The sequence below is a fragment of the Corynebacterium sp. zg254 genome, assembly GCF_024701495.1.
Classification (GTDB): Bacteria; Actinomycetota; Actinomycetes; order Mycobacteriales; family Mycobacteriaceae; genus Corynebacterium; species Corynebacterium zhongnanshanii.
Window position 1 is genome coordinate 230,686 of sequence record NZ_WIAR01000002.1, and the last position, 57,671, is coordinate 288,356.

The window sequence follows — 57,671 nt, forward strand, 5'->3', positions numbered from 1 at the left end:
TGGATGTGCTGCGCCTGGGCGGGCTTAATCTGGTGTTTGCTGCCATCTACTTCACGCTATTTTGGCGTACGCTGCATGGGCACTTTTCGATTGGCGACATGGTGTTTTTGTTGCAGCTGGTGACGATGGCTCGCCAGCCTGCGCTGATGATGAGTTGGATGGTGGATACCGCGCAGCGCGCCGCCGCGGGCTCCCGCGAATACTTCATGGCCATGGATGAGCTGGAGGAAAGCTCCGCGCCGAAGGCCTTGCTCGATGCGTCGAGGCCAGGGGGAACGATGTTATTGTCCTCCAACGACGCCAACAGCGCGCCCTCTGCCTGCCCCATGCCACAGGCCGACGGATCCCCCGTATTGGAGTTTGACCACATCACGTTTGCTTACACCGCTGGCGAGCCGGTGATCCACGGCGTGACTTTCCAGGCGGAGGCGAATGAGAAGGTTGCGTTGGTGGGCGAGTCTGGTGGCGGAAAGTCCACGCTGGTGAACTTGCTCATGGGCCTGTACGAGCCGAGTGAGGGGACGCTGCGCATCTGCGGCCGAGACATCGCGACGATGTCGGCTGCAGACGTGCGCCGTTCGGTGGGCGTGGTGTTCCAGGAGCCAGCGCTGTTTAGTGGGACGATTAGGGAAAACATTGCCTATGCCAATCCTGGGGCGTCGGAAGAGCAGATCATCCAGGTCGCAAAGGATGCGTTCGCCCATGACTTCATCATGAAGTTTAACGATGGCTATGACACGGTGATTGGCGAGCGTGGTTTGAGGCTCTCCGGTGGCCAGAAGCAGCGCATTGCGGTGGCGCGCGCGATGCTCAAGGATGCGCCGATCCTGGTTCTCGATGAGGCTACGTCGGCGTTGGATACGAAGGCTGAGCGTGTGGTTCAGGCGGGTCTGGAGAAGTTGATGGAGGGACGTACCACGATTGTGATCGCCCACCGTTTGTCCACGATCGCGGACGTGGACACCATCATCACCTTGGATCAGGGTCATGTGGATGAGATTGGCTCGCCTGACGTGCTCGCCACCTCGGACGGGATTTATAGTGAGCTTCTTCGCTTGACGAGTTCTTCGTCCGCAGCTGACCGCAAGCGACTAAAGGCCTTCGGCTTCCATGTGGAGGGCGACGAAGACGATGACAGCGAATAGCCTCACCCACAACCGCCATTGCATTGGTGAGTGAAAATAAGTAATATCAGTGCGGTCATGGCAAACAAGAAGATCTTCCTAGTTGGGGTATGCACACTCATAGCAGCGTTTGCCTTCATCCTGTTTGGCCAGCGAGTAGCAGCAATCGTGCTCCTGATCTCCGCCGCGGCAGATTTCACTCTTGTCTTCTGGACCCAAAAAGATGGCACTTATTATCAGGGCAAGTACGCCAACGGGCACCGCTGGGTTGACACAGTGTCCGTATGGGCTGGAGCTTTATTTATCGCCATTACCGATAACTGGGTAGGACTAACCCTATTTATCTTTCCCCTATCACTACTGTGGAGCGAATCACAAAAGAAAGAATAATCCGCGTCATATGTGCCCCCAGTGCCTCCCCGTCACAGCACACACTTCAGCCCCCGGCCGGAGTGGCCGAGGGCTGAAGCGCTGACGTTTCAAGAGGAGAGTTAGACCGTTATTTCGTTTCAAGCACCTTTCGGTTATCTGACAATGGGTTCTTCGCTATTCATGCTCAATCTCTCAAGCACTGACACCTAATCTAAGGCCCCAACCTTGGGTAACCCTGTGTTCCCACTGCACATTCCATAGCGGTTAAGTAGCCGAACCCCACAAGAAAATCCGCCCAAGGCCAGCATCTGCACAGATTGAGGCTGCCGCCCCTCACGGCCTCCCCCAAAAGATCCCAACTTCTCCCCCTCGACAACTCCCCGCCCAACCAAACTCAGTACAGTTGAAGGCGAACCCAAGAATATGTCTACCTCGTATATAAGGAGAAAAATCACCATGGTTCAACGCGTAGGTGTTATCGGTGCAGGCCTCATGGGCTCCGGAATCGCAGAAGTAGCAGCAAAGAACGGCTCCGACGTCCTGGTATGGGAAGCCAAGCAAGAATTTGCGGACGCTGGTAAAGCACGCATCGAAAAGTCTCTCGCCAAGGCTGTAGAACGTGGCAAGCTGAGCGAGGAAGACCGGGACGCTACCCTGGGTCGACTGACCTTCACCACCAACCTTGAAGACTTCGCAGACCGCGAACTGGTGATGGAAGCAATCATCGAGAACGAAGAGATCAAGAAGGATGTCTTCGCCAAGCTCGACAAGATCGTGACCGACCCTCAGGCAGCACTGTGCTCCAACACGTCCTCCCTGCCGATTCAGACCATTGCCTCTGCAACGGAGAACCCTGGCCGTGTCCTGGGTCTGCACTTCTTCAACCCAGTGCCCGTGCTCCCCTTGGTTGAGGTCATCCCAGCGCTGACTTCCGATGAGAAGATCGTGGAGCGTGCACGTACCTACGCCGTGGACGTGATGGGCAAGACCGCTATTGAGGCTAAGGACCGCTCCGGCTTCATCGTCAACTTCCTCCTGGTGCCGTACATGCTCTCCGCCATCCGCATGGTGGAGCAGGGGGTGGCAACCCCAGAGGACATCGATACCGGCATGAAGCTGGGCGCTGCACACCCCATGGGACCATTGACCTTGGCTGACATGGTTGGCTTGGACACCTGTGCCTTCATCGCTGATGTGATGTACAAGGAGTACGGCGATCCTTCTTACGCATGCCCACCACTGCTGCGCCGCATGGTCACCGCTGGTCACGTTGGCCGTAAGTCCGGCAAGGGCTTCTACGACTACAGCAAGTAGCCCTCCAAAATTTTTCTGTACACTGGGCACCACACGCTTGAGGGAACCCCTTCCACCAAGCACCACCAGACCCCTACTAGGAGGATTACATGTCCATCGATGACCTGAAGAACAAGGCCGAAGAGGCAGCCGGCTCCGCTAAGGAGAACATCGGCGAGGCTACCGGCAACGATTCCCTCGCCAACGAAGGTCGTGCAGACCAGGTGAAGTCCAACATCAAGCAGGGCGTAGAGGACCTGAAGGACAAGGCTTCTGACGCTGTGAACAAGATCATCGGCGAAGGAAAGTAAGCCAGAGTTCGGATTTCACCAGCACTAAGCTCATGGATCTTGATCCTTGACTTCCCGGAGCAACTACTTCCGTAGTAGTTGCTCCTTTTTTCATGCTGTGAACTCCCCCGCCCCTGCGAGACCACACCGTTCTCAATTCCCACAGTTACACCCCATTGGAGACCCCACATGGATCTTTTTGAATACCAAGCTCGTGACCTGTTCGAGCAGCATGATGTCCCCGTCCTTCGAGGCATCGTCGCCACCAGCTCTACCCAAGCACGCACCGCCGCAGAAAAGCTCGGCACCCCTGTTGTCGTTGTCAAGGCCCAGGTGAAAACCGGCGGCCGCGGCAAGGCTGGCGGAGTGAAAATCGCCCACAGCCCCGAAGAGGCCGAAGCCACGGCCGATGACATCCTGGGCCTGAACATTAAGGGCCATACAGTACGCAAGGTGATGGTCGCAGAGGGCGCAGACATCGCCGAGGAATACTACTTCTCCATTCTTCTGGACCGCACCAAGCGCAAGTACCTGGCCATGCTGTCCAAAGAAGGCGGCGTGGACATTGAAAAGCTCGCCGAAGAACGCCCCGAGGCCCTGGTAAAGAAGACCTTCTCCCCTCTGGATGGGATGACGGATACCTTCGCCCGAGAGCTGGCCACAGAGGCAGGGTTTTCCGCAGAAGAGGCCAAGGCCCTGGTTTCTGTGTTCAAAAAGCTCTACGAGGTGTACACAGAGGAGGACGCCACCCTGGTGGAGGTCAATCCCCTCGTGAAAACCACGGGAGGCGACATCATCGCCCTCGACGGAAAGATCAGCCTGGATAGCAACGCAAGCTTCCGCCACCCCGAGCACAAGGATCTTGCGGACCACGGCGCCACCGATCCTCTGGAGTTGAAGGCCACCAACCTGGGGCTCAATTACGTGAAGCTGGACGGCTCCGTGGGCGTCATTGGAAACGGCGCTGGGCTGGTGATGTCCACGCTCGACGTGGTGGCCTACGCCGGCGAGCAATTCGCCAGCAACCCTAAGCCCGCCAACTTCCTGGACATCGGAGGCGGCGCCAACGCGGAGGTCATGGCCAATGGTTTGTCCGTGATTTTGGGTGATAACCAGGTGAAGTCCGTCTTCGTGAATGTCTTTGGTGGTATCACCGCCTGCGACGAAGTGGCGAAAGGCATCGTCCAGGCCTTCAAGATCCTGTCCTCCGAGGGCATCGAACCCAAGCCACTGGTTGTTCGCCTCGATGGAAACAATGCCGAGCAGGGCCGTGAGATCCTTACCCAGGCTGATCTCCCCCAGCTTGAGCAGGTAGACACCATGGACGCTGCGGCACGACGCGCAGCGGAACTGGCCGATCAGCACAGCTAAAAGGAGTACCCATGTCTATTTTCCTCAACTCAGATTCCCGCATTATCGTCCAGGGCATGACAGGCTCCGAAGGGGCCAAGCACACCCAACGCATGTTGGATTCCGGTTCGACCATCGTCGGTGGAGTCAATCCCCGCAAGGCTGGCGAAACGGTCGAGTTTAACAACGACGTTTCCATCCCCGTGTTCGGTAGTGTGCGCGAGGCCATGCATGCTACCGACGCCAACGTCACCGTCATCTTCGTGCCCGCTGCGTACACCAAGGATGCTGTGGAAGAGGCCATCCGGGCGGGCATTCCCCTCGCCGTGGTGATTACCGAAGGCGTGCCCGTCAAGGACACGGCGGAGTTCCACGCCCTGGCCAAGGAGTCCCAGACCCAGATCATCGGTCCGAACTGCCCAGGCATCATCAGCCCCGGCCAGTCCAATGCGGGCATCATCCCTGCGGAGACTGCCTCCACCCCAGGAAAGATTGGGCTGGTGTCCAAGTCCGGAACCCTGACCTACCAGATGATGCATGAGCTCTCGGACATCGGCTTCACCACCTGCATCGGCATTGGTGGCGACCCGATCATTGGCACCACCCACATTAAGGCCATCGAGGCCTTCCAAAATGATCCGGAGACGGAAGCCATCATGATGATCGGCGAGATCGGTGGCGATGCCGAGGAGCACGCCGCGGCGTACATCAAGGACAATGTCACGAAGCCGGTCGTGGCTTACATTGCGGGGTTCACCGCACCGAAGGGCAAGACCATGGGTCACGCCGGGGCGATCGTCTCTGGTAGCTCGGGCACCGCCGAGGGCAAGAAAAAGGCCCTGGAGGAGGCTGGAGTTCAGGTGGGTAAAACCCCAACACAGGCAGCGGAATTGCTGCGGGAGCTCATTAGCTAACTACAATCCTCCCTGTGAACATTGATACTGAATCGCTGGAGAATCTGATTGGATCTGTCCACAGTGCGGTCCAGCACAGGGAGGCCACGCAGTTTCGCCTCACCACCATCGCCCAGGGCGGGACTCCTCCCACCATCGGCAGTGATGATGACACGCGGGTCTTCGCGTTCGGTCCGACCGTGGAGACCGCGGCCTACGTGGCGCAGTTCCGCCGTCTGGACATCGGCACGCTGCGCAAGGACCTGGACGAGGTGGTGCTGCCCAGCTACACCGAGCTGGAGGAGATGGCCACCGAGGCCCGTAAGGTTCCGCGCTACCGGGGCTTGACGAAATTATTTTCCCGACGCCCAGTTCACGGTGAACAGGCCATCGCCCAACTGCAGGCCATTGATGTCGAGGCAATCCATGCCATCCTGGGCGGCATCGACGCCACACTGGGCTCCACCCCCACCCACGAGTTCACGAACCTCGGCTTGCACAAGCTCACCTCCGAGATCGAAGCCGATCTGGAGCGCATCACCGGCTGGCCCATTACCTGGTCCACGCCGGAGGTGGTGAATGCGCACGCGGACCATGTTGCCCGGATTGACGCCTCCCGAGCCATCGGCCACACGCTCGAAGCTGAGGTGCACCGGGCTGGTCGTCAGCTCGCGCTGAGCCAGGCCGAGGCTATCATCGCCCAGACGGACATTTCTGTGATCGATCAGATCACCGGCGGACGCCTCCGGTTAGGCCCACTGCAACATTTGACACTACGTCAGATAGCGAGAAGTTCGGCGTCGGAATTACAAAAATACGACGGGGTGGGACAAAAAACAGCGAGCCAAGCCATCGCGGCCGCCAGGTCCTACTGCGCGGACCTGGTGGATTCGCAGGTGCCGAAGATTGACTACCAGGACAAGGGCCCCAGCACGCCCTACGTCATCGCGCTGGCTCGCCTGCTGACCTTCCGCGATTCACTCCGCGACCTGCCGACCTCGCCGATGCACATTGCGAGGGTGGAGCCGGGCACGCTGGTGGCCGTGGCCGGCAACAACGACCTGCTGGACAGCACCACTCCGACGGTCAGTGCCCCGCCGATGCTCAGCGCGGAGGACGCGTGGAATCTCTACGCCATTCGTGCCGCCGAGTTCCACAGTTTCGGGGATTCGGAGACGGAAACTGACGTACCGCACGACATCGCCGAGCGGATCGCGGACATCACGCTGAACGGCACGCTGCACGCCTCCCTGCGTGGCTACCAGGCCTTCGGCGCGAAGTATGCCCTCGCGCAGAAACGGGTGCTGATCGGCGACGAAATGGGCTTGGGTAAAACCATGCAGGCCCTGGCTGTCATCACGCATCTGGCGAGCAGCGGAAAAACCAAGGCCTTGGTGGTGTGCCCACCCTCCCTGCGCATCAACTGGGCGCGCGAAATCGCCAAGTTCACGGATCTCCACCCGATGATTCTGCACGGGCCGGACAAGGAATCCACATATGAGGCGTGGAAGCTGAAAGGTGGTGTAGCGATTGCGGGCTTCCCGGAAGTTCGTCGCAATGCCGACCTCACCGGGCCGGTGGAGAGCGGTGGCGCGGACCTGGACGTGCTGGTGGTGGACGAGGCACACCGGGCGAAAAACACAGCATCCCTGCAGTCGCAGGGCGTGAAGGCACTGGCGAACAAGGTGGAGCACTGCGTCTTCATGACCGGTACGCCGCTGGAAAACCGGGTGGGCGAATTCGAAACGCTGTTGTCCTACCTGCATCCGGACATCGTGGATGACCTGGAGAAAGCGCGCGGAAAACCCCACAGTTTCAAGCAGGCCATTGCGCACGTCTACCTGCGTCGTAACCAGAAGGATGTTCTGGATGAGCTGCCGCCTGTGACGGAAATTGAGGAATGGATCGAGGCGAAAAGCGCCGAACGGCAACGCTACAACAACGCCGTGCACCGCGGGCACTTCATGGATATGCGCAAGGCCTTCGCTGGCCGGGAATCCGCGAAGATGGAACGCGTATCAGAGTTGCTAGATGACGGTGCCGAGGCAGGGAAGACCATCATCTTCACGTACTTCCGTTCCGTCTTGGACGAGCTCATGGAGTTGCTGGGCGACCGGGCTTTTGGCCCCATCGCCGGTGGTGTGAGCCACGAAGAGCGACAGAAGGCCGTGGACGACTTCACGGCCGCGGAGACGGGGGCCGTGCTGGTGGCTCAGATTACGGCAGCGAGCGAAGGGCTGAACATCCAGGCGGCTAATCGCATTATTCTGTTTGAGCCGCAACTCAACCCGGCTGTGGAGGCCCAGGCGATTGCCCGAGCGCACCGCATGGGACAGATCAACACCGTGGAGGTTCACCGGCTGCTCACCCCGGATTCCGTGGAAGAACGGCTGATGATGATGCTGGAGAATAAGCGAGAGCTCTTCGACCACTTCGCGCGTGAATCCGTGGCTGCAGATTCCAACCCGGAGGCGCTGGATGTGTCCGAGGCAAAGCTCATCGAGGAGGTCATCGCCGCCGAACGCGCGCGGATCGGTGAGCCGGATACGTTGGAGGAAGACACGCTGGGCGGCGAGTAGGCGGCGCCGGTTGGCGGTGGGAGCTAGTGCTTAACCAGCGAGCTCCCCACCGCCAGCGCCGGTATCGCCGGCGCCATTGCCACCACCGGCACCACCGTTGATGTCACCGAGCTGGTCTTCGAGGTTCTTCAGCATGTCGTCCAGCTTCTTGTTCAGATCCTCCAGGGACTGACCATCGCCGCCGTCGGGAAGCTGAGGCATCTCCGGCAGCTCGGGAACCGCACTGGGATCAATGCCGAACGGCAAGTTGGAGCGGCTCGATGGGGAGCTCTGGTCGTCGGATTCCTGCGTGGGGGACGTGCTCGGATCTGTGGCCGAGGTGCTGGACGAGGACTCAGAGTTTCGGTTACTGGAGAAGGTATCCCAGGCATTGATGCCAAAGAGCAGCAGCACGGCCAGAACAATGACCAGCACAATACCTGCGATGATCTTACCTACTGGCAGCTTCTTCTCCCGGGGTTCCTCATAGCCCTGATACCCGTGCGTGCCCTGCAGACTCTGCGGTCCCTGAGGGCCCTGCGGCCCGGGCCCCATGGGCCCGTTGTAGCCCCCTGCCCCGCCCGCGTTGTATTGGTTATTGTACTGATTGGGGTCGAACTGTTGGGTGTATCCCTGCTGGCCATACCCCTGCTGGGCGGGCTGGTGGCGATACTGTGGTGGCTCCGGAGCATCCGGGTCCTGCCAGGCGGAACCGTCACCCTGCTGGTCGCCGAGACTGCCGAAGACCTGGGTCTCTTGCTCGTCTCCATAGGAACGCTGGTCCTCATCGCGACTGTAAGGGTTATTCCGATTATCGTTTGGTGACATAGCGTTCATTATGCCTTATGCTCCGGAGGCCAGGCAGTTGCTTTAGCCTACATAACCAATGGCGATCGGAACGTCGGCGTTCTGCTCCTGTGCGCCGCCCCACGTGAAGGCTGCGGCGGTGTAGTTATCGGCAAAGCTTGCACTAGCCACGGTGTTCGGTCCCATGTCCGACCAACCCCACTTGGTGCCCTGAACGCGTGGCAGGGCACGCGTTCCCCAATTCTGCCGGGTGCCATCGGCTGCGACGGGGTATGCCTCACGCATCCACTGCAGCACAGGCGAGTTCGGGTCCATGCGCTTGATGGTGTCCAGGTAGCGGGCGATATCCACGGCGCTGGTCGTTGCGTTGCCCCAGAAGCCGTTGGTGCGCGTGGCACTCATGCCATGTGCGCGGGCAATCTGGTCGATTCCGCCGGGGTACTTCCTAAACAGGGCGGTTGCTGCGGCGTCGTCGGATGCACGGATGGCACGCTCGGACAGGGCACGGTCTTGCGGCGATCCATCTCCGCGGTGGAGCGCGTAGTCCACCAGCAGGAGCTTGATGATGGACAGAGCCGGGCGAGCTTCGTAGGCGTTCGGCGTGGCGGCGATGCCCTGATCCGTCACGATCGCCATGGTGGTGCGAGGGTTCACGCCCTGGATGGTTTGGTTGCCCCGGATTGGTGACGGAGCAGACGCCCCCTGAGAGGCACCCTTATCCGTCACCTTGATGCCAGGGTATCCGGGGATGATGTTGGGGGCGATGAGGTACTCAGGGACCGGTACTCCCGCGGGAATGGTGACATCCAGGGGACCAACACCGGGAATGTGAACCGTCTTCGTCTGCGCTTCTGGCAGAACCGGCAGTGGTGGAAGTCCTGGTGCAGAGCTCAGCGATCCCAGATCCTGTGCGTTGGCGGTGCCGGCCACGGCAGTTCCGGCGGTCAGGGTGGCTAGCGCCACGGCGATGCTGGTGGCGCGGCGTGCGGCCTTGGAAGCTGTGGTGTGTGTACGAGGTAGTGAATGACGTCCCATGAAGATTCTGCTCTCTGTGAAACTCTCAGCGAAACTTTGACACAATCTTATCTACTGGACCGTTTATCTGAGAAATCAGATCATCAATATCGTTATTCTGATCGTCCGCACTCCCCCACGTAAAGGCAGCGGCAGTGTAGGTGCCACCCAGCGTTGCAGACGCCACAATCTTCCGCCCAGAGTCCGACCACCCCCACTTGGTCCCTTCTGCCCCCGCCAAACGCGCCGTGCCCCATTGTTGCTTGGTGCCGTCCACGGCAGTCTCCAGAGGGCTGTGCATCCACTGAAGAATCAGGGATTGCGGACGCTTTTTCTTGACCTCGTGGAGATACTGCGCCACATCATAGGCACTGGTGTACGCCCCTCCCCACGTCCCGTTGGAATACGTGTTGGCTAATTTATATTCGGACGCCACCTGGTCAATGGAATAGGGGTATTTGTTGTAGAGAATATCCGCCGCGAAATCATCCGACCCGCTGATCATCCTCTTCGCCAGCTCAGCATTTTTCTGAAACTCCTCAGGACTACTCGCGCCATCGCGCAGCGCATAATCGGCGATATAGAGCTTAATAACAGACAGGCCTGGACGTGCCTCTCGCGCGTTATCCGTCGCCGCCACTCCCTGATCAGTCACCACTGCCATCGACGTGCGTTCGTCCATGCCTGTGATGTCCGTGTCCTTATTTTTATCCTTATCTTGTTTCTGCTTCTGCCCCTCCCCCTTCTTATGAACCGACGCCGAACCTCTCTCCCCCGAAGCCTCCTTCTGTACAGAAGACTCCGACGAGGACACCACCTCTGCAGGAGCGTTCTCTGCTGAGCATGCGGCCACGCTCATCCCCAAGATCAGCAGCGCGCAGGACGCTGCGCGCTGCGGCGTGATGCGGCCACACGTTCTCACCATAGTGTTTCCTTGATTGTTTGCTGTGCGCTTCTTGCTTCGTGCCACACCGGCAGCACAGGGTCCTGGTGTGAGCTTGTGCATTTAATATACAGCGCCCGCTATACACCCCTGTGAACTGCACAGTTCCATTTTTCCACAGCCACATTTTCTGTTGATAAACCGCCCCCACACGCCCCGTCTGGGCCGTGTGGGGTGCAGTGACCACCAGGCACTGTCACACGTGCGTGATACAGTGCGCACACACCTACTTGCAGGACACAACATTTTTAAGGGGGAGCATATGGCCGCACTGAACGATCAGGGGTCCATTCGGGATAAAGTGGCGAAACTGCTGCGTCAAGCGCAGGATCGTCAGGGCACTCCAGAGGGGGACGTCTTCGAGGCAAAAGCATTCGAGCTGATGGCAAAATACGGGGTGGAAGCCAGCCAGCTGGACAAAGGTAATGAGCGCCAAGCAATACGTAAAGATATTAACTTCGCTGGTTCCTACAGCGATCTGCAATTTCGGCTCTTGTTATCCATCGCAAGCATTCTGCACTGCCGCACGGTACGTTATCACCAATACAACAAGCGCACTGTGAAGCGCGCGGTGCTCTTTGGACTTCCCCATCACATTGATCGGGTCACCATTTTGTTCGATATTTTGAATCCCCAGATGATCGCTGGTGCCAAAGACCACGGCGATCAATTATGGGCCGATGCGGTGCACACTCGCCGGGCGAAGCGCTCGTGGATGTTGGGGTTCATTGAGAAAATTCACAGCCGGCTCTACGACATTGAGGCCCAGCACACGGCCGACTATGGTCGCGATGGGCAGTCGGGCGATCTGGTTCTCCTCGATGATGCCCGTGCCGCAGATCTCCTGGCGCAGGAGCATTTTCCTTTCCTGAAGACATCGAGATTCCGCTCGCAATCGCAGGTGGATCCCCATGCATTCACGAAGGGGTATAAAACCGGGGAGATGATGGATCTGGGGCAGACTCGTGTGCATCGGCGCCGCAGGTCCCTGACCGCACCACCTCCGCCGCCGTTTTAATCACCGGATGCGCTGCCATTTTCATCTCAGTGCTTCATCTCCGTGCCGAACGCTCACGCATCAGTGCAACAGTGAAGCATCCGGTGTGTTAGCCTGCCGCGCTACTGTAGAGGGCATGCGCATCTTTGGTTTTCAGGAATTTGGATCACAGGACGTCAGCACCTTTCTTGACGTGGAGGAGCCAACCCTCCAGCCGGGAAGCGTGCTGATTCGGCCGAAATACGTGGGTGTAAATCCTGCGGACATCAAGGTGCGCTCTGGCCAGCGCCAGGGTGCCTTTCCCGTGAACTTTCCCATGGCCATGGGCAGAGAAGCTACCGGTGTGGTGATCGCCGTCGATCCCAACCATGCCCTCGCTCAGACGGTCCACCCCGGTGACTGGGTGTTCGGCGGAACCCTGGCGGGCACGGGAGCCGCCAGTGATACAGCGGTACTGCTGGATGCGGATCAGACCGCACGCATCCCTGATGGGGTTCCCGGTGAACTCGCCACCTGTATCCCGGTCGCTGCAGGCACCGCGTGGGATACGCTGCAGAGCATCGCAGACGAGGTCCGCACGAACGAGGGCGCTTCCGCCAGCCTGAGAGATAAAACACTGTTGATCCTGGGGGCCGGTGGAGGTGTGGGTACGCACGCCATCCAGCTTGCCCGGCATCTGGGTATGAAGGTGATCGGTGCGACGTCGTCGGCTTCTAAGCGCGCCTTCGTTCAGGGCTTTGGCGCGCAGCAGGTCTCCACAAACCAGGACGACTGGCTGGACACTCTACACACCACGGTCAGCGGCCTGCCCAGCCCTCGCGTGGACGCGATCATTGATCTGGTGGGTGGCGAGATTCTCCGCACTACTGCGGAGAATCTCTGCACGTCTGGCTCCGGTGTGGTGCTACGATCCCTGGCGGATTCCGCTACCGCCGAGGAATACGGCGGCTCCGGGATCACGCGCCGGCGCACCACCGAGGTCTTTAGCGAATTAGTGTCCCTCCTGGGCGCCAACGAGTTCACGCCACGGGTGTCCAAGGTCTACAGCTTTGACCAGGCCGCCGAGGCCTTCGCTGCCGTGGAAGAAGGCCACGTACAAGGAAAAGTACTGATTAAGATTTCCTAGTTGGAGTCCGTGGACAAGGCGGCCACGAATGCTTCCTGGGGGACGGACACCGAACCGATGGACTTCATGCGCTTCTTACCGGCCTTCTGCTTCTCCAGCAGTTTGCGCTTACGCGAAATGTCGCCACCGTAGCACTTAGCCAGCACATCCTTCCGCATGGCGCGGATGTTCTCACGGGCAATGACCTTGGTTCCAATCGCAGCCTGAACGGGAACCTCAAACTGCTGGCGAGGGATAAGCTCCTTCAGCTTCTTCGTCATCTTGTTTCCGTACCACTGCGCGGAATCGCGGTGGACAATCGCGGAGAAGGCATCCACCGGATCGCCATTGAGCAGAATGTCCACCTTCACCAGGTCCGCCTGCTGTTCACCGGCCTCCTCATAGTTCAAGGAGGCGTAGCCCTTCGTGCGGGACTTCAGCATGTCAAAGAAGTCGAAGATGATCTCGCCCAGCGGCATGGTGTAGCGCAACTCCACGCGGTCTTCCGACAGATAGTCCATGCCGCCCATCTGGCCGCGCTTGGACTGGCATAGCTCCATCGTGGAACCCACGAACTCTTCGGGCACGATGATCGTCATCTTCACGATCGGCTCGTACACCTCGCGCAGCTTGCCTCCTGGCCAGTCCGACGGGTTGTGTACGAACGTCTCCGAACCGTCTTCGGCCACCACCCGGTACGTCACCGACGGAGCCGTGGAAATCAGATCAAGGCCGAACTCTCGCTCCAGGCGGTCGCGGGTGATCTCCATGTGCAACAGTCCCAGGAAGCCGCAGCGGAAACCGAAGCCCAGCGCCACCGAGGTCTCGGGCTCATACGTCAAGGACGCATCGTTGAGCTGCAGCTTCTCCAGTGCATCACGCAGGTCGGGGAAATCCGCCTGGGAGATGGGGAACAATCCCGAATACACCATCGGCTTCGGATCCTGGTAGCCCTTCAGCGGCTCCTCGGCTCCCTTGTTCGCCCACGTCACGGTGTCGCCCACCTTCGTCTCACGGACGTTCTTCACACCCGTGATCAGGTAGCCCACCTCGCCTGGGCCCAGGCCATCGCACTTCTGCATCGTGGGAGACACAATCCCCACCTCCAGCAGCTCATGGGTCGCACCCGTGGACATCATGACCACCTTCTGGCGCGGGTTGAGCTTGCCGTCAATCATGCGGATGTAGGTCACCACACCTCGGTAGGTGTCATAGACCGAGTCGAAAATCATTGCGCGCGCCGGGGCGTCGGCACCATAATCAGTCGATGGCGGCGGAACAAGCTCAGCAACCCTATCCAGCAACTCGGGCACGCCCTGGCCAGTCTTGCCGGAGACGCGCAGGACATCCTCGGGTTCGCATCCGATGATGTGCGCAATTTCCATCGCGTATTTCTCAGGGTCCGCGGCGGGAAGATCAATCTTGTTCAGAACAGGGATGATCTCCAAGTCGTTTTCCATGGCCAGGTACAGGTTCGCCAGAGTCTGCGCCTCAATGCCCTGGGCGGCATCCACCAGCAAGATGCAGCCTTCGCAGGCCTCCAGCGCGCGGGAGACCTCGTAGGTGAAGTCCACGTGTCCCGGCGTATCGATCAGGTGCATCACCAGCTGCTCGCCCTCATGGGCACCGGAGCGCGGCACCCAGGGGAGGCGCACATTCTGAGCCTTGATGGTGATGCCGCGTTCGCGCTCGATGTCCATGTTGTCGAGATACTGGTCGCGCATCTCGCGGGCATCCACCACCTCGGACAACTGCAAAATGCGATCGGCAAGGGTGGACTTGCCATGATCGATGTGGGCGATAATGCAGAAATTTCGGATACGCGACGGGTCAGTGAACGTGTCCGTTGCGTAATTGCTCTGCTTCGCAGCCATTGCCGTGGTCCTTCTCGAGAGATGTTTCAACACTAACTAAACGACACGCGTCGCATCGCCGCGCTTGTCCCCGCTTACCCTACTAGACCTAGGACAAAAGGACATAAGGCAACGCACCGCCCACAATGGGAGTAATGTTTAGGGCTATGCACGATCCCATGGATGAGCCACAACATCCACACCACACGGACGGACACTTCGAGTCCACCACGCATGCCACGCCAGGGTCCGACGAGGAAAAGCGCTCCCCGGGTGGCGTGAAAAATTGGCTGGCGGGCTTCGTCAACAAGCACTTCCGCCACCGTTCCAAACTCGACGAAGGACTGCAGGGCCTCGAGGCGCAGCTCGGGCTGTCCAAGGAGCCGCTGGCGCACCTCCAGCACCTCGACGTCACACTGAAGCGCCCCACGCGAGAGCTCGCGCGGACCATCATCTACGCGCCCGATATGGACGGCCAGGCCGAGCCGGGTGAGGTGGTGTGGGCCAACCTTCGTTTCGATAAGGTCTCCGCTCACGAACAGCGGGCGGTGCTGCTCATCGGCCGCAACAACCACACGCTGCTGGGACTGCTGATCTCCTCTCATTCCCAGCATGCCAACGAGCACAACTGGCTGCCCATCGGCAGCGGACCGTGGAACGACTCCACCCCAGAGAGCTGGATCCGCGTGGACAAAACGCTTCTGATTCCAGAAACATTTATTCTTCGACGGGGCACGCGCATGCCAGAACGCCGCTTCGAGCGCATCGCGGCGCGCCTCAGGGAAGATTATGGCTGGAAGTAGGATGCTGCTAAAGTGTCTAAAGTTCACACTTCAACGCTCTGCACGTGGGAGTCTGAAGCCGCATCCTGCAGGACCTTGGGCAGGGTGTTAGAGACCGCTTCACACGCAATCCCGTGAGCCGCGAAACCCCACGTGAATCTTTGTTTCAACTGAAAGAGGTAAGCCACCCATGGCAAACATCAAGCAGCAGAAGAAGCGCGTTCTCACCAACGAGATCGCTCGTCAGCGTAACCAGGCCATCCGTTCCCGCCTGCGCACCGAAACCCGCAAGTTCAACGAGGCCGTTGAGTCTGGCGATAAGGCCGCTGCAGAAGCTCAGCTCCGTGTTGCATCCCGTCTGTACGACAAGGCTGTGACCAAGGGCACCATTCACCGCAACAACGCGGCGAACAAGAAGTCCGGTATGGCTCAGCGCTTCAACAAGATGGCCTAAGCTGGAGCCACACGCTCAGCATTTTCGCTATGCTTGGATACCCGCACCTATAGATTCCTCTTGTGGTGCGGGTTTTCTCTATTCCACGAACACAGTACACACTCGATCACAACGCACTCATCACCACTTTTTCAGGAGAGTTAGTTTCCCATGAAGGCTCGTTTCCGCTCCGCCCTGTTCGGTACCGCGTTGGGCGATGCGTGGGGATACCCCTACCAACTGCCTCCCCAGCCCGAATCCACCCCACTGCCAGAAAAACTCATCATCAGCGATGACACGCAGATGACCTTGGCTCTGGCCGCCGCGATGCGCACAATCGACGAAGACAAGCTCGAGCGCCAAGCGGGTATGGAAACCATCGGCACGCACTTCGTGGCCTACCACCGCGACCCGGACTACGACCGCTTCCCCGGCGCATCCAACACCGAGTCCCTGGAGCGCCTGGAAGAAGTCGGCATCGATCACTGGTGGGATGCCGCCACCCACTCCGGCGGTTCCGGAGCAGTGATGCGCGTGGCAGCCAGCGCACTGCTGGCCCCTGTGAATGAAGGCGTGGGCTGGTCCGTATTGCAGGCCATGCTGACCCACGACTCCGGCGTATCGCGCGCCTCAGCTGCGGTGGCCGCCGCTGCACTGCTCACCGAATCCGATTGTGACCTGCTGGAAACGGCGTCCGGCCTTGCTGGTGATGCATTCTTCGACGCCGACGAGCTGCTCACCTCCGAGGAAAAGTCCGACATTCTGAAGGACCTGAACGAGGCACTCATCCGTGACCTCACGGGCCCCGACGTGCCACTCATCGAGTTGGTTGAGCGCGCCAAGGAATGCCGCAAATACCTCACACCGTTCCTGGAGAAGGGCGACTTCGAGGAGCTTTACCGTTCCAGCCGGAAGTTCACGCAGATCCTCGGCCGAGGATGGGACGCCGGTTCGTGCACCGTCACGTCCCTGCTGCTGTCCCAGTTGTATCTGGATCACCGCGATCAGTACGCACCGCACGACTTCCTGCATGTGGCGGTGAACTGGTCCGGTAACCGCAATACGCGCGGCTCCCTGACGGGCGCGATGCTCGGGGCACACCTCGACGGTGGCGTGGACACGTGGGAAGAAACCCGCTCGTACGCCTTCGAGAACCGTTATGACGAGGCCATTCACGCTGGTGTGTGGCGCGGATTCGGTTCCAAGTTCTAGTCCCTGCTCAGCGCGTCCCGCCGCGCTGAGCCACCAGACGGGCAAGCGTGATCACACCGTGTTCCAGCGCATAGTCCGCGCTGGCGCTCCCGCCCTTCACACCGGCGTCCAACTCGGCGAGGATCTGCACCGCGCGGGCCACCATGGCCGGGGTCCAGTGGCGCGCCGTTTTGATGGTGCGGTCGAGTTGCCAGGGGGCCATCCCAAACCGTGACGCGTCCCGGCGCGAGTCAATCCGTCCTGCCCCCACCACCTTGGCGATACCGCTGACGTTCCGGTTTAATGCTGCGGAGATCATCACGGGGCTTTCCCCCAGTTGAAGCGCACGCCGCGTCAGAGACGCTGCTGCGGCCACATTGCCCACCACGGCGTAATCGGCAATGTCGAAGCCCGTGACCTCTGCCTTGCCTGTGTAGTAGCGCTTCACCGCTGCCGTATCGATGGATCCATTGGTATCGGCGACGAGCTGGCTGACAGCGCTCGCCAGCTCGCGAAGGTCGCTTCCCACCACCTCCAGCAACAGTTGGACCACATCGGGTGAGACCCGCGTGCCATGCCTGCGGAACTCCTGGTCCACAAAAGCCTGCTTCTCCCGGGGCCGCAGCTCTGCGGCCTCGTGCATCTGTGCGCCCATCCCCGCCCAGGTCTGCACCATCTTCTTGTTCCGGCCGGTCCCCTTGTGGATGATGATCAGCACCATACCCGGGACCGGCTGCTCCATCGCTGCGGTGATGAACCCCAAGGGTTCTTTACCGCAATCCTCCACGCCATGAATCACGATGATCCTGCTGTCGGAGAACAGCGAGGGGCTCAGCAATTCCGCGAGTACACCGGGATCCACCTCATTGGCCTTGAATGTTTCCACCGGGATATGGGGATCCTGTTCATAGGAACGAGTGGCGTCGACGATCTCCTGCCGGCGTCGTTCTGCCAAGAATTCGTCAGCACCCGCAATGACATGAATGGGTGCCGGGGGCTGAGCGGCCGAGCGCGATGGTGAAGGCATGGTGTCCATCATTCCACAAGGCGCACGCCATCTCGGCACGGGTAGAGCACGGGGATGCCCTGGGGGTTGAGCGTGGGACGGCCATAGCTCTTACCGCAGGTGCGATCGATGATGACATCCGCCGCAGGTGGTTGCACCCGAAGTGTCTGCGTGTCGTCGTGGGTTTCGACCACACGCAGCCCGCGCACATCCACTCGCTCCGGCACGGACCACTGTTCTGGGGCGTCCGTGGGGCTCACCAGAGTGACACTTCCCCAGCGGAATACTCCCGCGCTCACCACCAGCGTCATCCCCAGCGCCCACGGTGCCCACCAGGAGCGCCTGTACCTGATGAGTGCCATGGTGACTGCGATCCCCGCCAGCATGCACAGCATAGACACGGTTCCCGCTGGAGCTTCCACATGTGGGCAGCGCGCAAGGCTCCGCCCCACCCCTTGAATCCACCAGCCACCTGGGACAGCAGCAAGCCCCGCGACGAGCACCAGCCCATGCAGCAGCGCACCCACAACAGGCACCGCTGCCACGCTGACCCACAATGCTCCCAACAGCGCAAGAAGCAGACCACACACGGTCACGATCGGCACAGCCCAGCTGACAAGGACATTAGCGGGAATAGCGACCACAGACATGCGACCGGTCATGTGCATAATAACCGGAGCGGTGACCACGTCCGCAGCGGCCGAGACCATCACCATGCGCACCAGCATCGCGTGCCACAGCGGTGGGCGCTTATGAAAACGGCGTTCCATATAGCGCCACCATCGCCACAGCACAGCTCGGGACCACCAGGGACCCAGGATCACGATGCCGACCGTCGCCACCATGGAGAGCACGAAGCCGTAGTTCACAGACAACCCTGGGTCCCACCACAGCAACCCCAAGACCGCCCAGCATGCGGTCGCCACGATGTCGCGCCACAGTGCGGTGGCCACCGCCACCAAGCCGATGCTTCCCATCACGGCTGCGCGTAACACGCTGGGCTCAGGACCCACCAGCAACACGAAGCCGGCGAGCGCCAATGCGGCCGCCGCCAGGCGCGTCCATCTGCCAGCGCCGCACATGCTCGCCACCATCATGGCCGTGGCCATGACGATGGCGCAATTCGCACCACTGACCGCGCTCAGGTGACTTAAGCCCGTCGCTACAAAATCTTCGCGGAGCTCCTGCGGTTGCATAGTGGTATCGCCCACCACCATGCCGGGCACCACATCCCCAGTATCCCCCGGCATGGCTTCGGAGGCCGCCACCAGCCCAGAGCGGAGCCAGTACGTCACGGCCCACACCCCGCGCGGATCCTCCACCGAATTGATGGAGCGCGTGGCCCGCAGTGTCACGGGGATCATGCCTGCGCGCGTCCGTGAACGTGTCTCTGCCGCCTGGCCCGCCACCTGGCTCGCCTGTTGCACCCGAAAAGCCACATCGATCCTCTGTCCAGGCCGCAGGTCCTGCGCAGCCCCACCCGGCCCGTGTGCGTGCACCGCAGAGAAGAACAGCGGCACCGTCCCCAACCCCTCAATTCGGACGGAAACCATCACGCCCGTGCTCGTCAGTGGCTTCGGCATCCCGGCCACGGCCACGATCCCCGTATGCGTGTGCGGGTACGTGTTCACGTGCGAGCTCGGGTGCGCGTGCGTCACCGATTCCCGCACCAGCGGGTGCCGTTCGATCACATGCATGCGCGCGGCACAACTGGCAGACAGGGCTCCGGCCACGAAGGCCGCGGCACCCAGCATCACCAGACTCGCCTGAATCCGCTCCTTCCGGCGCACCGCCTGTGCACCGCGCGGTGAGCTCCGTCGCAGGTAAGCGAAGGCGCCCATGGACAGAACCATCACGCAGACACACACCCCGGCGATCCACATCGCGCGCTCCACCACCGTGAGCGCCACCGCGGCCCAGCTCGCCACGGCCACGGGCAGCAGACGCAGGTCCCTCCCTCTGCGGGAGGCGATGGCTTCCGGGGAAAATGGGTCGCGCTCCGCGGCCTGCTGCGGCGTCATCGCAACTGTGGCGATGGGTACTCCCAGCAGTCCTGTGCGCCGGATCCAGTGTTTAACCAATGCTCACGGACCCCTTGATCGCATCGAATTTGGCGGGCCCAATCCCCTTGACTTCCAGGAGTTGTTCCACGGATGCGAAGCGGCCGTTGGCTTCCCGCCAGGCGATGATGGCCCGGGCCGTGGAGGGCCCCACACCTTGTAGGGTTTGAAGCTGCGCCTCGGTGGCTGTGTTTAAGTTAATCGTGCCGCCTGGTCCTACTCCCACACCACCGCCCGCAGTACCAGACCCAGCCGCCGGCGCCACTTCCCCAGGCGCGCGCACCAAGCTATCCACCACCGTCGAACCGTGATCATCGACCACGATCTGCATCCCATCGCTAATCCTGGCGGCCAGGTTAATCGCCACGATATTCGCCCCCGGCACAGTTCCCCCAGCAGCATCAATGGCCTCCCCCACCCGCGTGCTGGGATCCAGACGCAGCAGGCCAGGATGCGCCACCATCCCTTGAATACTCACCACCGCCGGCCCCGCGGCCCTCTCCGCGGTCGCGATCGTGTCCGTTTTATCCGACGCCCCCACCGCCGCCGAATCCTGCCCTGCCGTGGAGTTCCGCGCATCAGCGCTCACCGTGGCACTACTGGCAGTGCCACCAGCCGTGTCCTGTCCCGCCGGGGCAAGCTGTCCCCACTGAGACACTCCCCCTGCCTCTGGCTCAGATGGCTCCCCGCCCATGACTTTAAGTCCCAGCACGATCCCCACAGCCACCGTGGCCACAGCCACCACAACAATCAAGGCTTTAGCCGACCGAGGGTGAAGGGCCGTTCGAGTTTCTACATCAACAGTCTGAACGTCATGCTCCGCCATCGGCTGGACGAATGACTCGATTCTTTCCTGGATGGCGCGCAGCGTAGCGGATGAAGGTTGTGCTCCCATACCTCAGGACGATGCCATACAGTGGTGTGCCGTGGCGTCGGTCATTATGAGGATCCCTCCAGGAAAGCCCTGGACCCTGTGGATAACTCACGGGGTGTGGAAAACTCAGAGCTCGTCGACCGCCTCAGGCTGCATCACCACACTGGGAGTGCGTGCATCCAGCACCAGCGCAATCGCCACCGCGCCGGGGCCCGTGTGCGTACTCAGCACTGGCGGAATAGTCACCACATCCACCACAACCTCAAGCTGGCTGTTAGCCTGGGTCATCTCCTCCACCATCGCATCGATCCGCTCCTTGAGCTCCACAGCCACCTCCGTGGCCTCTTCGGTGTGGATCGCAATCCGCGCGCTGCGGGGCGCATCCAACAGATTCAGGGCCTCCAGGCGCGCCGCGGCGGTCCTTTCCTTCAGCGCCTCCGCGGGATTCCAGGCGGTGTCCGGGTTCTCCTGGTCTGCGTCCGACTTCTTGGGGTTCACGATGTCCAGCATCGCCTTCGTCTTCGTGCGATGACGCGCCTTGACCTCGTCATGGTGCTCGTCCTTGGCCCTCGCGGTGGCGGCACGCACGGCCTCCAGCGCGCCGGGCAGGATCTTTTCCTGCAGCAGATCGATAATCCTGTCCAGCGCCTTGGACTGCGTACGGGCCTTGGACGCCACGGACAACTTGCCCTCCTCCAGCTGAAACACCGGGCGGGTGGCCAGCGTGGTGGTCAGCAAGGATTGACCCGTGGACAGCCGGCCACCCTTGCGCAGCGCCTCCACGCGGGGGACATACAGCCACAGGGATGCGTGATCGATGACGTCGCGCGCAGTCTGGGCAACCTCCTCGAGGCTTGCCCCCTCTCGCGCCTTGAGCGCCGCGGCAACGGCCGCATACCCCAGGACCATGCCGGCGCTCTGCGAATCAATCACCTGCACCTTCTCCTCGAAGATCGCCGCGGCCGTCTCCGCGTTGCTCCACGTGGCCGAAAGCTCCTTCGACAAGTGCAGCGCCACCACCCCGTCGTCACCACCGCGTTCCAGCAGGCGCGCATATGCCGCGGTGAGCTCTAACTGGCCCAAGCCAGCGGTGGTTGCATCTGCCCCCTCGCCGGACAGATGCAGCGGAAGGACCGTGATCTCCGCGTCCTCGGCCATGGTGGCCGGCAGGCAGCTGGAGGTATCCGTGACAACGTAGACGGTCATTGAGACTCCCCTTCATCAGGGTTGGATGTGCCCACGCTGCCGTGGGCCAGCTCCGTCATCGACGCGCTGATGTTCCACCCTTCGAGGTGCCAGGCCGGCGAGCTGAACCACTCTGGGTCCGCCGACGGCACGAGGGGTACGGTGGAACCGTCAATGGCCGGTGGGCTGGTCTGCCCGGGAGCACTGGTCAGCTGCGGACGGGCCAGCAGTTGGGACCAGTGCACGTTGCCCAGTCCGGAGAAAATCTGAACATGGCTGAGCGGCAGGCCCAACAACCGTGCGGTGAGCGCGCCGATGGTCCCGCCGTGAGCAACCATCACCACCAGGCCCCCATCGCCGAAGGCCTCGGAGTGCATCACGTCGTTAACCAGGGAGAAGGCGCGTTCAGCGACCTGGACGCGGCTTTCTCCGCCGGGTGGTGCCCACTGGGGGTCGTGGCGCCAATACGCCCGTTGTCCTGGGTAATCCCGGTCGATCTCGGCGTGGCTCGCCCCCTGCCAGCGCCCCAGATCTGTCTCCCGCAGACGTGGGTCGGTCGTCAGGGGCGTTCCCCACCCGCTGGCGAGAATCTCCGCCGTCTCCCGTGCCCGGACGAGGTCGCTGGAGATGACTGCGGAGACGTCCCAATCCTTTAATACCTCCGACGCCTGGCGCACCTGCTGACGACCCCGCTCCGACAGTTCGGTGTCCAGCTGGCCCTGCATCCGGCCCGTCGCGTTGTATTCAGTCTGCCCGTGACGGACGAGCACGAGTCGACGCTCACCCTTCATGGTGTCTAGAGCTCGTCCGTGTCCGGGGTGGGGCCTGCCAGTGGGAGGTCGTCCACGCTGGTGGCGTCCAGGATGTCGATGGAGGTGTCGTCAGACCACACCTCGGAGCGCTCTACCTGCTCCACGCCCTCGACCTCGATCTGTGGGGCGTCTGCCCACAGGCGGTCCAGGGCGTAGAACTCACGTTCCTGCTTGCGCTGGACGTGCACAACGATGGAGCCGTAGTCCAGCAGAACCCAGTGGCCTTCGCCGCGGCCTTCGCGGCGGGTGGGCTTGAAGCCTTCGTCGGACAGCTGATCTTCCACTTCGTCAACGATGGCGTTGACCTGGCGTTCGTTGTCACCGGAGGCAACAACGAAGCAGTCGGTAATGGCGAGGCGCTGGGAGACGTCGATCACCAGGATGTCTTCAGCGAGCTTGTCGGAGGCGGCGCGTGCGGCGATGCCTGCGATGTGGATAGATTCTGCGGTGGCAGTCAAATGGGTCAGCCTTTCGAAGCGGCAGGTGTTGTATAAGGAATCTTCACGCACTATGGTAGCGCACGTACCTGCGTGTGATGTATCTAGCGCGTGCTGTACATGCCGTGTTTTGCGATGTACTGGACCACCCCGTCGGGCACGAGGTACCACACGGGCCGCCCCTCGGCGGCGCGTTGGCGTATGTCGGTGGAGCTGATGGCCATCGCGGGGATTTCCACGAGGCGCAGCCGCCCTTCGCGTAGCTCGTGGTGCAGTGGGGTTTCCGGGGCGTCGGGGTCGTTGGGGTCAACGGTCGGCAGTTCGTAGCCCGGCCGGGTCACGCCGATGAAGTTGGCGAGATCAAACATGTTTTCCCAGTCGCGCCAGGTCACGATCTTATCCAGGGCGTCCGCTCCGGTGATGAAGAACAGTTCCGCGTCCGGGTGGATGGCTCGGATGTCCCGGAGGGTGTCAATGGTGAAGGTGTCCCCCTCGCGGTCGATGTCCACGCGCGAGGTTTCAAAGCGGGGGTTGCTGGCCGTGGCGATGACGGTCATGAGGTAGCGGTCTTCGGCTGGGGAGACGCGAAGGCTCTTCTTCTGCCACGGCTGCCCGGTAGGCACGTAGTAGACGAGGTCCAGGTCGAAGAGGTCTGCTACTTCGCTTCCTGCAACAAGGTGCCCGTTGTGGATGGGGTCGAATGTTCCGCCCATGATCCCGATTCGACTGCGCATCGCACCTTCCTAAACATGCCTCTCATATGCTACTTTAAGTGGGTCTGACATAATCACACTCACTTGTCCGCCCGTGGCTACTCGCGCCACCCGCGTCATAAGAAGTAACTGTATCTGATTCCCAGGCCTCACACCTGGGAACAGGTCATCCAGGAGCATGTTGCACATGAGACCCTCAGCCACCGCTCGCACCTCAACGAACACTTCCACGGACGCACACCGTCGGCGTCGACCCGCGAAACGCTCCGCACGTCGTGGCATCAACCCGTGGGTCCCCAATCAGCACGGCGCCTGGGCCATGCTCATCGTGCCCATCCTCGTCGGCTTCATCACTGGCATCACCACCAGCCCTGACCTCGGCAATCCCGTCCGCTGGCTCCTCTGGCTCGCCATCATGACCGCCTGGGTGCTCGGCTACTTCACCTTCTTCGCCTTCGGCCTGTGGTTCAAAACCTCCTCGCCCGCGCGCAAGAAAACTTACGCCACTCCCCTCGTGACCTACGGCGCCATCACCGCCGTGGCAGCGCTCAGCGCACTCGTCATCATGCCGAGCCTGCTCTGGTGGGCGATCGCCTTCCTACCCCTGGTCACGATCGCCCTGGTGGAAATCTATCGTCGTCGGCCGAGAAGCGTGGCGTCGGGTATCTCCACGACCCTGGCGAGTTCCCTGCTCTATCCCGTCATGGTCAGTGCGGGTGGTAGCGTCCCCCTCCCCCAATTTTTTTCCGACGCCCAGCCCGACATCTGGACAGCCACCGCCATGATCGCCCTGTATTTCACCGGCACGATCTTCTATGTTAAATCCATCATCCGCGAGAAAGGAAACGCCCGATTCTATCGCGTATCCATGGGCTATCACTGGCTCGCGCTGGCGTTAGCGCTGGTCATGAGCGCGTATTCGCTCACGCGAACGGGCTACCAGTGGATGCCGGCGCTGGGGCTGATCGTGATGACGCTGTCTCTGGCACGCGCGATCACGGTTCCCCCGCAGGCCGCGGCTAACCCAAAAAAATGGACCCCAAAGTTCGCAGGAATGAAGGAAATGCCCTATGTTCTCCTGCTCACTCTGGGGTGTGGACTCACTCTCGTGGCCTAGCGCTGAGTGAGCCCGAGCGGGCGCGCGTTATGGGCGTACCTGGCCGTTACCGCTGACAACCCACTTCGTGGAGGTCAGCTCCGGCAAGCCCATCGGTCCACGAGCGTGGAGCTTCTGAGTGGAAATACCGATCTCTGCTCCAAAGCCGAACATCTCGCCATCCGTCCACGCGGTGGAGGTGTTGATGGAGATAGCGGCCGCGTCCACAAAAGTCTCGAAGTAGCGCGTGACCTCGTAGCTTTGCGCGGAGATTCCCTCAGTGTGCTTCGTGGAGAACGTGCGGATGTGCTTCACGGCATCCTCCACACCGTCCACGATCGCCACCGCAATGTCGAAGCTCAGGTACTCATCGGTCCAGTCGGACTCCTCGGCCTGCACCACGTTGTCAGCCAGGGAATCCAGCTGGTCCTTCTCGCCGTGCAGGGTCACACCCGCGTCCTGGAGGGCAGCAAGAACGCGCTTCTTGTCCTCGTCCGGCAGGGCAGCATCCAGCAACAGGGTCTCCGTGGCGTTGCAGACAGAGCAGCGTCGGGTCTTACCGTTGATCACCAGCTCGATGGCCTCATCCACCTTGGCCGAGGCGTCGATGTAGAAGTGGCACTTACCGGTTCCGGTCTCGATGGTAGGAACGGTGGCACCCGTCACCACGGCGTTGATCAGGCCTGCACCTCCGCGTGGGATCACCAGATCCACCAGGCCGCGGGCGGTGATCAGATCCTGCACCGAGTCGTGCGTCTCGCACGGCAGCAGCTGCACAATCTCGCGCGGGTAACCCTGGGACTCGGCCACGTTCTGGAGGATCTCCACCAACTTCTCGTTCGTGTGGCGCGCGGACTTCGAACCACGCAGCAGCGGAACATTGCCGGACTTAATGGCAAGGCCGAAGGCGTCCACGGTCACGTTCGGGCGAGCCTCGTAGACCATGCCCATCACACCCAGCGGCACGCGCACCTGCTTGAGCTGCAGGCCATTCGGGCGGGTGGATCCGCGAACGATCTCACCCACGGGATCAGCCAGGCCCACCACCTGGCGCAGACCTCCGGCGATGCCCTGGATGCGAGCCTCGTCCAATGCCAGGCGGTCAATGAGGGACTCGGCGAAACCGCGCTCGCGGCCAGCGGCGATGTCCTTCTCGTTAGCTTCGAGAACCTCAGCGGAGTGAGATTCCAGAGCGTCCGCGGCAGCAGTAAGAAGCTCGTTCTTCTGCACCGTCGATAGCAGAACCGTTTGGCTTACCTCTTGAGCCTTCTCGGCCTTGGCCAACACCTCCGCACGTTCAGCTTCACGTTCAGGGGACAGATTCTGTGTATCAGTCATAATTCAACAGTCTACCGAAAAGTAGATGTTCTATCGGAGGACCTGGCGATTGGAGTAGGTGGACATGTAGTCAGCATGGACCGCTGGGCGCTGGGCAAAGTCCGGCAATTCACTGGTGGGCTTACCGATCATGCCGTCCATCATGCTGGCATCATAGGCCGCCTCACCGCGACCCACCAGGGCACCGTCAGGGCCGATTATTTCCACAATCTGACCCTGCTCAAAACTTCCCTCTACCTTGGTGATTCCCACAGGAAGCAGGGACTTGTGATTTTCAGCGATGGCCTTCACCGCGCCGGCGTCCACGTGCAGACGGCCTGCGGTATCCGCCGCATACAGCACCCAGAACTTCCACGCGCTCAGGCGATCCTGGTCGGGCCAGAAACAGGTTCCCACATCAGCACCGTCCAGCGCAGCACCGATGTTTTCCGTGGAGGTCAGCAGCACAGGCACACCCGCTCGAGAGGCCAGACGCGCAGCGGTCACCTTCGCGGCCATGCCGCCGGTACCCAGGCGTCCGCCATCTCCTGCCGCAACCCCCTGCAAGTCCTTGGCAGACTTCACTTCTGCGATAAAACGCGCTCCTGGCTCGACGGGGTTGCGGTCATACAGGCCATCCACGTCACTGAGCAGCACCAGCGCATCAGCGAAGGCCAGGTGGGACACCAGCGCCGCCAGGCGATCGTTATCACCAAAGCGCATTTCGGACGTGGCCACCGTATCGTTCTCATTCACGATAGGCACGGCCTTCAGCTGGCGCAGTCGATCAATGGTGCGCTGCGCATTACGGGCACGGTCACGCTCAGACGCATCCGCCGCGGTGAGCAACACCTGGCCAATAGTGCGGCCATAGCGGGCGAAACTACGCGCCCACTCCTGAGCCAACAGCACCTGACCTACAGAGGCCGCGGCCTGCTTCGTCGCCAAGTCCGTTGGCCTCTGGTTGAGCTGCAGTGGACCCATGCCGCAGGCCACCGCACCAGAGGAGACCACAATCAAATCGGTACCCTTGTCCATGCGCGCCTCAAGGGCGTCGGCAATAGTATCGATACGCGCAGGATTGACCAAGCCATCCGCATCGGTCAAGGACGACGATCCAATCTTCACCACCAAACGGCGCGCGTGGGAGATATCACGGCGAACATCGGAGCTATGCCCCATCGCAGGATCTTCAGGATCCGCCTCGGGCTCCGGGAACTCAATCGTGGTGGCCGGAACCACCGGGCCTGGCTCATGCACCGTACTATCCACATAAGACGGTACGGGATCCGTCAGGTGCGATCGATCCTCACTATTTCCGTTATTCGCAGAAGACATGCACACCATTATGCCAGTGGCACTATACCCTGCGCAGAAAGATTAGCCTTCCCAACGTTGAGTATCGGCCACCTCGTCATCGTCGTAGCGCACTTCGTCGATCAGGCCACGACGGACCTGGGAGGCACGCTTACGCTCCTGCGCAGAGCTTCGGGTGTTCTGCTCCAGACGCTGGTCGGTTCCGCGCCCAGAACGCATCAAATCCACACCCGCGGCCGTCTGCGGATCCCACTCGAAGGTGATCTCCCCGATGGTCACCTCGGAGCCCTCCTGGGCACCGGCCTTGTACAGCTCGTCCTCCACCCCGGCCTTGGCCAGGCGATCCGCAAGGTAACCGATCGCTTCGTCGTTCTCGAAGTCGGTCTGGCGCACCCAGCGCTCCACCTTCTCGCCCGTGACCACGAATGCGTCCGGGAACTCCGGGTCCTTGGCAACCTCGAAGTCCGCAAAGCGTCCGCCGCGCTTGCCACGAACTCCCTTCGGCGTGATGACCTGCGCAGGTTTCGCAGAAACCATGGGGTGGTTCTTGCGGTGTTCCTTCACGATCTCCAGCAGCGCAAACGTCAGTTCCTTCAAGCCGCGCCGCGCCACCGTGGAGATGCGGAAGATCGGCCAACCGAACTCCTTCAGCTCCTCTTCCTGAAGCTCTACCATCTCTTCGGCCTCGGGAATGTCCAGCTTGTTGAGGATGATCACGCGGGGGCGTTCGCTCAAGTCACCCAGGCCGGAATCAGTGGCCAGTTCGGACTGGTAGCTCGCCAGCTCGTGCTCCAGGGCCTTGATGTCATCCACCGGGTTGCGGTCGGACTCCAGGTTCGCTGCATCCACCACGTGGGCCAGCACGGCGGTGCGCTCAATGTGCCGCAGGAAGTCCAGGCCCAGCCCCTTGCCCTGGGAGGCTCCCGGGATCAGCCCCGGAACGTCCGCAATGGTGAATACCTCGTGGCCCTGATGGACCACGCCCAGGTTCGGCGCGAGCGTGGTAAAAGGGTAATCTGCAATCTTCGGCTTCGCCGCGGACAGCACGGAAATCAGCGAGCTCTTCCCCGCCGACGGGAATCCTACAAGCCCCACGTCCGCCATGGACTTCAGCTCCAGCGTGATGTCCTTGACCTCGCCGGGCTCCCCCAGCAGGGCGAATCCTGGCGCCTTTCGGGATTTCGACGCCAGCGCGGCATTACCCAGGCCTCCATGCCCACCCTCGGCGACGATCATCCGGGTACCCATGCCCGTCAAATCGGCGAGCACCTCGCCACGGGAATCCAAGACCACGGTTCCCTCCGGAACCTGGAGCACCAGGTCCTCTCCGCGGGCGCCGTGACGGTGGTCGCCTGCGCCGTTATTACCGCGCTTGGACTTAATGTGCGGGTGGAAGTGGAAATCCAGCAGGGTGTGTACCTGGGGGGACACTTCCAGGATGATGTCGCCGCCGTGTCCTCCGTTGCCGCCGTCTGGGCCACCTAGAGGCACGAACTTCTCGCGGCGGACGGATGCACATCCATGTCCGCCGTCGCCGGCCTGCAGGTGCAGAACGACTCGGTCAACAAACTGAGGTGACATGGTTTTCCTTTCGAGGAGCACTTGAGGAGCACTCTAGGAGGGGTGGACGGCACGGCGCTAATGCGCCGTGCCTAGCTGCGGCAGTGGTTATGACAAAACCCGCGGATCCGGCCGCTTCCATACTAATGGTCAGCGTCCGTGTCCGCGGGTTAGGTGTGAACCGTGAGGCTTTAGGCCTCAGCAGCCTCGCTTTCAACGATGTTCACCAGTCGACGGTTACGACGAGTGGAGAACTGAACAGCGCCGGCCTTCAGTGCGAACAGAGTATCGTCTCCGCCGCGACCAACGTTCTCACCTGGGTGGAAAGAGGTTCCGCGCTGACGGATCAAGATCTCGCCTGCCTTAACCTGCTGACCGCCGAAGCGCTTCACACCGAGACGCTTGGACTCGGAGTCACGACCGTTGTTGGAGCTGGAAGCACCCTTCTTGTGTGCCATGTGTCTCTCCCTCCTTAGGAAGAAAAAGTGTCTCGGTTATCTTACTTGATACCGGTTACCTTCAGGACCGTGAGGGCCTGGCGGTGGCCGAAGCGGCGCTTGTAACCAGTCTTGTTGCGGTAGTGCATGCCGCGGATCTTTGGTCCACGGACATGCTCTACGATTTCGGCGTTCACGCTTGCGGACGCGAGCTTGTCACCAGTGGTGACGTTAGCGCCATCAACGACGAGAACCGGGGTCAGAGCCACGGACGAACCTGGCTCACCCTCGATCTTCTCGACCTTAACGAGGTCACCTTCGGCAACCTTGTACTGCTTTCCGCCGGTCTTGACGATCGCGTACATGTAGGGCTACCCCTTTTTTTCTCAAATCGGCTCAGGACGTTCCAGCACTCGGGTGTGAGCTCCTGGCGCGTCCTGACTGGACTAACTTACTTTTCACGGCGTCCATTCCCGGCACGATTGAGATGTATCGGAAGCAACCATGTCCGATCACATGATTGTTCTTCGCGCGTGGAATGAACAGCGACGTGTAAACACTACCTGCTGGGGAGCATAAAACAAAATCCTCCCCAGGCGTGTGTTACTTGCTTCGACGCACTACTCTCCGCACGCGGCGGCGAGTACCCGTCTGGGCCTTTTTCTGAGGCGCTTTCTCCTCTGCGTCAGCTGGCTTTTCAGCGGCCGGCTTCTCCTCAACTGGCTTGTGAGCAGCCTGTTTTTCAGCGGCCGGCTTTTCCGCTGCACCGGAAGACTTGGCCGTGGTGTGCTTGCGCACAACCCTGCGCCGACGCCCGCGCGAGCCACCACCTGCCGAGGTCTGCTCAGGCTCCTGGTGCCCGGAGCCCTGCTTCTTCTCAGGCGCTGGCACAGGCTCCGCGTCCTCGAAGTCCTCCCGGCGCGGCGCTACATCGGAACGAGAGTTGCCGCGGGTGCGGCGCTGGCGACGAGGAGACTGTTCGAAAATCCTCTTCGCTTCCTCGTACGTGAGCACGGCGTCGGACCCATAATCGGTCTGCGCATCCCTCGCCGAACCATCATCGTCACGTCCGTGCCCCTCGACGGTGGATTCGGACGTGGATTCTGCGGGTTCGGCGTGGCTACGGACCACACGACGAGTTCGACGCCCGCCGCGCCTCGTCCCACGTTTCTTCGCGCCCGACGTTTCCTCATCAGCGGATGCAGACGCGTTCGACTCGGACGGAGCGACGTAGTCAGCGCCCGATGGCTCATCCGGGTCGTCACGATCAGCGATGGACACCGCGCGCTCCACGATGGAGTGCACGTCATCGTCAGAGGCGTCCCGCCTGCGCGTGTCACGCTCAGACTCTCCCTGCGAGTCCTCGCGTGCCGCGGCCCGCTCCTCACGCTCCCGCTGCTGACGCTTCGCCTGCTGACGCTCCTTGCGGTTGCCGTGATCGCGACGGTGACCACGGTCCTGGTCCGCGTCCTCCTCATGATCCACGGGGTCGGCATGGATGATGATGCCGCGGCCCTCGCACGCCTCACAGACGGTAGAGAAGGTCTCCAGCAAGCCCGTGCCCTGGCGCTTACGGGTGATCTGCACCAGACCCAGGGACGTCACCTCGCCCACCTTGTGATGGGTGCGGTCGCGTCCCAAGTACTCGGTCAGGCGGCGCAGCACCAAGTCCTGGTTTTCCTCCAGGACCATATCGATGAAGTCCACCACGATCATTCCGCCGATATCGCGCAGGCGCATCTGGCGAACGATCTCCTCGGCGGCCTCCAGGTTGTTCTGGGTGAGGGTTTCCTCCAAGTCACCGCCACGGCCCACGAAGCTACCGGTGTTCACGTCGATCACGGTCATTGCCTCGGTGCGGTCAATGATCAAGTGCCCGCCGGACGGCAGCCACACCTTGCGTGCCAGCGCCTTGGTGAGCTGCTCATCCAAGTGCAGAGCTGCGAAGACATCCTCGCCGCCGTGCTGGGCAGGATTCCACTTCCGCACGCGCTTCTTCAACTCGGGCGCCAAGCGGTGGACATAATCCCGCACGGTTTTCCAGGACTTCTCGCCGTCCACCAACAGCTCGCTGAAGTCCTCGTTGAAGATGTCGCGGACAACCTTGATGAGCATATTCGGCTCTTCGTACAGAGCCACTGGCTGGCCGTTTTTGTTCTCGCGGGCCTTCTTCTCCTCGTGGGTCACGCGCTGCCAGATCTCGTGGAGACGGTTCACATCCTCGGCGATCTGTTCTTCCGTCACGTTTTCCGCGGCGGTGCGGATGATCGCGCCGCCTGGCTCCGGGACGACCTTGCTCAAGATGCTCTTGAGACGACGCCGCTCATCTTCAGGCAGCTTGCGGCTAATGCCGGCGGTGGTGCCGCCCGGGAAGTACACCAGGTAGCGTCCAGCAAAGCTGATACGGCTGGTCAGGCGAGCACCCTTGTGGCCCAACGGATCCTTGATGACCTGAACCAGGATGTGGTCGCCGGGCTGCAGGGCCTGCTCGATCTTGCGGCTCTTGGAGTGCAGGTGATCGAGGTGCCAGTTGAGCTCGCTGGCGTAGAGCACAGCATTTCGCCCGGTGCCGATGTCGATGAAGGCGGCTTCCATGCTGCCCAAAACATTTTGCACTCGGCCGAGGTAGACGTTACCCACCATGGAGTTCTGCGTCTCACTGGTCACAAAGTGTTCCACCAGCATGCCATCTTCCACCACGCCAACCTGGGTTGTCAGGCCCTCGCGATCGGTGCGGTGCGAATCCCGAACCACCATCTGACGTTCCACAGACTCACGGCGCGCCAGGAACTCTGAGCGGCTCACCGTGCGCTTCTGGCCACGGTTCTCCGCCCTCCACTTGCGCTGAGATTCCAGGCGGGTGGAGCGCTTCAGGCGTACTGGCTCGTCCACCACGTCGGACTCATCCCGTTCGGCTGGGTGCAGCTGGTCAGACTTCTTGGCCGCAGCCTTTTTCGCTGCGGGCTTTGGCGCAGGCTTCGGCGCCGGTTTCGGTGCCGAGGTTTTTGCCCCTGACGACTTCTTCTCGTTCTTCTCGGTGGACTTCTTCGCAGTCGTCTTCTTCGTAGTGGACTTCTTCGCTGCAGTTTTCTGTGCAGCCTCGCGAGGCTCCTCGTCGGACTCAGCGTCCTCGGCGCTCTCAGCACTAGCGGCACGGGCGGAGCCCACTCGGCGCACAACCCTGCGCACACGCCGCCGCGTAGCACGTGGCGCGCTGTCCTGCTCGCCTTCGAACTCGCCGTCTCTCTCGGCCTCTCCCCCGTCGCTCTCGTCCTCACTTTCGGTAGGAACGTCCTCCAACGGAGCGCCCGCGACGGGAGATGATTCCTCCGCAGCCTCCTCTTCCTGAGGTACTTCAGCCTGGGACTCCGCAGGCTTCTCAGCGTCGCGCTGATTCTCCTGGGGCTCCTCCTCGGCTTCCGCCTCCGGCTCCGCTTCAGCCTTTGTCTCTGGCTTAGGCTTCGCCTTCGTCCGCGGCTTCGCCTTGGCCTTGGTCTGCTTCTTCGGCTTCGCCTGTGGCTTAGCCTCAGCCTTAACCTCAGCCTTCTCACCATCACCAGCAGCGGCCGCCGCGTCCAACAGTTGGATGATCTGCTCCCGCGTCACTGCGGACATTGGCTTTTTGCCAGTCACCCCCACGGACGCAAACATCTCAGCCAACTCGGCCGAACGCACGCCCAACTGTCGCGCAATAGCGTGGACGCGTTCCTTCTCTGCAATGGTGTCTCTATGTAGTTCTGCGGCTGCTGCCGCGAATTCCGGGCTAAAAGTCGCCACGATTCTCCTTGAAAAAGTTCTTTAATGTAGTCACGTCTTGATCCGGCGGCGGCATCGTCGTTGTGCGCCACGCGGCATCTCCCCCATTGTGTCACAATTTGTCTCCCCACCAATGCTTCCCTCACCCCGTGTGCGTGATTGCGCCCTCCCACGCAATAAATATACGACGCCCACCTCTCACCCCATCACCTCACACAGTCACCATCACTACCCCATTGTGATGGACCGCTGTGCGAAGTCCCCCGGGTGAGAGGAACGGGCGGCGTCCCTCCCCTAGGCCTGACCAGCCCTGTTACGCGTCCGCGATGAAGCTTTCCAGCTGTGCGCGGGCGTTGGTGTCCTCCAACTGGATCGGTGGGGACTTCATCAGGTAGCTGGACGCCGGATCCACTGGTCCGCCGATGCCACGGTCCTTGGCGATTTTCGCGGCGCGGATGGCGTCGATGATAATTCCCGCGGAGTTCGGGGAATCCCACACCTCCAGCTTGTACTCCAGGTTCAGTGGCACGTTACCGAAGGCAGTGCCCTCCAGGCGGACATAGGCCCACTTGCGGTCATCCAGCCACTCCACGTAGTCCGAGGGGCCGATGTGCACGTTGCGGTCCTCCTTCTTGCCCGCCAGCGGGGATTCCTGAAGGTTGCTGGTCACGGCCTGGGTCTTGGAGACCTTCTTGGACTCCAGACGGTCACGGTCCAGCATGTTCTTGAAGTCCATGTTGCCACCGACGTTCAGCTGCATGGTGCGGTCCAGGCGCACGCCGCGGTCCTCGAACAAGCGCGCGAGAACACGGTGGGTGATGGTGGCGCCCACCTGGCTCTTGATGTCGTCACCAACGATCGGCACACCGGCGCTGCGGAACTTCTCTGCCCATTCTGGGTCGGAGGCGATGAACACGGGCAGGGCGTTGACGAATGCCACGCCAGCGTCGAGAGCGGCCTGGGCATACGCCTTGTCCGCTTCCTCGGAGCCCACGGGGAGGTAGGAGACCAGCACGTCAACCTCTGCATCGCGCAGGGCCTGTGCCACGTCCACTGGCTCTTCGGCAGATTCCTCGACGACCTCGCGGTAGTGCTTGCCCAGGCCGTCGTGGGTGGGGCCACGCTGGACGGTCACGCCCAGGGGAGGAACATCGCAGATGCGGATGGTGCAGTTGGTGGGGGCAAGACGGGCCTCGGCCAGGTCCTTGCCCACCTTGGCGGAGTCCACATCGAACGCTGCCACGAACTCCACGTCCCCCACGTGGTAGTCGCCGAAGCGAACGTGCATCAGGCCAGGAACCTTCTCATCGTCCGGAGTGTTCTTGTAGAACTCCACTCCCTCGATCAGGGACGTTGCACAGTTACCCACGCCGGCGATCGCCACGCGAATTGGGCGACGAGCTGCGGCGCTTTTGTTTTCAGAAACTTGTTCAGTAGCCATAGATCCTCACCTTAGACCTGATGGCGCGGCAAACCGAGCGGCATTTTTTCCTTATCGATTTAGAAGAACCCCCGAATGTGGGTAACGGATGTCTGGGTCGGGTGCGCAGGCTCACAGACAAAGCGGGCCCAGCAGAACATTCTGCTGGGCCCGCTGTCAGGCTGCCGCGACACGCGGCGTGGGACTTACCGCGACGAGCGGCTTAGAGGTTTGGGAACCAGATGGCGATCTCACGCTCTGCGGACTCTGGGGAGTCAGAGCCGTGAACAACGTTCTCACCCACGGTCAGGGCGAAGTCACCACGGATGGTGCCTGGGGTTGCCTTGGCCACTGGGTCGGTGCCACCAGCCAGCTGACGCCATGCGTCGATGGCGCGCTCGCCTTCCACGATGCCCGCTACCAGCGGTGCGGAGGTGATGAAGTCAACCAGCTCGCCGAAGAAAGGCTTGTCGGAGTGCTCAGCGTAGTGCTTCTCAGCGGTCTCACGGTCAGCGGTGCGCAGGTCCAGCTCCACGAGCTTCAGGCCCTTGCGCTCGATGCGGGCGATGATCTCGCCTACGTGACCGTTCTTGACACCATCTGGCTTGATCAGGATTAGGGTACGTTCAGTCATAATCACAAATAGTACACGAGGCGGCACATACCCCGGCTACACATGCTGCGTTCCGGCTACACGTGCTGCGCAGGCAGCAGCCCTCGGCGCATGCGCTCCTTCATGTTGCGACGCAAGTGGTAGATGTACCACCACGTTGCGGCGAACAGCAGCCCCACAAATCCCATCGATGGGTGGACAAAGAACCCGGCCACGGCAAGGACCTGCAGACCGATGTTGACAGGATCAGCCCACTTGGCTCTCTGGATGAACGCCGCCAGGATCATGAGCACACCCAGAACGGACACATAGGTCACCTTCACAGTGGTGGCATTCACGTCCGGTTCCACGCGGGTAATCACCGTAAGGACCAGCAGGATCACAATCGCCTCCAGGATGTGCGCACCAGCCATCACGCCACGCACTCCCTTCATCGGGTCGTTTTCCAGCTCGTGACCTGGGCCGAGCGGACCCATCTGCGCGTCGTCTGGCCGCGCCGCAGACCCCTGGGGCTCCTGAGCAGGGCCCTCGGGCTTGTTGTGTTCCTTCATCTCACAGGACCTTTCTTCTTGTGCCTACACCACACCGGTCTCACGCACACGCCGGAGCGATCTACGCGGGCTCCTTGCCAAACAAGGTACGCGCTTCCCCAGCGGTCACCACACTGCCCGTGATGAGCACACCCGAACCAGCAACCATGCCATCGGCATCATCTTCGGCCAACTCCGTTGCCAATTCCACAGCGCCCACCAAGTTGGAGGCTACGTGGACGCGTTCCTCACCCATCACATCGCGCGCATACTCCGCCAGGGTGTCCACGTCCAGTGCGCGGGGCGACTGCGGCTGTGTCACCACCAGCTCGTCCAGCACGGGCTCCAACGCCGACAGGATTCCATAAGCGTCCTTGTCGCCGAGCACTCCCACCACGCCCACCAGGCGTCGGAAATCAAAATCGCGGGACATCGCCGCAGCCAGCGCGGTGGCGCCGTGGGGGTTGTGCGTGGCGTCGATGAACACGCTCGGCGCGGAACGCACCCGCTCCAAGCGCCCCGGCGACTGCACCTGGGCAAAGCCTTCGCGCACCGTGTTCGGGTCCAGCTGCCGCTCAGCGCCGGCACCGAAAAACGCCTCGACCGCAGCAAGGGCCACCGCCGCGTTGCGAGCCTGGTGCTCGCCGGACAGCGGCACGAAGATGTCCTCGTACACACCACCCAGGCCGCGCAGCACCAGCGACTGGCCGCCCACCGCAATGGAGGAGCTCACCACACCAAACTCCTGACCCGCACGAGCCACCGCGGAATCCTTCTCCACGGCCTCCGTCAGCAGCACAGTCATGACCTCTGGCTCTTGCTCTGCAATCACCGTCACATTATCCGGGGGACTCAGCAGGTCGTCCTTATTCCACCGGGACTTGATGATCCCGGCTTTCTCACCGGCGATCTGCTCCAGTGTGTCGCCAAGGTAATCGGTATGGTCCAGGCCAATCGGCGTGATCACCGCAACGTCTGCGTTGACCACGTTCGTGGCGTCCCATCGACCGCCCATGCCGGTTTCCACCACGGCAACATCCACCGGCGCATCGGCGAAGCACGTGTACGCCAGCGCCACCAGCACCTCAAACTTGGACATCTGGGGGCTGCCCTGCTCCGCGGAGCGCGCGTCGACCATCTCCACGAAGGGCTTGATCTCGCGCCAGGCGTTGATGTAGTCCTCCGGGTGAACGGGCTGGCCGTCCACGGCGATGCGCTCGGTCACCAGCTGAAGGTGCGGGCTGGTGGTCCGTCCGGTTCGGCGATGGAAGGCCCGCAGCAGGGACTCGATCATCCGCACGGTGGACGTTTTCCCGTTCGTGCCCGCAACGTGGATCACGGGAAACGCGCGCTCGGGGTGCCCCAGCAGGTCCATGAGCATCTCCACCCGCTCCAGGGTGGGGTCGATCTTCGTCTCTGGCCATCGCTGGTCCAGCTCCGCCTCGACGTGGGCCAATTCCTCCAGGATCTGCGGGGTGATGGGCCGTGCCGGGAGGGCCTGGTGATCGTGATCATCATCGACGCCGAAGTTCTTGTCTCCCGCAGCGTCGATGGGAAGGGACAGCCCCGAGCTGTCGAGGGATACCTCCCCTACTCCGTCCAGGCCCACTGATTCACTTCCCAGGCCTTCCGTGTCCACACCCTCCGACGCCACCTCGTTGCGAGAGTCTAGCCCCTCGCTATCGCCCTGGGCGTGCGGGTCGTTGCCGGTGCTGTGTTCGCTCATGCTTGTGGTAGCTCTTCCAGACGGGAGGTGATACGGGCAAACTCTTCCTGCGCGATCTTCTGACGCTCCTTGATTCCCTCCACGACCTTTTCGGGAGCGTTAGCCAAGAAGCCCTCATTGCTGAGCTTCTTTGCAGCGTTGTCCAGCTCCTTTTGTGCCGCAGCGAGGTCCTTCTCCAGGCGCTTGCGTTCGGCGGCCACATCCACGGTTCCGGAGGTATCCAGCTGAACCTCGATGGTGGCCTGGGACAGCCTCACCTCGATGGAGGCGGTGGCCGCGAATCCCTCGTCGGGCTCTTCCAGGCGAACGATCGAGCGGACTGCTGGCTCGAACTCCTCCAGGTCAGCTGCCGCAAAGTCCAGCATCGCTGGCACCTTTTGGGTGGGCTTCACGCCCTGGTCGGAACGGAAGCGACGCAGTTCGGTGACGAGCTTATCCACGTCAGCCATCCGGCGGATGGCGTCCTGATCCACCTCGGCACCGCCGTTGGTGAGGTCGCTATCAGGCCATGGTGCGACCACCAGAGATTCTGGGTAGCCGTCCACGCCGTGCGTGAGTGCGGTCCAGAGAGTCTCCGTGACGAACGGCATGGCTGGGTGCAGCAGGCGCAGTACTGTGTCCAGCACGCGGCCGAGCACCAGCTGGGTGTTGATGCCGCGGGCCTTCTCGGCCTCCGAGGCCTCGTCCCAGTTGCGTGGGATCTGCACCTTCGCGATCTCCAGGTACCAGTCGCAGAACTCGCCCCAGGCGAAGCGGTACAGGTTCTCGTTGGCCAGGGAGAACTCGTAGCGATCCAGTGCGTTATCCACCAGCGCGCGCACAGACTCCAGCCGGTCCAGGATCCAGCGGTCGGCACCCGTCAGGGCCTCGCGCTCTGGCAGGTCACCCACCTGGGCGCCGTTCATCAGCGCGAACTTGGTGGCGTTGTAGAGCTTCGTGGCGAAGTTTCGGGACGACTGTGCGGAGTCTTCACCTACCGGGAGGTCGGAGCCAGGGTTGGCGCCGCGGGCCAGGGTGAAGCGCAGGGCATCCGCACCATAGTTCTCCACCCAGTCCATTGGGTTGATGCCATTGCCCAGGGACTTGGACATCTTGCGTCCCTTTTCGTCGCGCACCAAGCCGTGCAGGAAAATGTCCTTGAAAGGAATCTGCGGACGGCCATCCCTGTCCACGGAGGGGATTCCTGGAATGGTGTTGGCCAACGGAGAGTCCTTCAAGGTGTCTGCGAAGGTGGCAAACATCATCATGCGCGCAACCCAGAAGAACAAGATGTCGTATCCGGTGACCAGCACAGAGACCGGGTAGAATTTCTGCAAGTCCTCGGTACTTGCTGGCCAACCCATCGTGGAGAACGGCCACAGTGCCGAGGAGAACCAGGTATCCAGCACGTCCTCGTCCTGGACCCAGCCTTCCCCTGTCGGTGGCTCGTCATCGGGTCCGCAGCACACTACTTCGCCGTCCGGTCCGTACCAGATCGGGATGCGGTGACCCCACCACAGCTGACGCGAGATGCACCAGTCGTGCATGTCATCCACCCAGTCAAACCAGCGAGGCTCCTGGGACGCCGGGTAAATGGTCGAGTCGCCCGAGCGGATAGCCTCGGCGGACATCGTGGCGAGCTTCTCCACCTTCACGAACCACTGCTCCGACAGGCGTGGTTCGATTGCCTCACCCGAACGCTCGGAGTGGCCCACGGAGTGCACGTAGGGGAACTTTCGTTCCACGATGCGGCCCTGCTCCTCCAATGCCAGGCGGATCTTCTCGCGGGCTTCGTAGCGATCCATGCCATCGAACTGCGTACCCGTGTCCGTGATGTGTCCCGTGGCATCCAAGATCACCGGCATGTCGAGATCGTGGCGCTGTCCCAGGGCGAAGTCGTTCGGGTCGTGAGCCGGGGTGATCTTCACGGCACCCGTTCCGAACTCAGGGTCTACATAGTCGTCCGCCACAACGATCATCTTTCGATCCGGCAAGAACGGGTGATCCAGGGTGGTTCCCACCAGGTCCGCGTAGCGCTCATCCTCTGGGTGCACGGCAACGGCCACGTCACCCAGCATGGTTTCCACACGGGTGGTGGCCACGATGACATGAGGCTCATTGTCGTTTAAGGAACCGTAGCGGATAGAGACCAATTCGCCCTCGTCATCGGAGTACACCACCTCGATATCGGAGATGGCGGTCTGGAGAACCGGCGACCAGTTCACCAGACGATGTGCTCGGTAAATCAGGCCTTCGTCATACAGGGCCTTAAACATGGTCTGAACAGCCCGGGACAATCCCTCATCCAGCGTGAAGCGTTCCCGGGACCAGTCCACGGAGTCACCAATGGCACGCATCTGGTTCTGAATGACATTGCCGTAATCGTGCTTCCACTCCCAGACGCGGTCCACGAAGGCCTCGCGCCCCAGGTCAAAGCGGTCTGTGCCCTCGTTCTCCTTCAGGCTTGCCTCAACCTTGGTTTGCGTGGCGATACCTGCGTGGTCGGAGCCCGGCAGCCACAGCACCTCGAAGCCCTGCATACGCTTGCGGCGCGCCATGGCGTCCATCAACGTGTGGTCCAGGGCGTGCCCCATGTGCAATTGTCCCGTCACATTTGGCGGTGGCAGCACAATGGAAAAGGGAGGTTTGGAACTACCGGCATCCGCCGTGAAATAACCAGCGTCGACCCACCGCTTATACAGCGTTGATTCCACCGCCGAAGGCTCCCAGGCCTTCGGCAACTGAGCAGATCGATCGGCACCCATCACGGCGCCGGCTGGCGTTTCTGGAACTGGAGAATTCTTAGAGTCATTCACACCTAGCCAGTGTAGTAGACAGGCCCTACACTGCTCTCACTGACAAGAGATTGGTGCGCTGAAACTCGCTCGGAATCTATACCACGTCCAAGGCCAAGCGCAGGGCGCCGGCCGCCTCATCGAGAGCCCGGCGGGCGCCCCGCCACAATCCCGTAGAGTTCACGAAGGGATGCACCAGCCCCTCGTGCCTACGCAGCGTAGTGGCCACACCGGCGTCCTTGAGCCGCTGGGCGTATACTTCACCCTCGTCACGCAGCACATCGAATCCAGCCACAGCCACATATGCCGGCGCCAGGCCAGACAGGTCCTCTGCCAGGATCGGGGACGCCCACGGATTCGAGCGGTCGTCCTCATTCGGGATGTAGTGGTCGCGGTACCAGTCCATCTGTCCGCGGGTCAGATAGTAGCCGTCCGCAAACTCGGTGAAGGATGCCGTGGTGTACTCCTTCAAGTTCACATTCGGCACAAAGAGCATCTGCAGGCGCGGCTGAGGCTTCCCCTCATCCCGCAGACGCAGGCACACCGCCGCGCTCAAGTTTCCGCCGGCAGAGTCCCCACCCACGGCAACCCTGGAGCCGTCCACCCCGGCAACCTCGCCGGCCATCGCAGCGCTGACAACTGCCGTCACGTCGTCCAGACCCGCTGGGAAGGGGTGCTCTGGAGCCAGACGATAATCCACCGCGAGCACCGCCACGTCCGCGCGGGAGCACAGCCATCGCGCCGTCGATTCGTGAGAGTTCAGGGAACCCGTCACCCATCCACCGCCGTGGAGGTACACCAACGTGGGCAAATCAGTGCCCGCCGACTCGAAGCCGCGTGGGCGGTAGTGACGCACCCGCACTCCGGCAACGTCGTGCTCCGTGACGCCGCCCACCGCCTGCATCGTCCCGGCCGCCAAATGCGCTTCCCGGTCCACCTGCGCGCGGGCCTTGTCCAGTGGCAGGTCAACGATGTCGTCGCCGCTCACCACATCCAGGAGTTTCAACGACGCCCTCACGTCGCTATCCAAACGGTTCCCGTCACGGTTCGTGAGCGATCCCAGCGCCGAGAGTAGGGCCGGGGGCAACGCCAAAAGGCCGCGGCCGGACAGCGCAGTGAGCTTGGTGAGCAGATCCGGCTGGTAGGTCCTGGCCGCTACCGGGGCCTTGCCGGACGAAGCAGCTCCGGAAGGAGCCCCGGACGAAGAGGGTGCAGACGATGATTGTGTTGACGAAATATCCATAACGTCTATGGAACCATTGCCCAGACCCACTCGTCAGGTTTTTGACAGAAAAACCTTTTAGGGGCTAAGACTTCTCCGGCAGCAAGCCCTCCGCACGCACCGATGAAATCTCCTCCTTCAGCTCTGCGACGGAGGCTTCGATGCGCGCACGCTGGGCGTCGGTCACAGATAAATCATCGACGATCCGCCACACACCATCCACGGCACGAACGGGGAACGAGCAGACCAGCCCCTCCTCGATGCCATAGGAACCATCAGACGGGATGGCCGCGGACACCCAGTCGCCCTCCGCGGTTCCATTCACCCAATCGCGCATGTGGTCAATCGCAGCATTCGCGGCGGACGCGGCCGAGGAAGATCCCCGGACCTCAATCACCTCGGCGCCACGCTGGGCCACGCGCGGGATGAACTCATCCTCCACCCAGGACGCATCCAAGCCCTCGACGGCCTCGCCCTCCAGCTGAAGCTCGGCAACATCAGGGAACTGCGACGGCGAGTGATTTCCCCACACCGTCATGCGGGACAGGGAGCTCACGGCAACCCCCAGGTGTGCCGCGACCTGAGCCACCGCACGGTTGTGATCCAGGCGCGTCATCGCACTGAACTGCTCGGGGCGCAGCTTCGGGTTCGCATCCATAGCATGCGCGGCAGCGATGGCAGCATTCGTGTTGGCGGGGTTACCCACCACCACCACCTTCACATCATCGCGAGCCACCTCACCCAGCGCGCGACCCTGAGGGCCGAAAATCTTGCCGTTCGCCGCCAGCAGGTCGGCCCTCTCCTCCCCCTTCTGGCGCGGCTTCGCCCCCACCAGGAAAGCCACATCCGCGTCTTTAAACGCCTCGCGCGGATCGGTGGTGACGGTCACCGAGTTCAGCAGCGGGAACGCGGAATCCATCAGCTCCATCATCACCCCCTCGGCGCGCTGCAGGCCCGGCTCGGTTTCCAGCAGCTGGAGATTCACCGGGCGGGTGCCGAAAATCTCCGTGCGGTGCGTTCCGCACACCAAACGAAACAGCAGCGCATAGCCGATCTGGCCTGCTGCGCCGGTGACCGCGACGTTCACGGGGGAGGTAGTGGAAGTCATGACATGCACCTCTTAAAAATCTGTTGTGTATCAGTGATCGATGTGTGTTGATCTGTGTGTTGATCCTCATGGGAGCCTCGTGACACGTGTGGAGGCACCAATACCCGCCCAGCCTACCTTTTTGTCCGTCACCCCCGCGCGTAGGTGCTTGCTGTTTTTAAGCTCTGTCACGGGTGCTACTCCGTTACTATGAGTGCTGTTATGCCTGTACTTCCTAATTCTGCCGCCCGCTACGAACTAGCGCCGTCGCAGTACCGTGCCGCCATGGATGTCCTCCTGCCCGTTGCCGCACACGTGGGATACCACTTTTCCGCTGACGACATTTCCTCAGCCGCCCACGCTGCCGACATCGCGGCTACCCATGAGCTGTTCTCCAATACCAAGGAGTTGTATCACGAGGCCTTGCGCTACGCGCACTCCCGTATCTGGCCCACGTGGTCCCAGGAGGATTCCGACGAGTTGGAGCGGATGATCCCAGGAGACGCAATCCGCCGTTTTTCCCTAGCAACCTTCGAGCGTTTCCGAGAGTTCCCGGACGCCGTGCGCCTCATCGTGGCCGAGAACATGTTCCAGCGCGCCACGATCACCACCACGGTAGGGATCCTGGAGGATTCCCCGGTGGTGCTGGTGATCGATCGCCTACTGATGCGTGGCCACGACGTAGGCGCGTTCCGCACGGGCGTGTCCGCCGAGGATCTGTTCGTGTTGCTGACCTCCCTGTGCGCGTTCCCGATCACCCAGGGTCCGATTTTCCACGCGCTCTACGGGATGGACATTAGCGATGCGCAGAACACCGAGGGCATGGGAAAAATGATTTCCGACGCCACGGTGACCTTCCTCTCCACCACCATGGCCACCACCCAGGGTTCGTCCTACACGCATTCTTCCCACTCCCCTTCTTTGGGATCGTCAGTGGCTGCGTCTCTGTACTCCAGTCAGGAGTACCCGTCGGAGGACGACTTCAACTTGAGCTAAGCCGCGCTGGTTCTTTACGCGCTCTTCTTATCCCGCGCCGCAACCTCTTCCAGAGACAACCGCGTTGGCTCTTCCAACCCCTGAGCCGTGGCTTCGGTGATGATCACCTCGCCCGTGTCCTCGTCCTCCGGGATGGAGAACATGATGGGGTTCAGCAAAGACTCCATGATGGAGCGCAGCCCCCGCGCACCGGTCTCCCGCGCCAATGCCTTTTGGGCAATGGCGCGCAGTGCACCATCCTCGAAGGTCAAACGCACATCGTCCATCTCGAACAGGCGCTGGTACTGCTTCACCAGCGAGTTCTTCGGCTCGGTCAGCACGCGCACCAACGCGTCCTCATCAAGGTGCCCCACGTGGGTGAGTACCGGCAGACGGCCAATGAGCTCTGGGATCAGGCCGAACTTCACCAGGTCCTCCGGCTCCACGAAGCGGAATAGATCCGGATCCTCATCCGCCTTGCCCTTGATTTCCGCGCCGAAGCCCATACCTTTCTTACCGCGGCGCTCGCTAATGACCTTCTCCAAGCCGGCGAACGCGCCCGAGACGATAAACAGAACGTTCTTGGTATCGAACTGGATGAACTCCTGGTTGGGGTGCTTGCGCCCACCCTGCGGCGGCACGGACGCCACCGTGCCCTCCAGGATCTTCAGCAGCGCCTGCTGCACACCCTCGCCGGAGACGTCGCGCGTGATGGATGGGTTCTCCGACTTTCGGGAGATCTTATCCACCTCATCCACATAGATGATGCCCCGCTGTGCCTTCTCCACATCGAAGTCTGCGGCCTGCAGTAGCTTCAGCAGAATGTTCTCCACATCCTCACCCACGTAACCCGCCTCGGTGAGGCTGGTGGCATCCGCAATGGCGAACGGCACGTCCAGCATCCGCGCCAGCGTCTGGGCCAGATAGGTCTTTCCTGAACCCGTAGGCCCCAGCATGAGGACATTGGACTTCGCCAATTCCACCTCTTCATCGCTGCGGCGCGCACCCGCGCTCGCGTCCTCCACCTGAATGCGCTTGTAGTGGTTGTAGACGGCCACGGCGAGGGTGCGCTTGGCGTCGTCCTGCCCAATCACATAATGATCGAGGAACTCCGCAATGCGGCGCGGAGTAGGCAGCGCGTTGACGGCGTCGGCACTACTTTCGGCGCTGAACTCCTCTTCGATGATCTCAACGCACAATTCAATGCATTCATCACAGATATATACGCCTGGCCCTGCAATCAGCTTGCGTACTTGCTTCTGACTCTTCCCGCAGAAAGAGCACTTCAGCAGATCTGTGCTATCTGGCATGTGGTCCTCGCACTCATGGTCGTTGGTTCGGATATGTGATTGTTAGAACTTTACCGCTCCCGTCCTACATCGGGCGGCTGTGGCTCGTTTCCCGTGTGTCGTACGCCCCGCCCGGCACAGGGGCCACAGGGGTCACTGATGTCACGCGAAGAATGCGAAAAGCGCCGTCGACATGTGATTTTTCGACGACGCCCAGCGCATTATCCACGCAGCCTACTGCTGAGCAGACAACTTTCGATAATCGAACACCTGATCGATAATCCCGTATTCCTTAGCTTCCTCAGCCGTCAGGATCTTATCGCGATCGGTATCCTTACGGATCTGCTCAGCAGAACGTCCCGTGTGGCGAGACAACGTCTCCTCCATCAAGGTACGCATGCGCTCAATCTCCTTGGCCTGGATCTCCAAGTCGGAGACCTGGCCCTGCACACCGCCGGTGGCCGGCTGGTGAATCAGCACACGCGCATTCGGCAGCGCCGCACGCTTGCCCGGCGTACCCGCAGCCAGCAAGACCGCCGCAGCAGATGCAGCCTGCCCCAGGCACACCGTCTGAACATCGGGACGCACGTACTGCATCGTGTCGTAAATAGCCATCAAGGACGTGAACGAACCGCCGGGAGAGTTGATGTACATCGTGATGTCACGATCAGGATCCAGCCCCTCCAACACCAGCAGCTGCGCCATGATGTCATTAGCGGAAGCATCATCAACCTGAGTCCCCAGGAAGATAATGCGCTCCTCGAACAGCTTGTTGTACGGGTTCGATTCCTTCGCCCCAAAGCTGGAGTGCTCCACGAACGAAGGGAGGATGTATCGCATTTCTGGCATCTGCATAATTCTTAGCTCTCCTTCGCAGAGGTAATCACGTGGTCGACGAAACCGTAGTCCTTCGCCTCAGCGGCAGTAAACCAACGGTCACGGTCCGAATCCTTGGTAATCTGCTCCACCGTCTGGCCGGTGAACTCAGCGATGAGCTCCGCCATTTCCTTCTTGGTGTGGGCAAACTGCTCTGCCTGAATAGCGATATCAGCCGCAGTTCCTCCCACACCTGCGGACGGCTGGTGCATCATGATGCGGGCGTGCGGCAACGCGAAGCGCTTACCCTTAGTTCCGGCAGACAGCAGGAACTGGCCCATGGAGGCCGCCAGGCCCATGCCATAGGTGCGAATATCGCACGGGGAGAACTTCATCGTGTCAAAAATCGCCATGCCCGCGGTCACGGAACCACCGGGCGAGTTGATGTACAAAGAGATATCCTTCGTGGGATCCTCAGCGGACAACAACAGGATCTGGGCACACAACTTATTGGCGATGTCATCATCTACCTGGGAGCCCAGGAACAAGATGCGTTCTTTCAGCAAGCGATCATATATGTCGTTGCCCTGTACAGGATTGTTACTCATTGCTCACCTCAATGCTCTTCATATCCAGAAAAGCTGATCGAAAAAGATTGTGCGCCCCAGCCTAGTGAATTAGGTGGGACAATGTGGCCATCTTATGGCTCTGTTCGCTGACAGCACACAGCCCCCGTCCCCTGTTCCACGTGCGGCGCACTTGAAGTGCCGATCGCACGGTCACAGGGGCCGGGGGCTGGGGAACGTGTGACGAGTTGGTTCGGCTGTTGCCTTAGTTCTCGTCAGCGGATGCGTTCTCCGACGCGTTGTCCTCGGCAGACTCAGCGGCCTCGTCCTCACCAAAGTACTGCTTCGGATCAACCTCGTTGCCCTCGGTGTCCTTCACGGAGGTTTTCGCAATGTTCAGCGCCAGAGCCTTGCCGCGGCGCACATCAGCGAAGAGGTTGCCCAGCTGGTTAGCCTGCTGAAGCTGCATGATGAACTGGTTTGGCTCCATGCCGTACTGAGCAGCAGTGAAGGAAATGTGGCTCATCAGTTCATCCTGAGACACCTCTGGCTGCTCCTCGTCGGCCAGAGCGTCCAGGAACAGCTGGGTGCGTACGGAGTCTTCAGCGGAAGTACGAGCGTCCTCTTCGAACTTCTCGCGGGTGATGCCCTGTGCAGCAAGCATCTCTTCGAAGACCTTCTCGTCTCCACCGAACTGCTGGATCAGCTGCTGAACCTGGCTGTCCACCTGAGCCTGAACGATGTTGTCGGACAGCTCAACGGTGGTCTCTTCCAGAGCCGCAGCCAGAACCTTATCGCGGATGTCTGCAGCCTGTGCGTTCTTCTGTTCTGCCTCAGCCTGGTCCTTCAGGGAGTCACGCAGCTCGTCCAGAGTGTCGAACTCGGACGCCAGCTGTGCGAAGTCGTCATCCAACTTCGGGAGCTCGCGCTCCTTGGCGGTCTGAACCTTGACGTGAACCTCAGCCTCTTCGCCCTCGTGCTCGCCAGCCACGAGCTTGGAGGTGAAGGTGGACTCCTCGCCGGCGTGGAGCTTACGCAGTGCGGTATCCAGGCCCTTGATCAAGGTGTCCGAGCCGACCTCGTGGGACAGGCCCTCGGTGGTGGCCTCGTCAACGGTCTCGCCGTCGATGGTGGCGGACAGGTCGATGGTGACGAAGTCACCGGTCTTGATCAGGCGCTTGATCGGTTTGAGGGAGCCGAAGCGTGCACGGAGGTTCTCCAGCTCAGCGTCGATAGCCTCTTCGGTGGACTTCAGTGGCTCAACCTCAACGGAGATCTTGGAGAAGTCTGGCACCTCGATGTCTGGGCGAACGTCGACCTCAGCGGTGAAGGTGACGTGGTCCTTGTCTTCCAGCTCGGTGATCTCGATCTCTGGCTGGCCGAGGACCTTCAGCTCGTGCTCATCGACAGCAGCGCTGTAGCGGGATGGCAGCATTTCGTTGATGACCTGGTCCAGCACAACTCCGCGTCCCAGACGAGCCTCCAAGATCTTTGGAGGAACTTTTCCCTTGCGGAAGCCTGGCATGTTTACCTGCTGAGCGAGAGAGGCATATGCCTTGTCGAACTCTGGCTTGAGCTCCTCGAAGGGTACCTCAACGGTGATCTTGGTGCGGGTGGCGCTCAGCTTTTCTACAGAGCTCTTCACGAATGCACACTCCTGTGTCTATTGTCGGGCCACCATGCGCGCTTGTCTGTGTCACACGCCAGTGGCGTTGGTCGTAGTCGATTCTATAGGGCGCCCACTATACGCATTCTTCGGGGTGGGGTTCACACGCCAGCACATTAAGTGCAGGGGCCGTGACCTGCTCATCCCACCGACGAAGCAGTGAGCGAGAAAATGAAAAACCGGTAGGTCCATGACCTACCGGCTGTGTGTCGGGATGACAGGATTTGAACCTGCGACCCTCCGCTCCCAAAGCGGATGCGCTACCAAACTGCGCCACATCCCGAGCCGCACTCTGTGGTGCGAGAGCTACTTTACGTGCTACTCGCCATAAAAACAAAACGCATGTTAAAACACGGTTTTTGGGCTAGTGGCACGCGTTGCTTCACTTCTTACGAACCGCTGCCTGCTCCGCACTTTCCATCTCTGCCACAAACTCTTGCTTACTGGATTGCCATTGATCTTCCGTCATGCGCAAACGCCAGTATCCAGAAATCGACGCGTCCTTTTTAGACACCCCGCGTCCCACATACAGCTCCCGCCGGATCTCCTTAATCATCTCGGCCACGCCATGGACGAACCACCCCACGGAACCCTCAGGGCACTCGTAGAAGCGCACCGCATCTGCCAATGCACGCCCTGGCATGGAACCGTGTCGGTACACCCAACGCACCGTGATGTTGTCCCCCTCGGGCACTGCGAACTCATGGCCTGGCCCCTCAACCTCAAAGAATGCGATTGCCGTAGACGTGGAGGGAATCTTTTCCAACGACGCGGCAATCGCCGGTGCGGCGGACTCATCCCCCGCAAGCACGAAGTGGTCGTAGCGAGGCGTGGGCGCCCAGCCACCGCCGGGGCCTACAAATGCGAATGTCTCGCCTACCTCCACATCACGAGCCCACGGGCCTGCCAATCCCGTATCACCGTGCAGAACGAAATCGATGGCAATGTCTCCGGTCTCAGTGTCCACGCTGCGCAGCGTGTACGTCCTGGTTACGGGACGGTACTTCTTTGGTTGCGTGTCCTTAATGTGGGCGAGATCGAACGGCCAGGAGTACGGCGCCCCTTCGGGGACGAAGAGGATCTTGACGTAGTGATCGGTCTTGGTGAGCTCTCGGCCGATCAGTCCCGGGGCGTTCGCCCGGATGCGAACCATAGCGGGAGAGACACTCTCCTTGCCCGTGATCGTGGCCTCTATAGGTTTCCGCCCTTTCCGTGGCTGCGACGACGGAGCGTGTTCAGCTCCGGCATGCGACCCGTGACTGTCCTGCGTGTGGGCGGCATGTTTGCCATAGCGCTGTGCCTTGAGCTCGCGTCGCTGCGCCTTCAACTCGTACTTCGCTCGCTTACGTTCCGCTTTGGCGTCGTAAAAGGCCTGCGTGCGCCCGGCCTCCAACCCAGCGCGATAGCCATCGGAGTATCCCGTGCCGTAGCCTTCACGGAATCCTTCTACCCATTCTGTGGTGTCTCGTTGCTCCATAATGGATTAGGGTACACTAAAAATCACTGGTCAGCACCCCTTAATAGCCCCACAGTAGGCAATCAATACCCAATTGGCCCAATAGCAGCATTCGACATAACACCACACGCTTCGCGCGATTCAGTGCAGAATCGTAGTAAAATCAACGAGGATAGGCCTCGGGACGGTCAATGCCGCGAAACATCGGCACACCCCCGGGGTCATTGCTTTGCCCGGGCTCCTAATCGCGCAGCAGCAACGCGAAAGACCTCGGACTGATTACATCCGAGGTCTGGTTGGAGGGAATGACGGGAATCGAACCCGCGTCTTCAGCTTGGAAGGCTGAGGTATTAGCCACTATACGACATTCCCACGGTGCACTATCCATCTACACTTCACATCACGCCGGCCCGGCGATGAGCACGAGGTGCAGTGGCTGTGCCACGTGGAATACTGTACACCATCATCCCCCACCCAAAGCAAATCAGCAGTTGCAGCGCCGTTTTAGCCAACTGATTCAAGTTCTCTAGGGTTTTCCTGACAATGCCTAGAATTTTCCTGACAATGCGCTGTGAACATGCGTTTTAGCTTTCTTCCACGAACGGAGACGCGTATAACCGACATCATGGATCCAATCATTATCGATAAAGATAAGGGCATTGAGCTCTGGACCGCCGCTCAATGCGCCGAGTTTTCCGGCACCGCCCGGGGAACCTTTACCAGTTACGCCGGCCGCGGTCGTGCACCTCAACCAGTAGCGAAGCTCCACGGTTTGACCCTGTGGGACTCTGATGAGGTCAAGGAGTGGCACGAAAAGCGCCCCAAGCAGAAGCAGAATAGGCGTAAGTAAACTCTTGAGGTCCTGAGGCTGGCACAACGCCAGCCTCAGGACCTCACCGTTGGGAAAACGCAGAACTCTACGCGTTTGGAACTTCTGGAGCCTCGCCGGTGCGCTCATATTCAGCCAGGATGTCGATCCGGCGCTGATGGCGCTCTTCCTCGCTCCATGGCTGGGAGACAAAGGCGTCAACGATAGCCAGGGCTTCTTCCTCGGAGTGCATACGGCCACCGAGGCCGATCAGTTGCGCATTGTTGTGTTCACGCGCCAGCTTGGCCGTCTCCACGGACCACGCGAGTGCGCAGCGCGCGCCGGGAACCTTGTTCGCAGCGATTTGTTCACCGTTACCCGAGCCTCCAAGCACGATCCCCAGGGATCCCTCATCGGCCACGACCTTGCGGGCGGCGTCGATGCAGTAGGCAGGGTAGTCATCCTGCGCGTCGTACTCCAACGCGCCACAGTCCACAACGTCAAAGCCCTGAGAGGCCAAGTGATCCTTGATCACATTCTTCATGTCAAAACCGGCATGGTCGGCACCTAGATAGATTCGCATGAGCACTATTCTAGCGGGTCACGGCGCCGCGCAACCACAGCCGTACCACGGCGCTGCGCAACCACAGCCGTACCACGGCATTAAGCGAACTCAGCTCGCGGATCTTCCGTACGCGACCGCTTCAGTTCGAAGAAATGCTCGTAGGATGCCAGCTCCACGGCGGCGTCGAACATCGTGCCGGCCTTCTCCCCCTTCGGAATGCGGGTCAGCACCGGACCGAAGAACGCAACGTCACCCAGCTGCACCACTGGGGTTCCCACATCGTTGCCCACCTTCGTGATGGCCTGCTCGTGCAGTGTGCGCAACGTGGACTCTACGCTGCCGTCGTCACCCTCGCGCTTATGTGCCACCTCGATCAGCTCAGCCGGCAATCCCACCTCAGCTAACGCCTCGGCAATGATCTCGTCGTAGCCGTGCGGGTCCTGCTTGTGCCCATTGCCGCCGTCGTGGATGCGCTCTCCCATGGACGTGTAGTAGGCGTCGATTTTATCGGGATAATCGGTGTAGATCGCAGCAGCCACCAACGCTGGAGCCCAGGCAGCACCCATCGCCCGCATGTAGGATTCCTCAAGATCACGGCCATCGTTGAGCACTGACAGGCTCATGGGAATGAAGGTCACGTCCACGTCGCGCACCTTCTCCACTTCCTTGAGCCAGCGGCTGGTCACCCACGCAAAAGGGCAGGTCACATCAAAGTACATGGTTGCTTGTTGATTAGTCATAGCCCCACTGTATCGGCAGACCAGTAGGGTTGTCAGTATGACTTCTACGAATCTCACCCGCACCGAAGCCGCGTCACGCGCGCAACTCATCAGCAATGTGCATTACGCCATCACCCTGGATCTGACCCATGGGGCAACGCTAGACACCACCACATTCCCGTCTACCACGGAGATCACGTTCACTTCTGGCGCCGGCGATACCTTTGTGGATCTGCGTGCAGCTCAGGTGCACAGTGTGGAGCTGGATGGAACGGACATTACCTCGACTGCCGTGCCTATGCGCGACGGACGCTACGACGAGGAGCAGGGGCTCCAGATCGCTGGCCTGACCGACGGTGATCACACCCTGCGCATCCACGCCGATGCCGTGTATTCCTCCACGGGCGAGGGACTGCACCGATTCCAAGATCCTGCCGACGCCCAGGTGTACATGTACACGCAGTTCGAAACAGCGGACGCTAAACGTGTGTTCGCCTGCTTCGATCAGCCAGATATCAAGGCCACGTACTCAATGGAGGTGTACACCCCTCCGGCCTGGACGCTGGTGACGAATAACAAGATCACGACGTCTCACGTGGACGAAGACTCTCATATTCACCGCGCGGAGGTGGACTACCCGCTGTCCACGTACTTGATCGCTTTTTGTGTGGGGCCGTGGTTCAGCGTGACGGATTCCTGGACCGGAACCATCCGCGAATACCCAGAGACCGCCGGGGCGACGGGCGTGCAGACCTCGGGTGAGCTGACGGTTCCTTTGGGCCTGTACTGCCGGCAGTCGCTAGCCCCTTACCTTGATGCGGACGAGCTGTTCACCATCACCAAGCAGGGCTTCGATTGGTATGCGGAGCACTTTGGTGTGGCGTATCCGTTTTACAAATACGACCAGGTGTTCTGCCCCGAATACAACATGGGCGCCATGGAGAATGCGGGCTGCGTGACCATCCGGGACGAATACATTTTCCGCTCCGCAGCCTCCCATTACCAGTACGAACGCCGCGCCGATACCATCCTGCACGAGCTGGCACACATGTGGTTCGGTGACCTGGTCACCATGAAGTGGTGGGATGACCTGTGGCTCAATGAGTCTTTTGCCACGTGGTCTGCTGCGATGAGCCAAGCGGAGGCCACGAAGTTCACCACTGCCTGGGTGACCTTCGCGAATAAGGAGAAGGCCTGGGCTTACGGCCAGGACCAGCTATCCTCCACCCATCCTGTGTTTAGCGATGCCACGGACATCGTGACCGTCGACGCCAATTTTGACGGCATTACCTACGCCAAGGGCGCCTCTGTGCTCAAGCAGCTGGCGGCCTATGTGGGACTGGAGGAGTTCCTGGCGGGAATCCGCTCCCACTTTGTGAACCACGCGTGGTCTAACGCCACGTTCGATGACTTGCTGTCAGCGCTGGAAAAGGCCTCCGGTCGTGACTTAAGCGATTGGGCGCAGCAGTGGCTGAAGACCACGGGCATCAACACGCTGGCAGCAGATGTGGACGTCGCCGATGGCCGCTACTCTCGTTTCGCGATCACACAAAGCGGCGCGGAACCCGGCGCGGGTGAAACGCGCACGCACCGGGTGGGCGTGGGCATCTTCGCGTTGAAGGACGCTGACACGGATGCACGCACGGACGCAAGCTCCGAGGCAGGGGCTGCGTCCGTGGTGAAAATCCGCGACGTGGAGTTGGACATCACGGGTTCCCATACGGACGTAGATGAGCTCGTAGGCACCGAGGCCGGTGACATGATCCTGGTCAACGACCGCGACCTCACCTATGCCTTCATCTCCCTCGATGAGCAGTCCCTCACCTTCGCGATCGACAACATCGACCGTGTGGAGGATCCCATGGCTCGTTCCCTGTTGTGGTCCGCTACCTGGCAGATGACCCGCAATGCGCAGATGCGCGCGCGTGACTTCGTGGAGCTTGTTGCTCGCGGGGCTGCCGCGGAAACGGAGATGGCTGTGCTGGAGCAGATCCTGGCGCAAGCGCGCAGTGCGCTCTCCCACTACACCGATCCGGCGTGGGCGTCCACTGGTTGGTCCCGTGCTCGCGAGGCGTTCTGGGAAGGCGCGCAGCGCACCACTGGCACCGCTCAGCTTGCCTTCATCCGCGCCTACGCCGGGTGCGTACTGGACCAGGAGGCGATCACGCGCCTTCAGGGAATCCTCGAGGGAACGCTGGCGATCGAGGGCCTCGACGTCGATCAGGACCTGCGTTGGCAATTCATTATCGCCCTGAGTGGCGCGGGGGTGGGCGTCGAATCGATCATCGACGCCGAGCTCACGCAGGACACTTCTTCGACCGGAGCGATGCTGGCTCTTCAGGCACGCAGCGCTGCGCCTGGTGCGAAGGAGGAGGTCTGGCAGGAGATCACCACCAATGGTCCGAGCATGTCTAACCTCGCGTTACGTCACCGGATCGCGGGATTCACACACGTGGGGCACCAGGAGTTGTTGGAGCCTTATGGTCCGCTGTTTGCGACCACGGTGGTGGATCTGTGGAATCGTTTGTCACCGGAAATGGCTCTGCGTACCGTAGAGGGTATCTACCCATCGTGGGATCATTCGGAGCACACCGATGCCGCTATCGCGTCACTTATTGAGTCGGCCGAGCCCGGCGCGGGATGGCGCCGCCCGCTGATGGAGGGCCGCGACCGAGTGGCACGGGCTCGCGCAGCGATCCAGGCAGACGGCGCTCAGTAAGACTGCGCTGAGCAGGACTGCGGCAGAAAAGAAGAGAAGCGACGTAAAGGAGCGCACGATGGCACAGAGTTTCTATGAGGCCGTGGGCGGCGAGGAGACTTTCCGGAAAATCACCCACGAGTTCTACAAGCAGGTACGCACGGACGACATTCTGTCCCCGATGTACCCGGAGCACGACTTTGATGGTGCGGAGGATCGCCTACGGTGGTTCCTGGAGCAGTATTGGGGAGGTCCGCAAACCTTCAGCGAGCGGCGTGGGCATCCTCGTCTGCGGATGCGCCATGCCCCCTACCCTATTGACGACGCCGCGCGGGATCGATGGCTGGAGCTCTTCGGTAACGCGCTGGCGACAATCGATCGGGAGACTCTGGATGATCCCCACCGTGCGGCGATCTGGGAGCACGCTGAACGCGTGGCACACATGTTGGTGAACACGGCGCCGAACGCTGAGGGCTTTCAGTAATGAGCATAGGAACCCTCTCACTCCTTGTGGGAGGATCCTTGGTTGCGGGGTTTGTCGACGCGCTGATTGGTGGCGGCGGGCTGATTCTTATCCCACTGCTGTTGATTGCTGCTCCCGGCATGCCGGCCACGAGCGCTCTGGCGACGAATAAGGTCGCCGGGATTTCCGGCACGGCCAGCGCGGCGGTGGCTATGCTGCGGCGTGTGCCCGTGGATCGCCACCTGTTGTATCGGGCGGTTCCGCTGGCAGCACTGTGCTCTGCGGCCGGGGCGCTGCTGGCCAGTAGCTTAAGCAGTGATGTGCTGCGCCCCATTGTGATTGTGTTGCTGCTGGCCGTGGGCGTGTACGTCACCTTCCGCCCCACGTTCGGTGCGGACAATAACGCCTCCACGGTGGTGACCCGAGGCCGCTGGGTCGCAGCGCTGCTGCTGGTTGCTGTCATCGCTGGGTACGACGGCTTCTTTGGCCCCGGTACCGGGATGTTCCTCATTATTATTATGACCGCGCTGCTGAATCGGTCCTTCGTGGAATCAGCGGCGATGACCAAGGTGATCAATACAGCGACCAATCTGGGTGCGCTGGTGGTCTTTGCCGTGGGTGGTCATGTGTGGTGGCTTCTGGGCGTGGGCTTGGCGATCGCCAATATTGCCGGCGCTCAGCTGGGAGCCCGGTTGGTCATCGCGAAGGGTACAGGGCTCGTGCGCGTGGCGCTCCTGACGTTGGTGGTGGTCATGACCGCGAAGCTGACGTGGGACATGCTGCACTGAGTAACACCCGTCTCAGCGCTGATGCGCGTAGTGCTTAGGGCACGCGTGCCAAGCCTCCCGGGCGCGGGGTGAACAGGGTGCCGAATAGTGCGTCTACTCGGATCCAGCTCGAGGTCACGCTCACGCGCACCTCATCATGTTCCCTCAACCGTTCAGAGGTGGGCTCCGCGGCTGTTCCGAATCCGCCCATGGCAGCGATAATCCGGCCACTCATCGCGACCGAGGTTGCGTCCGGATCTCCCTCCGACGTGATGGTCAGTATGTCCTGATCCAGCAGTGAACGCGCAATCCCGTGGGGAGTCCCTTGGTTCTCGCGTTCCATATCCGCGTGAAGCTGGCGGATCACCTGAGCCGGTACAATATCGACGATCTGGAAACCATCAGCGGGCGGAAGGCTTCCCGGCCAACGCAGCGGCATCGGAAAACCACAATCCAGTGCCTGCTGTCCCGGCTGGTAACTGGACAGTGCGTTCAGCACGGTATCCGCGCCAAATACCTCCGATCCCGTGACGCGCCCTGGGATGCGGATGCTCACCACACACTTCAATGGGGAGGACACAAACATGTCGACGCTGTGGTCCCCCGCCTGCCGCAGCCTCACGATCGCACCGGGGTCTTGGTTTAATGCTCGAGCCACCATCACGCGTGCACGCCGAAAAGAGTTGAGCGCCGCGTCCACATTGTCGGCACGCACGATGCCGGTGAGATCTACAGCGTGTACGTTAGTATCCATGGCACACATCCTACGCACCAACACAACCGCTGCACTCAGGGGCGTGGCGTCGTAGCTCTCTAGCGTGGGACTTCTCTTCTAGCGCAACGCTTCCGCCGAACGATTGGCTCGAGTCTCCGCACCCGTGGAGTGCTTAGGCTTTTCTTCGACTGTCTCGGCGCGAACGGCGTCGTCGGGCTCCTCGGCCTCGTCAGGAATATAGAACAGGCGCAGGTGCTGAATGTCCTCGTCGGTCCATGCCCGGGATTTCCCGGTGATCGGGTCCATGCCCACCATCACAGTATCCACGATGGTTGCCACGCGCCCGATGGAGTCCTTCATCTCCTGGCGCATCACGCACGACTTCTGACCAATCTTGGTGATCCACGTATCCACGGCCACCTCTGCCTCGCCCGGCGAGAGTGGGTGGGGGTAATCGATCGTGGCATGACGGACAAAGAACGGCGGAACCGCAATGTCCAGCTCCAACAGAACGTCCTTGAGGAAGTTCATCTTGGCATCCTGGGCGAACTCTAAGTACTTGGCGTTGTTGACGTGTTGGTATTGATCAAAATCCGACCAACGCAGTTCACGATGACAGGTGTGCCGGCGAGTACCAGTGTCCTCATTCAGGATAAATGGCATCTTTACTGCCCCTCTCTTCGTAGGTGTGTCCGGTAGTGGCTGATTGGTGTCAGTATTGGCTCTATCGCTCTACAGACCTACAAAGTTACCTGAGTGAAAGTAAGCTTTTGAACCTTCTGTCGCATATCCCCTCAGTTGGGGTTAATCACATCTTTCACATAAAGCACGTAGCGCCACATCGTCCTGCGTGGATGATGTGGCGCTGTGGCGAGCCAGGAATACCCTAGCGGGTGAGCCTACGGTGCGTCACACGCGTTGGGCGCGCTGCCTCTGGTCCAAGGCGCTCCACCTTATTCTTCTCGTAATCCTCGAAGTTGCCCTCGAACCAGTACCACTGGCCTTCCTCAACATTGCCCTCCCAGGCAAGAATGTGAGTACAGGTTCGGTCCAGGAACCAACGGTCGTGCGAAATGACCACGGCACAACCGGGGAACTTCTGCAGAGCGTTCTCCAGGGAGGACAGGGTTTCCACATCCAGGTCGTTGGTTGGCTCATCGAGCAGGATCAGGTTTCCACCCTGCTTGAGCGTCAGCGCCAGGTTCAGGCGGTTGCGCTCAC

52 protein-coding genes and 2 tRNA genes (2 of these 54 only partly in view) are annotated in these 57,671 nt (G+C 61.1%); 18 read left to right on the forward strand and 36 right to left on the reverse strand.

Annotation, left to right across the window (positions count from 1 at the left end; all coding sequences use genetic code 11):
- The 7 genes from GC425_RS06685 to GC425_RS06715 all read left to right on the forward strand — a co-directional run.
- Positions 1-1,145, forward strand: the 3' portion of a protein-coding gene (locus GC425_RS06685; RefSeq protein WP_151844448.1) for an ABC transporter ATP-binding protein. It extends 751 nt beyond the left edge of the window; only the last 1,145 of its 1,896 coding nucleotides appear in the window; the start codon falls outside the window, past its left edge; the stop codon is at positions 1,143-1,145.
- A gap of 57 nt (positions 1,146-1,202) precedes the next feature.
- A complete protein-coding gene (locus GC425_RS06690; RefSeq protein ID WP_151844449.1) occupies positions 1,203-1,514 on the forward strand; it encodes a hypothetical protein in 312 nt (103 codons plus the stop codon).
- Positions 1,515-1,952: 438 nt separating this feature from the next.
- Positions 1,953-2,810: a 3-hydroxybutyryl-CoA dehydrogenase gene (locus tag GC425_RS06695; protein WP_151844450.1), complete on the forward strand. Its 858-nt coding sequence runs from the start codon at positions 1,953-1,955 to the stop codon at positions 2,808-2,810.
- A 95-nt stretch (positions 2,811-2,905) separates the two neighbouring features.
- Positions 2,906-3,100, forward strand: a complete 195-nt coding sequence (locus GC425_RS06700) for a CsbD family protein (protein WP_187767979.1) — start codon at positions 2,906-2,908, stop codon at positions 3,098-3,100.
- 168 nt (positions 3,101-3,268) lie between these two features.
- Positions 3,269-4,450 carry an ADP-forming succinate--CoA ligase subunit beta gene (gene sucC / locus GC425_RS06705; protein WP_151844451.1) on the forward strand — a complete coding sequence of 394 codons (1,182 nt, stop codon included), beginning with the start codon at positions 3,269-3,271 and terminating at the stop codon, positions 4,448-4,450.
- 11 nt (positions 4,451-4,461) lie between these two features.
- Complete coding sequence (sucD, locus tag GC425_RS06710; RefSeq protein ID WP_151844452.1) at positions 4,462-5,343, forward strand: succinate--CoA ligase subunit alpha; 882 nt, start codon at positions 4,462-4,464, stop codon at positions 5,341-5,343.
- A gap of 14 nt (positions 5,344-5,357) precedes the next feature.
- Positions 5,358-7,901 carry a DEAD/DEAH box helicase gene (locus tag GC425_RS06715; RefSeq protein WP_231699756.1) on the forward strand — a complete coding sequence of 848 codons (2,544 nt, stop codon included), beginning with the start codon at positions 5,358-5,360 and terminating at the stop codon, positions 7,899-7,901.
- 30 nt (positions 7,902-7,931) lie between these two features.
- On the opposite strand, the gene GC425_RS06720 is transcribed toward GC425_RS06715, so the two are convergent.
- Genes GC425_RS06720 through GC425_RS06730 form a run of 3 tightly spaced genes read right to left on the reverse strand, consistent with a single transcriptional unit; the run spans position 7,932 to position 10,626 of the window.
- Entirely contained in the window at positions 7,932-8,708 is a 777-nt protein-coding gene (locus tag GC425_RS06720) for a hypothetical protein (RefSeq protein WP_151844453.1), read from the reverse strand.
- 42 nt (positions 8,709-8,750) lie between these two features.
- Complete coding sequence (locus GC425_RS06725; RefSeq protein ID WP_151844454.1) at positions 8,751-9,722, reverse strand: serine hydrolase; 972 nt, start codon at positions 9,720-9,722, stop codon at positions 8,751-8,753.
- Between the two features lie 25 nt (positions 9,723-9,747).
- Positions 9,748-10,626 (reverse strand): hypothetical protein, encoded by an 879-nt coding sequence (locus GC425_RS06730; protein WP_151844455.1) that lies wholly within the window; start codon positions 10,624-10,626, stop codon positions 9,748-9,750.
- A gap of 280 nt (positions 10,627-10,906) precedes the next feature.
- On the opposite strand from GC425_RS06730, the gene GC425_RS06735 reads away from it, so the two are divergent.
- Both GC425_RS06735 and GC425_RS06740 read left to right on the forward strand, forming a co-directional pair.
- Positions 10,907-11,662 carry a DUF2786 domain-containing protein gene (locus GC425_RS06735; RefSeq protein ID WP_151844456.1) on the forward strand — a complete coding sequence of 252 codons (756 nt, stop codon included), beginning with the start codon at positions 10,907-10,909 and terminating at the stop codon, positions 11,660-11,662.
- A gap of 115 nt (positions 11,663-11,777) precedes the next feature.
- Entirely contained in the window at positions 11,778-12,767 is a 990-nt protein-coding gene (locus tag GC425_RS06740; protein ID WP_151844457.1) for an NADP-dependent oxidoreductase, read from the forward strand.
- Here the strand turns inward: GC425_RS06740 and lepA are convergent.
- Complete coding sequence (gene lepA / locus GC425_RS06745; protein WP_151844458.1) at positions 12,764-14,620, reverse strand: translation elongation factor 4; 1,857 nt, start codon at positions 14,618-14,620, stop codon at positions 12,764-12,766. The genes GC425_RS06740 and lepA overlap by 4 nt on opposite strands.
- Positions 14,621-14,778: 158 nt before the next feature.
- Between lepA and GC425_RS06750 the strand changes: the two genes are divergently transcribed.
- From GC425_RS06750 to GC425_RS06760, 3 genes are all read left to right on the forward strand, one after another.
- A complete protein-coding gene (locus tag GC425_RS06750; RefSeq protein WP_151844459.1) occupies positions 14,779-15,402 on the forward strand; it encodes a type II toxin-antitoxin system PemK/MazF family toxin in 624 nt (207 codons plus the stop codon).
- Between the two features lie 169 nt (positions 15,403-15,571).
- A complete protein-coding gene (rpsT, locus tag GC425_RS06755) occupies positions 15,572-15,835 on the forward strand; it encodes a 30S ribosomal protein S20 (RefSeq protein WP_151842972.1) in 264 nt (87 codons plus the stop codon).
- Positions 15,836-15,985: 150 nt separating this feature from the next.
- The gene (locus GC425_RS06760) at positions 15,986-17,026 is read left to right on the forward strand and encodes an ADP-ribosylglycohydrolase family protein (RefSeq protein ID WP_151842971.1); all 1,041 of its coding nucleotides are present in this window, start codon (positions 15,986-15,988) and stop codon (positions 17,024-17,026) included.
- A gap of 7 nt (positions 17,027-17,033) precedes the next feature.
- On the opposite strand, the gene holA is transcribed toward GC425_RS06760, so the two are convergent.
- From holA to nadD, 7 genes are all read right to left on the reverse strand, one after another.
- Positions 17,034-18,032: a DNA polymerase III subunit delta gene (gene holA, locus GC425_RS06765; protein ID WP_151844460.1), complete on the reverse strand. Its 999-nt coding sequence runs from the start codon at positions 18,030-18,032 to the stop codon at positions 17,034-17,036.
- A gap of 8 nt (positions 18,033-18,040) precedes the next feature.
- Entirely contained in the window at positions 18,041-20,092 is a 2,052-nt protein-coding gene (locus GC425_RS06770; RefSeq protein WP_151844461.1) for a ComEC/Rec2 family competence protein, read from the reverse strand.
- A complete protein-coding gene (locus tag GC425_RS06775; RefSeq protein ID WP_151844462.1) occupies positions 20,085-20,966 on the reverse strand; it encodes a helix-hairpin-helix domain-containing protein in 882 nt (293 codons plus the stop codon). The genes GC425_RS06770 and GC425_RS06775 overlap by 8 nt, the downstream gene beginning before the upstream one ends.
- 105 nt (positions 20,967-21,071) lie before the next feature.
- A complete protein-coding gene (locus tag GC425_RS06780) occupies positions 21,072-22,151 on the reverse strand; it encodes a DegV family protein (protein ID WP_151844463.1) in 1,080 nt (359 codons plus the stop codon).
- Positions 22,148-22,921 carry a histidine phosphatase family protein gene (locus GC425_RS06785; protein ID WP_151844464.1) on the reverse strand — a complete coding sequence of 258 codons (774 nt, stop codon included), beginning with the start codon at positions 22,919-22,921 and terminating at the stop codon, positions 22,148-22,150. Before GC425_RS06785 ends, GC425_RS06780 begins: the two co-directional genes overlap by 4 nt.
- A gap of 5 nt (positions 22,922-22,926) precedes the next feature.
- Entirely contained in the window at positions 22,927-23,400 is a 474-nt protein-coding gene (rsfS, locus tag GC425_RS06790; protein ID WP_151842965.1) for a ribosome silencing factor, read from the reverse strand.
- Positions 23,401-23,483: 83 nt separating this feature from the next.
- Positions 23,484-24,113 carry a nicotinate-nucleotide adenylyltransferase gene (gene nadD / locus GC425_RS06795; RefSeq protein WP_151842964.1) on the reverse strand — a complete coding sequence of 210 codons (630 nt, stop codon included), beginning with the start codon at positions 24,111-24,113 and terminating at the stop codon, positions 23,484-23,486.
- Positions 24,114-24,279: 166 nt separating this feature from the next.
- Here nadD and GC425_RS06800 point away from each other — a divergent pair, with 166 nt between their 5' ends.
- Positions 24,280-25,209 (forward strand): YwiC-like family protein, encoded by a 930-nt coding sequence (locus tag GC425_RS06800; RefSeq protein WP_151844465.1) that lies wholly within the window; start codon positions 24,280-24,282, stop codon positions 25,207-25,209.
- A gap of 27 nt (positions 25,210-25,236) precedes the next feature.
- Here GC425_RS06800 and GC425_RS06805 read toward each other — a convergent pair whose 3' ends face one another.
- The 13 genes from GC425_RS06805 to GC425_RS06865 form a co-directional block, all read right to left on the reverse strand.
- Positions 25,237-26,526 (reverse strand): glutamate-5-semialdehyde dehydrogenase, encoded by a 1,290-nt coding sequence (locus GC425_RS06805; protein WP_151844466.1) that lies wholly within the window; start codon positions 26,524-26,526, stop codon positions 25,237-25,239.
- Positions 26,527-26,556: 30 nt separating this feature from the next.
- Complete coding sequence (proB, locus tag GC425_RS06810; protein ID WP_374707644.1) at positions 26,557-27,687, reverse strand: glutamate 5-kinase; 1,131 nt, start codon at positions 27,685-27,687, stop codon at positions 26,557-26,559.
- Between the two features lie 198 nt (positions 27,688-27,885).
- On the reverse strand, positions 27,886-29,403 hold the full coding sequence (obgE, locus tag GC425_RS06815) for a GTPase ObgE (RefSeq protein ID WP_151844468.1): 1,518 nt from the start codon (positions 29,401-29,403) through the stop codon (positions 27,886-27,888).
- A 170-nt stretch (positions 29,404-29,573) separates the two neighbouring features.
- Positions 29,574-29,840, reverse strand: coding sequence for a 50S ribosomal protein L27 (gene rpmA, locus GC425_RS06820; RefSeq protein ID WP_151842959.1), 267 nt, complete (start codon positions 29,838-29,840; stop codon positions 29,574-29,576).
- 41 nt (positions 29,841-29,881) lie between these two features.
- Positions 29,882-30,184 carry a 50S ribosomal protein L21 gene (rplU, locus tag GC425_RS06825; RefSeq protein ID WP_151842958.1) on the reverse strand — a complete coding sequence of 101 codons (303 nt, stop codon included), beginning with the start codon at positions 30,182-30,184 and terminating at the stop codon, positions 29,882-29,884.
- Positions 30,185-30,422: 238 nt separating this feature from the next.
- A complete protein-coding gene (locus GC425_RS06830) occupies positions 30,423-33,596 on the reverse strand; it encodes an Rne/Rng family ribonuclease (protein ID WP_231699757.1) in 3,174 nt (1,057 codons plus the stop codon).
- A gap of 292 nt (positions 33,597-33,888) precedes the next feature.
- On the reverse strand, positions 33,889-35,016 hold the full coding sequence (locus GC425_RS06835) for an inositol-3-phosphate synthase (protein ID WP_151842956.1): 1,128 nt from the start codon (positions 35,014-35,016) through the stop codon (positions 33,889-33,891).
- Positions 35,017-35,218: 202 nt separating this feature from the next.
- A complete protein-coding gene (gene ndk, locus GC425_RS06840) occupies positions 35,219-35,629 on the reverse strand; it encodes a nucleoside-diphosphate kinase (RefSeq protein ID WP_151842955.1) in 411 nt (136 codons plus the stop codon).
- A gap of 56 nt (positions 35,630-35,685) precedes the next feature.
- Positions 35,686-36,159, reverse strand: a complete 474-nt coding sequence (locus GC425_RS06845) for a DUF4233 domain-containing protein (protein ID WP_151844470.1) — start codon at positions 36,157-36,159, stop codon at positions 35,686-35,688.
- Between the two features lie 61 nt (positions 36,160-36,220).
- Positions 36,221-37,864: a folylpolyglutamate synthase/dihydrofolate synthase family protein gene (locus GC425_RS06850; protein ID WP_151844471.1), complete on the reverse strand. Its 1,644-nt coding sequence runs from the start codon at positions 37,862-37,864 to the stop codon at positions 36,221-36,223.
- Positions 37,861-40,608: a valine--tRNA ligase gene (locus GC425_RS06855; RefSeq protein ID WP_257822840.1), complete on the reverse strand. Its 2,748-nt coding sequence runs from the start codon at positions 40,606-40,608 to the stop codon at positions 37,861-37,863. Before GC425_RS06855 ends, GC425_RS06850 begins: the two co-directional genes overlap by 4 nt.
- Before the next feature lie 127 nt (positions 40,609-40,735).
- Positions 40,736-41,881 (reverse strand): alpha/beta hydrolase, encoded by a 1,146-nt coding sequence (locus GC425_RS06860; protein WP_151842952.1) that lies wholly within the window; start codon positions 41,879-41,881, stop codon positions 40,736-40,738.
- Between the two features lie 64 nt (positions 41,882-41,945).
- Positions 41,946-42,968, reverse strand: coding sequence for a malate dehydrogenase (locus tag GC425_RS06865; RefSeq protein WP_151842951.1), 1,023 nt, complete (start codon positions 42,966-42,968; stop codon positions 41,946-41,948).
- Between the two features lie 201 nt (positions 42,969-43,169).
- Between GC425_RS06865 and GC425_RS06870 the strand changes: the two genes are divergently transcribed.
- The gene (locus GC425_RS06870) at positions 43,170-43,943 is read left to right on the forward strand and encodes a hypothetical protein (protein ID WP_151844472.1); all 774 of its coding nucleotides are present in this window, start codon (positions 43,170-43,172) and stop codon (positions 43,941-43,943) included.
- A 14-nt stretch (positions 43,944-43,957) separates the two neighbouring features.
- Here the strand turns inward: GC425_RS06870 and clpX are convergent, their stop codons facing one another.
- The 7 genes from clpX to GC425_RS06905 all read right to left on the reverse strand — a co-directional run bounded on the left by clpX (position 43,958) and on the right by GC425_RS06905 (position 50,087).
- Entirely contained in the window at positions 43,958-45,232 is a 1,275-nt protein-coding gene (gene clpX, locus GC425_RS06875; protein WP_151844473.1) for an ATP-dependent Clp protease ATP-binding subunit ClpX, read from the reverse strand.
- Between the two features lie 213 nt (positions 45,233-45,445).
- Positions 45,446-46,066 (reverse strand): ATP-dependent Clp protease proteolytic subunit, encoded by a 621-nt coding sequence (locus tag GC425_RS06880; RefSeq protein ID WP_151842948.1) that lies wholly within the window; start codon positions 46,064-46,066, stop codon positions 45,446-45,448.
- A gap of 5 nt (positions 46,067-46,071) precedes the next feature.
- Positions 46,072-46,635 (reverse strand): ATP-dependent Clp protease proteolytic subunit, encoded by a 564-nt coding sequence (locus GC425_RS06885; protein WP_151842947.1) that lies wholly within the window; start codon positions 46,633-46,635, stop codon positions 46,072-46,074.
- A gap of 223 nt (positions 46,636-46,858) precedes the next feature.
- Complete coding sequence (gene tig / locus GC425_RS06890; protein WP_151842946.1) at positions 46,859-48,238, reverse strand: trigger factor; 1,380 nt, start codon at positions 48,236-48,238, stop codon at positions 46,859-46,861.
- A 230-nt stretch (positions 48,239-48,468) separates the two neighbouring features.
- Positions 48,469-48,542, reverse strand: a tRNA-Pro gene (locus GC425_RS06895).
- Positions 48,543-48,641: 99 nt separating this feature from the next.
- A complete protein-coding gene (locus tag GC425_RS06900) occupies positions 48,642-49,736 on the reverse strand; it encodes a siderophore-interacting protein (protein ID WP_151844474.1) in 1,095 nt (364 codons plus the stop codon).
- Between the two features lie 276 nt (positions 49,737-50,012).
- A tRNA-Gly gene (locus tag GC425_RS06905) sits at positions 50,013-50,087 on the reverse strand.
- Between the two features lie 253 nt (positions 50,088-50,340).
- Here GC425_RS06905 and GC425_RS06910 point away from each other — a divergent pair.
- Positions 50,341-50,565, forward strand: a complete 225-nt coding sequence (locus GC425_RS06910) for an AlpA family transcriptional regulator (RefSeq protein ID WP_151843252.1) — start codon at positions 50,341-50,343, stop codon at positions 50,563-50,565.
- Positions 50,566-50,632: 67 nt separating this feature from the next.
- Here GC425_RS06910 and GC425_RS06915 read toward each other — a convergent pair whose 3' ends face one another.
- Positions 50,633-51,106 (reverse strand): ribose-5-phosphate isomerase, encoded by a 474-nt coding sequence (locus tag GC425_RS06915; RefSeq protein ID WP_151843251.1) that lies wholly within the window; start codon positions 51,104-51,106, stop codon positions 50,633-50,635.
- 80 nt (positions 51,107-51,186) lie between these two features.
- Positions 51,187-51,828 (reverse strand): disulfide bond formation protein DsbA, encoded by a 642-nt coding sequence (locus tag GC425_RS06920; protein ID WP_151843250.1) that lies wholly within the window; start codon positions 51,826-51,828, stop codon positions 51,187-51,189.
- Between the two features lie 37 nt (positions 51,829-51,865).
- Here GC425_RS06920 and pepN point away from each other — a divergent pair, with 37 nt between their 5' ends.
- From pepN to GC425_RS06935, 3 genes are read left to right on the forward strand one after another with little or no spacing between them, the layout of a single operon-like run.
- Positions 51,866-54,526 carry an aminopeptidase N gene (gene pepN / locus GC425_RS06925; RefSeq protein WP_151844475.1) on the forward strand — a complete coding sequence of 887 codons (2,661 nt, stop codon included), beginning with the start codon at positions 51,866-51,868 and terminating at the stop codon, positions 54,524-54,526.
- Positions 54,527-54,584: 58 nt separating this feature from the next.
- The gene (locus GC425_RS06930; protein ID WP_151843248.1) at positions 54,585-54,989 is read left to right on the forward strand and encodes a globin; all 405 of its coding nucleotides are present in this window, start codon (positions 54,585-54,587) and stop codon (positions 54,987-54,989) included.
- Complete coding sequence (locus GC425_RS06935) at positions 54,989-55,756, forward strand: TSUP family transporter (RefSeq protein ID WP_151844476.1); 768 nt, start codon at positions 54,989-54,991, stop codon at positions 55,754-55,756. Before GC425_RS06930 ends, GC425_RS06935 begins: the two co-directional genes overlap by 1 nt.
- 34 nt (positions 55,757-55,790) lie before the next feature.
- Here the strand turns inward: GC425_RS06935 and GC425_RS06940 are convergent, their stop codons facing one another.
- The 3 genes from GC425_RS06940 to ettA all read right to left on the reverse strand — a co-directional run.
- On the reverse strand, positions 55,791-56,489 hold the full coding sequence (locus GC425_RS06940; RefSeq protein ID WP_151844477.1) for a hypothetical protein: 699 nt from the start codon (positions 56,487-56,489) through the stop codon (positions 55,791-55,793).
- A 78-nt stretch (positions 56,490-56,567) separates the two neighbouring features.
- On the reverse strand, positions 56,568-57,113 hold the full coding sequence (locus tag GC425_RS06945) for a thioesterase family protein (protein WP_151844478.1): 546 nt from the start codon (positions 57,111-57,113) through the stop codon (positions 56,568-56,570).
- Between the two features lie 223 nt (positions 57,114-57,336).
- A protein-coding gene (ettA, locus tag GC425_RS06950) for an energy-dependent translational throttle protein EttA (RefSeq protein WP_151844479.1) crosses the window boundary here: on the reverse strand, positions 57,337-57,671 show its 3' portion. It continues 1,336 nt past the right edge of the window; the window shows 335 of its 1,671 coding nt (coding positions 1,337-1,671); its start codon lies off the right edge, out of view — the gene reads right to left on this strand; the stop codon is at positions 57,337-57,339.

Coding starts and splice junctions, on each gene's coding strand:
- GC425_RS06690 (WP_151844449.1), top strand. CDS start 1,203: ATGGCAAACAAGAAGATCTTCCTAGTTGGGGTATGCACACTCATAGCA.
- GC425_RS06695 (WP_151844450.1), top strand. CDS start 1,953: ATGGTTCAACGCGTAGGTGTTATCGGTGCAGGCCTCATGGGCTCCGGA.
- sucC (WP_151844451.1), top strand. CDS start 3,269: ATGGATCTTTTTGAATACCAAGCTCGTGACCTGTTCGAGCAGCATGAT.
- sucD (WP_151844452.1), top strand. CDS start 4,462: ATGTCTATTTTCCTCAACTCAGATTCCCGCATTATCGTCCAGGGCATG.
- GC425_RS06720 (WP_151844453.1), bottom strand. CDS start 8,708: ATGTCACCAAACGATAATCGGAATAACCCTTACAGTCGCGATGAGGAC.
- GC425_RS06725 (WP_151844454.1), bottom strand. CDS start 9,722: ATGGGACGTCATTCACTACCTCGTACACACACCACAGCTTCCAAGGCC.
- GC425_RS06730 (WP_151844455.1), bottom strand. CDS start 10,626: ATGGTGAGAACGTGTGGCCGCATCACGCCGCAGCGCGCAGCGTCCTGC.
- GC425_RS06735 (WP_151844456.1), top strand. CDS start 10,907: ATGGCCGCACTGAACGATCAGGGGTCCATTCGGGATAAAGTGGCGAAA.
- GC425_RS06740 (WP_151844457.1), top strand. CDS start 11,778: ATGCGCATCTTTGGTTTTCAGGAATTTGGATCACAGGACGTCAGCACC.
- lepA (WP_151844458.1), bottom strand. CDS start 14,620: ATGGCTGCGAAGCAGAGCAATTACGCAACGGACACGTTCACTGACCCG.
- GC425_RS06750 (WP_151844459.1), top strand. CDS start 14,779: ATGGATGAGCCACAACATCCACACCACACGGACGGACACTTCGAGTCC.
- rpsT (WP_151842972.1), top strand. CDS start 15,572: ATGGCAAACATCAAGCAGCAGAAGAAGCGCGTTCTCACCAACGAGATC.
- GC425_RS06760 (WP_151842971.1), top strand. CDS start 15,986: ATGAAGGCTCGTTTCCGCTCCGCCCTGTTCGGTACCGCGTTGGGCGAT.
- holA (WP_151844460.1), bottom strand. CDS start 18,032: ATGCCTTCACCATCGCGCTCGGCCGCTCAGCCCCCGGCACCCATTCAT.
- GC425_RS06775 (WP_151844462.1), bottom strand. CDS start 20,966: ATGGGAGCACAACCTTCATCCGCTACGCTGCGCGCCATCCAGGAAAGA.
- GC425_RS06780 (WP_151844463.1), bottom strand. CDS start 22,151: ATGACCGTCTACGTTGTCACGGATACCTCCAGCTGCCTGCCGGCCACC.
- GC425_RS06785 (WP_151844464.1), bottom strand. CDS start 22,921: ATGAAGGGTGAGCGTCGACTCGTGCTCGTCCGTCACGGGCAGACTGAA.
- nadD (WP_151842964.1), bottom strand. CDS start 24,113: ATGCGCAGTCGAATCGGGATCATGGGCGGAACATTCGACCCCATCCAC.
- GC425_RS06800 (WP_151844465.1), top strand. CDS start 24,280: ATGAGACCCTCAGCCACCGCTCGCACCTCAACGAACACTTCCACGGAC.
- GC425_RS06805 (WP_151844466.1), bottom strand. CDS start 26,526: ATGACTGATACACAGAATCTGTCCCCTGAACGTGAAGCTGAACGTGCG.
- proB (WP_374707644.1), bottom strand. CDS start 27,687: ATGGGGCATAGCTCCGATGTTCGCCGTGATATCTCCCACGCGCGCCGT.
- obgE (WP_151844468.1), bottom strand. CDS start 29,403: ATGTCACCTCAGTTTGTTGACCGAGTCGTTCTGCACCTGCAGGCCGGC.
- rpmA (WP_151842959.1), bottom strand. CDS start 29,840: ATGGCACACAAGAAGGGTGCTTCCAGCTCCAACAACGGTCGTGACTCC.
- rplU (WP_151842958.1), bottom strand. CDS start 30,184: ATGTACGCGATCGTCAAGACCGGCGGAAAGCAGTACAAGGTTGCCGAA.
- GC425_RS06835 (WP_151842956.1), bottom strand. CDS start 35,016: ATGGCTACTGAACAAGTTTCTGAAAACAAAAGCGCCGCAGCTCGTCGC.
- ndk (WP_151842955.1), bottom strand. CDS start 35,629: ATGACTGAACGTACCCTAATCCTGATCAAGCCAGATGGTGTCAAGAAC.
- GC425_RS06845 (WP_151844470.1), bottom strand. CDS start 36,159: ATGAAGGAACACAACAAGCCCGAGGGCCCTGCTCAGGAGCCCCAGGGG.
- GC425_RS06850 (WP_151844471.1), bottom strand. CDS start 37,864: ATGAGCGAACACAGCACCGGCAACGACCCGCACGCCCAGGGCGATAGC.
- GC425_RS06855 (WP_257822840.1), bottom strand. CDS start 40,608: ATGGGTGCCGATCGATCTGCTCAGTTGCCGAAGGCCTGGGAGCCTTCG.
- GC425_RS06860 (WP_151842952.1), bottom strand. CDS start 41,881: ATGGATATTTCGTCAACACAATCATCGTCTGCACCCTCTTCGTCCGGG.
- GC425_RS06865 (WP_151842951.1), bottom strand. CDS start 42,968: ATGACTTCCACTACCTCCCCCGTGAACGTCGCGGTCACCGGCGCAGCA.
- GC425_RS06870 (WP_151844472.1), top strand. CDS start 43,170: ATGCCTGTACTTCCTAATTCTGCCGCCCGCTACGAACTAGCGCCGTCG.
- clpX (WP_151844473.1), bottom strand. CDS start 45,232: ATGCCAGATAGCACAGATCTGCTGAAGTGCTCTTTCTGCGGGAAGAGT.
- GC425_RS06880 (WP_151842948.1), bottom strand. CDS start 46,066: ATGCAGATGCCAGAAATGCGATACATCCTCCCTTCGTTCGTGGAGCAC.
- GC425_RS06885 (WP_151842947.1), bottom strand. CDS start 46,635: ATGAGTAACAATCCTGTACAGGGCAACGACATATATGATCGCTTGCTG.
- GC425_RS06900 (WP_151844474.1), bottom strand. CDS start 49,736: ATGGAGCAACGAGACACCACAGAATGGGTAGAAGGATTCCGTGAAGGC.
- GC425_RS06910 (WP_151843252.1), top strand. CDS start 50,341: ATGGATCCAATCATTATCGATAAAGATAAGGGCATTGAGCTCTGGACC.
- GC425_RS06915 (WP_151843251.1), bottom strand. CDS start 51,106: ATGCGAATCTATCTAGGTGCCGACCATGCCGGTTTTGACATGAAGAAT.
- GC425_RS06920 (WP_151843250.1), bottom strand. CDS start 51,828: ATGACTAATCAACAAGCAACCATGTACTTTGATGTGACCTGCCCTTTT.
- pepN (WP_151844475.1), top strand. CDS start 51,866: ATGACTTCTACGAATCTCACCCGCACCGAAGCCGCGTCACGCGCGCAA.
- GC425_RS06930 (WP_151843248.1), top strand. CDS start 54,585: ATGGCACAGAGTTTCTATGAGGCCGTGGGCGGCGAGGAGACTTTCCGG.
- GC425_RS06935 (WP_151844476.1), top strand. CDS start 54,989: ATGAGCATAGGAACCCTCTCACTCCTTGTGGGAGGATCCTTGGTTGCG.
- GC425_RS06940 (WP_151844477.1), bottom strand. CDS start 56,489: ATGGATACTAACGTACACGCTGTAGATCTCACCGGCATCGTGCGTGCC.
- GC425_RS06945 (WP_151844478.1), bottom strand. CDS start 57,113: ATGCCATTTATCCTGAATGAGGACACTGGTACTCGCCGGCACACCTGT.